At 62.9% G+C, this 55,519-nt stretch carries 56 protein-coding genes, 1 tRNA gene and 3 pseudogenes (1 of these 60 cut by a window edge); 28 read left to right on the plus strand and 32 right to left on the minus strand.

What is annotated here, in order from left to right:
* From K289_RS44250 to K289_RS0112120, 3 genes and pseudogenes are all read left to right on the plus strand, one after another.
* Positions 1-320, plus strand: a pseudogene (locus K289_RS44250) (oxidase); the annotation flags it as partial.
* Between the two features lie 12 nt (positions 321-332).
* Entirely contained in the window at positions 333-656 is a 324-nt protein-coding gene (locus K289_RS0112115) for a cytochrome c (protein ID WP_027551758.1), read from the plus strand.
* Between the two features lie 373 nt (positions 657-1,029).
* On the plus strand, positions 1,030-2,181 hold the full coding sequence (locus K289_RS0112120; protein ID WP_027551759.1) for an NADH:flavin oxidoreductase/NADH oxidase: 1,152 nt from the start codon (positions 1,030-1,032) through the stop codon (positions 2,179-2,181).
* 161 nt (positions 2,182-2,342) lie between these two features.
* Here the strand turns inward: K289_RS0112120 and K289_RS44255 are convergent, their stop codons facing one another.
* From K289_RS44255 to K289_RS0112160, 8 genes are all read right to left on the minus strand, one after another.
* Positions 2,343-3,386: an acryloyl-CoA reductase gene (locus K289_RS44255; protein WP_063614137.1), complete on the minus strand. Its 1,044-nt coding sequence runs from the start codon at positions 3,384-3,386 to the stop codon at positions 2,343-2,345.
* A gap of 133 nt (positions 3,387-3,519) precedes the next feature.
* Positions 3,520-4,674 (minus strand): acyl-CoA dehydrogenase family protein, encoded by a 1,155-nt coding sequence (locus K289_RS0112130; protein ID WP_027551760.1) that lies wholly within the window; start codon positions 4,672-4,674, stop codon positions 3,520-3,522.
* 107 nt (positions 4,675-4,781) lie between these two features.
* Entirely contained in the window at positions 4,782-6,026 is a 1,245-nt protein-coding gene (locus tag K289_RS0112135; protein WP_051310556.1) for a CaiB/BaiF CoA-transferase family protein, read from the minus strand.
* A 91-nt stretch (positions 6,027-6,117) separates the two neighbouring features.
* Positions 6,118-7,287, minus strand: a complete 1,170-nt coding sequence (locus K289_RS44260; RefSeq protein WP_051310557.1) for a CaiB/BaiF CoA-transferase family protein — start codon at positions 7,285-7,287, stop codon at positions 6,118-6,120.
* 90 nt (positions 7,288-7,377) lie between these two features.
* The gene (locus K289_RS0112145; RefSeq protein WP_198024691.1) at positions 7,378-8,373 is read right to left on the minus strand and encodes an ABC transporter substrate-binding protein; all 996 of its coding nucleotides are present in this window, start codon (positions 8,371-8,373) and stop codon (positions 7,378-7,380) included.
* Positions 8,374-8,413: 40 nt separating this feature from the next.
* The gene (locus K289_RS0112150) at positions 8,414-9,286 is read right to left on the minus strand and encodes an ABC transporter permease (RefSeq protein WP_027551763.1); all 873 of its coding nucleotides are present in this window, start codon (positions 9,284-9,286) and stop codon (positions 8,414-8,416) included.
* Positions 9,287-9,319: 33 nt separating this feature from the next.
* Positions 9,320-10,117: an ABC transporter ATP-binding protein gene (locus K289_RS0112155; RefSeq protein WP_035684538.1), complete on the minus strand. Its 798-nt coding sequence runs from the start codon at positions 10,115-10,117 to the stop codon at positions 9,320-9,322.
* Between the two features lie 117 nt (positions 10,118-10,234).
* Positions 10,235-11,410, minus strand: a complete 1,176-nt coding sequence (locus K289_RS0112160) for an acyl-CoA dehydrogenase family protein (RefSeq protein ID WP_051310558.1) — start codon at positions 11,408-11,410, stop codon at positions 10,235-10,237.
* A 102-nt stretch (positions 11,411-11,512) separates the two neighbouring features.
* Between K289_RS0112160 and K289_RS0112165 the strand changes: the two genes are divergently transcribed.
* Together K289_RS0112165 and K289_RS53055 are read left to right on the plus strand one after the other, a co-directional pair.
* A complete protein-coding gene (locus K289_RS0112165; protein ID WP_027551766.1) occupies positions 11,513-12,487 on the plus strand; it encodes a LysR family transcriptional regulator in 975 nt (324 codons plus the stop codon).
* A 401-nt stretch (positions 12,488-12,888) separates the two neighbouring features.
* A complete protein-coding gene (locus tag K289_RS53055; RefSeq protein ID WP_084788599.1) occupies positions 12,889-13,188 on the plus strand; it encodes a nitroreductase family protein in 300 nt (99 codons plus the stop codon).
* Here the strand turns inward: K289_RS53055 and K289_RS50365 are convergent.
* From K289_RS50365 to K289_RS0112185, 3 genes are all read right to left on the minus strand, one after another.
* Positions 13,103-13,765 carry a DUF6538 domain-containing protein gene (locus tag K289_RS50365; protein ID WP_027551767.1) on the minus strand — a complete coding sequence of 221 codons (663 nt, stop codon included), beginning with the start codon at positions 13,763-13,765 and terminating at the stop codon, positions 13,103-13,105. The genes K289_RS53055 and K289_RS50365 overlap by 86 nt on opposite strands.
* Positions 13,766-13,853: 88 nt before the next feature.
* Positions 13,854-13,928, minus strand: a tRNA-Glu gene (locus tag K289_RS0112180).
* Between the two features lie 56 nt (positions 13,929-13,984).
* Positions 13,985-14,326, minus strand: coding sequence for a hypothetical protein (locus K289_RS0112185; RefSeq protein ID WP_027551768.1), 342 nt, complete (start codon positions 14,324-14,326; stop codon positions 13,985-13,987).
* Here K289_RS0112185 and K289_RS0112190 point away from each other — a divergent pair.
* The 3 genes from K289_RS0112190 (at position 14,325) to K289_RS0112200 (ending at position 16,966) form a co-directional block, all read left to right on the plus strand.
* On the plus strand, positions 14,325-15,332 hold the full coding sequence (locus tag K289_RS0112190) for an RluA family pseudouridine synthase (protein WP_027551769.1): 1,008 nt from the start codon (positions 14,325-14,327) through the stop codon (positions 15,330-15,332). The genes K289_RS0112185 and K289_RS0112190 overlap by 2 nt on opposite strands.
* A gap of 215 nt (positions 15,333-15,547) precedes the next feature.
* Positions 15,548-16,447 (plus strand): RNA polymerase sigma factor RpoH, encoded by a 900-nt coding sequence (gene rpoH / locus K289_RS0112195; protein WP_027551770.1) that lies wholly within the window; start codon positions 15,548-15,550, stop codon positions 16,445-16,447.
* Between the two features lie 177 nt (positions 16,448-16,624).
* Positions 16,625-16,966 carry a hypothetical protein gene (locus K289_RS0112200; protein WP_027551771.1) on the plus strand — a complete coding sequence of 114 codons (342 nt, stop codon included), beginning with the start codon at positions 16,625-16,627 and terminating at the stop codon, positions 16,964-16,966.
* A gap of 120 nt (positions 16,967-17,086) precedes the next feature.
* On the opposite strand, the gene K289_RS0112205 is transcribed toward K289_RS0112200, so the two are convergent.
* The 5 genes from K289_RS0112205 to K289_RS0112225 form a co-directional block, all read right to left on the minus strand.
* A complete protein-coding gene (locus tag K289_RS0112205) occupies positions 17,087-17,713 on the minus strand; it encodes an N-acetylmuramoyl-L-alanine amidase (protein ID WP_027551772.1) in 627 nt (208 codons plus the stop codon).
* A gap of 31 nt (positions 17,714-17,744) precedes the next feature.
* Entirely contained in the window at positions 17,745-18,956 is a 1,212-nt protein-coding gene (locus K289_RS0112210; protein WP_027551773.1) for a GGDEF domain-containing protein, read from the minus strand.
* A gap of 768 nt (positions 18,957-19,724) precedes the next feature.
* The gene (locus K289_RS0112215; protein ID WP_027551774.1) at positions 19,725-20,336 is read right to left on the minus strand and encodes a LysE family translocator; all 612 of its coding nucleotides are present in this window, start codon (positions 20,334-20,336) and stop codon (positions 19,725-19,727) included.
* A gap of 56 nt (positions 20,337-20,392) precedes the next feature.
* A complete protein-coding gene (locus K289_RS0112220; protein WP_027551775.1) occupies positions 20,393-20,767 on the minus strand; it encodes a response regulator in 375 nt (124 codons plus the stop codon).
* A 392-nt stretch (positions 20,768-21,159) separates the two neighbouring features.
* Positions 21,160-21,966 carry a lytic murein transglycosylase gene (locus tag K289_RS0112225; RefSeq protein WP_027551776.1) on the minus strand — a complete coding sequence of 269 codons (807 nt, stop codon included), beginning with the start codon at positions 21,964-21,966 and terminating at the stop codon, positions 21,160-21,162.
* Positions 21,967-22,109: 143 nt separating this feature from the next.
* On the opposite strand from K289_RS0112225, the pseudogene K289_RS50375 reads away from it, so the two are divergent.
* From K289_RS50375 to K289_RS0112240, 3 genes and pseudogenes are all read left to right on the plus strand, one after another.
* A pseudogene (locus K289_RS50375) lies at positions 22,110-22,226 on the plus strand (OmpA family protein); the annotation flags it as partial.
* 269 nt (positions 22,227-22,495) lie between these two features.
* A complete protein-coding gene (locus K289_RS44270) occupies positions 22,496-22,873 on the plus strand; it encodes a hypothetical protein (protein ID WP_051310559.1) in 378 nt (125 codons plus the stop codon).
* A 482-nt stretch (positions 22,874-23,355) separates the two neighbouring features.
* Entirely contained in the window at positions 23,356-23,592 is a 237-nt protein-coding gene (locus tag K289_RS0112240; RefSeq protein WP_027551777.1) for a hypothetical protein, read from the plus strand.
* Positions 23,593-23,701: 109 nt separating this feature from the next.
* On the opposite strand, the gene rpoD is transcribed toward K289_RS0112240, so the two are convergent.
* Together rpoD and dnaG are read right to left on the minus strand one after the other, a co-directional pair.
* Positions 23,702-25,846 (minus strand): RNA polymerase sigma factor RpoD, encoded by a 2,145-nt coding sequence (gene rpoD, locus K289_RS0112245; RefSeq protein ID WP_027551778.1) that lies wholly within the window; start codon positions 25,844-25,846, stop codon positions 23,702-23,704.
* 374 nt (positions 25,847-26,220) lie between these two features.
* Entirely contained in the window at positions 26,221-28,218 is a 1,998-nt protein-coding gene (gene dnaG / locus K289_RS0112250; protein WP_027551779.1) for a DNA primase, read from the minus strand.
* A 312-nt stretch (positions 28,219-28,530) separates the two neighbouring features.
* On the opposite strand from dnaG, the gene K289_RS0112255 reads away from it, so the two are divergent.
* Complete coding sequence (locus K289_RS0112255) at positions 28,531-29,094, plus strand: chlorite dismutase family protein (protein ID WP_027551780.1); 564 nt, start codon at positions 28,531-28,533, stop codon at positions 29,092-29,094.
* Here K289_RS0112255 and K289_RS0112260 read toward each other — a convergent pair.
* Positions 29,091-29,489, minus strand: a complete 399-nt coding sequence (locus K289_RS0112260; protein WP_027551781.1) for a gamma-glutamylcyclotransferase — start codon at positions 29,487-29,489, stop codon at positions 29,091-29,093. The two genes, K289_RS0112255 and K289_RS0112260, sit on opposite strands and share 4 nt — an antisense overlap.
* 134 nt (positions 29,490-29,623) lie before the next feature.
* Here K289_RS0112260 and K289_RS0112265 point away from each other — a divergent pair, with 134 nt between their 5' ends.
* Positions 29,624-30,427 (plus strand): N-formylglutamate amidohydrolase, encoded by an 804-nt coding sequence (locus K289_RS0112265; protein WP_027551782.1) that lies wholly within the window; start codon positions 29,624-29,626, stop codon positions 30,425-30,427.
* A 231-nt stretch (positions 30,428-30,658) separates the two neighbouring features.
* On the opposite strand, the gene K289_RS0112270 is transcribed toward K289_RS0112265, so the two are convergent.
* From K289_RS0112270 to K289_RS0112280, 3 genes are all read right to left on the minus strand, one after another.
* On the minus strand, positions 30,659-31,279 hold the full coding sequence (locus K289_RS0112270) for a LysE family translocator (protein WP_082907875.1): 621 nt from the start codon (positions 31,277-31,279) through the stop codon (positions 30,659-30,661).
* Positions 31,280-31,497: 218 nt separating this feature from the next.
* On the minus strand, positions 31,498-32,019 hold the full coding sequence (locus K289_RS0112275; RefSeq protein ID WP_245283900.1) for a hypothetical protein: 522 nt from the start codon (positions 32,017-32,019) through the stop codon (positions 31,498-31,500).
* Between the two features lie 23 nt (positions 32,020-32,042).
* Positions 32,043-33,491, minus strand: a complete 1,449-nt coding sequence (locus K289_RS0112280; protein WP_027551785.1) for an LVIVD repeat-containing protein — start codon at positions 33,489-33,491, stop codon at positions 32,043-32,045.
* Positions 33,492-33,605: 114 nt separating this feature from the next.
* On the opposite strand from K289_RS0112280, the gene K289_RS0112285 reads away from it, so the two are divergent.
* From K289_RS0112285 to K289_RS0112300, 4 genes are all read left to right on the plus strand, one after another.
* Positions 33,606-33,920, plus strand: coding sequence for a helix-turn-helix transcriptional regulator (locus K289_RS0112285; RefSeq protein WP_027525239.1), 315 nt, complete (start codon positions 33,606-33,608; stop codon positions 33,918-33,920).
* On the plus strand, positions 33,913-34,380 hold the full coding sequence (locus tag K289_RS0112290; protein WP_027551786.1) for an SRPBCC family protein: 468 nt from the start codon (positions 33,913-33,915) through the stop codon (positions 34,378-34,380). The genes K289_RS0112285 and K289_RS0112290 overlap by 8 nt, the downstream gene beginning before the upstream one ends.
* On the plus strand, positions 34,380-34,892 hold the full coding sequence (locus K289_RS0112295) for an SRPBCC family protein (RefSeq protein ID WP_027551787.1): 513 nt from the start codon (positions 34,380-34,382) through the stop codon (positions 34,890-34,892). Before K289_RS0112290 ends, K289_RS0112295 begins: the two co-directional genes overlap by 1 nt.
* Before the next feature lie 100 nt (positions 34,893-34,992).
* Positions 34,993-35,229, plus strand: coding sequence for a hypothetical protein (locus K289_RS0112300; RefSeq protein ID WP_027551788.1), 237 nt, complete (start codon positions 34,993-34,995; stop codon positions 35,227-35,229).
* On the opposite strand, the gene K289_RS0112305 is transcribed toward K289_RS0112300, so the two are convergent.
* The 6 genes from K289_RS0112305 to K289_RS0112330 form a co-directional block, all read right to left on the minus strand.
* Complete coding sequence (locus K289_RS0112305; protein ID WP_027551789.1) at positions 35,226-36,002, minus strand: DUF2189 domain-containing protein; 777 nt, start codon at positions 36,000-36,002, stop codon at positions 35,226-35,228. The two genes, K289_RS0112300 and K289_RS0112305, sit on opposite strands and share 4 nt — an antisense overlap.
* Before the next feature lie 140 nt (positions 36,003-36,142).
* Positions 36,143-36,583, minus strand: coding sequence for a hypothetical protein (locus K289_RS0112310; RefSeq protein ID WP_027551790.1), 441 nt, complete (start codon positions 36,581-36,583; stop codon positions 36,143-36,145).
* A gap of 2 nt (positions 36,584-36,585) precedes the next feature.
* Complete coding sequence (locus K289_RS0112315) at positions 36,586-36,954, minus strand: nuclear transport factor 2 family protein (protein ID WP_027551791.1); 369 nt, start codon at positions 36,952-36,954, stop codon at positions 36,586-36,588.
* Positions 36,955-37,032: 78 nt separating this feature from the next.
* Entirely contained in the window at positions 37,033-37,500 is a 468-nt protein-coding gene (locus K289_RS0112320; protein WP_027551792.1) for a MarR family winged helix-turn-helix transcriptional regulator, read from the minus strand.
* Between the two features lie 27 nt (positions 37,501-37,527).
* A complete protein-coding gene (locus K289_RS0112325; RefSeq protein WP_027551793.1) occupies positions 37,528-39,138 on the minus strand; it encodes an acyl-CoA synthetase in 1,611 nt (536 codons plus the stop codon).
* A 299-nt stretch (positions 39,139-39,437) separates the two neighbouring features.
* Positions 39,438-39,893 carry a GatB/YqeY domain-containing protein gene (locus K289_RS0112330; protein WP_027551794.1) on the minus strand — a complete coding sequence of 152 codons (456 nt, stop codon included), beginning with the start codon at positions 39,891-39,893 and terminating at the stop codon, positions 39,438-39,440.
* Between the two features lie 233 nt (positions 39,894-40,126).
* On the opposite strand from K289_RS0112330, the gene carA reads away from it, so the two are divergent.
* Together carA and K289_RS0112340 are read left to right on the plus strand one after the other, a co-directional pair.
* Positions 40,127-41,317 (plus strand): glutamine-hydrolyzing carbamoyl-phosphate synthase small subunit, encoded by a 1,191-nt coding sequence (carA, locus tag K289_RS0112335; RefSeq protein ID WP_027551795.1) that lies wholly within the window; start codon positions 40,127-40,129, stop codon positions 41,315-41,317.
* Positions 41,318-41,552: 235 nt separating this feature from the next.
* Positions 41,553-42,074 (plus strand): cupin domain-containing protein, encoded by a 522-nt coding sequence (locus K289_RS0112340; RefSeq protein ID WP_027551796.1) that lies wholly within the window; start codon positions 41,553-41,555, stop codon positions 42,072-42,074.
* 131 nt (positions 42,075-42,205) lie between these two features.
* Here K289_RS0112340 and K289_RS0112345 read toward each other — a convergent pair whose 3' ends face one another.
* A complete protein-coding gene (locus K289_RS0112345) occupies positions 42,206-42,730 on the minus strand; it encodes a Dps family protein (RefSeq protein WP_027551797.1) in 525 nt (174 codons plus the stop codon).
* Positions 42,731-42,844: 114 nt separating this feature from the next.
* Here K289_RS0112345 and K289_RS44275 point away from each other — a divergent pair, with 114 nt between their 5' ends.
* Positions 42,845-43,549 carry a class I SAM-dependent methyltransferase gene (locus tag K289_RS44275; protein ID WP_035684564.1) on the plus strand — a complete coding sequence of 235 codons (705 nt, stop codon included), beginning with the start codon at positions 42,845-42,847 and terminating at the stop codon, positions 43,547-43,549.
* A 275-nt stretch (positions 43,550-43,824) separates the two neighbouring features.
* Here the strand turns inward: K289_RS44275 and K289_RS0112355 are convergent, their stop codons facing one another.
* Complete coding sequence (locus K289_RS0112355) at positions 43,825-44,196, minus strand: helix-turn-helix transcriptional regulator (RefSeq protein ID WP_027551798.1); 372 nt, start codon at positions 44,194-44,196, stop codon at positions 43,825-43,827.
* Positions 44,197-44,305: 109 nt separating this feature from the next.
* On the opposite strand from K289_RS0112355, the pseudogene K289_RS44280 reads away from it, so the two are divergent.
* The 3 genes and pseudogenes from K289_RS44280 (at position 44,306) to greA (ending at position 49,874) form a co-directional block, all read left to right on the plus strand.
* A pseudogene (locus tag K289_RS44280) lies at positions 44,306-45,476 on the plus strand (MFS transporter).
* 249 nt (positions 45,477-45,725) lie between these two features.
* Positions 45,726-49,190 (plus strand): carbamoyl-phosphate synthase large subunit, encoded by a 3,465-nt coding sequence (gene carB / locus K289_RS0112365; protein ID WP_027551799.1) that lies wholly within the window; start codon positions 45,726-45,728, stop codon positions 49,188-49,190.
* 210 nt (positions 49,191-49,400) lie between these two features.
* Complete coding sequence (gene greA / locus K289_RS0112370) at positions 49,401-49,874, plus strand: transcription elongation factor GreA (protein ID WP_027551800.1); 474 nt, start codon at positions 49,401-49,403, stop codon at positions 49,872-49,874.
* A gap of 220 nt (positions 49,875-50,094) precedes the next feature.
* On the opposite strand, the gene K289_RS0112375 is transcribed toward greA, so the two are convergent.
* Positions 50,095-50,574: an Lrp/AsnC family transcriptional regulator gene (locus K289_RS0112375; protein WP_027551801.1), complete on the minus strand. Its 480-nt coding sequence runs from the start codon at positions 50,572-50,574 to the stop codon at positions 50,095-50,097.
* Positions 50,575-50,843: 269 nt separating this feature from the next.
* On the opposite strand from K289_RS0112375, the gene trxB reads away from it, so the two are divergent.
* From trxB to K289_RS50380, 5 genes are all read left to right on the plus strand, one after another.
* Positions 50,844-51,809, plus strand: a complete 966-nt coding sequence (gene trxB / locus K289_RS0112380; RefSeq protein WP_027551802.1) for a thioredoxin-disulfide reductase — start codon at positions 50,844-50,846, stop codon at positions 51,807-51,809.
* A gap of 5 nt (positions 51,810-51,814) precedes the next feature.
* On the plus strand, positions 51,815-52,738 hold the full coding sequence (locus K289_RS0112385; RefSeq protein ID WP_027551803.1) for a LysR family transcriptional regulator: 924 nt from the start codon (positions 51,815-51,817) through the stop codon (positions 52,736-52,738).
* Positions 52,739-53,196: 458 nt separating this feature from the next.
* On the plus strand, positions 53,197-54,105 hold the full coding sequence (locus K289_RS0112390; protein WP_027551804.1) for a 4-hydroxy-tetrahydrodipicolinate synthase: 909 nt from the start codon (positions 53,197-53,199) through the stop codon (positions 54,103-54,105).
* Between the two features lie 199 nt (positions 54,106-54,304).
* Positions 54,305-54,454 (plus strand): hypothetical protein, encoded by a 150-nt coding sequence (locus K289_RS51510; protein ID WP_198024692.1) that lies wholly within the window; start codon positions 54,305-54,307, stop codon positions 54,452-54,454.
* Between the two features lie 117 nt (positions 54,455-54,571).
* Positions 54,572-54,763 carry a hypothetical protein gene (locus K289_RS50380; protein WP_198024700.1) on the plus strand — a complete coding sequence of 64 codons (192 nt, stop codon included), beginning with the start codon at positions 54,572-54,574 and terminating at the stop codon, positions 54,761-54,763.
* A 79-nt stretch (positions 54,764-54,842) separates the two neighbouring features.
* Here the strand turns inward: K289_RS50380 and K289_RS0112405 are convergent, their stop codons facing one another.
* On the minus strand, positions 54,843-55,519 hold the 3' portion of the coding sequence (locus tag K289_RS0112405) for a ParA family protein (RefSeq protein WP_027551806.1). It continues 1 nt past the right edge of the window; only the last 677 of its 678 coding nucleotides appear in the window; the start codon is cut by the window's right edge — 2 of its three bases fall inside, at positions 55,518-55,519; it ends in the stop codon at positions 54,843-54,845.

Below are 55,519 nucleotides of genomic sequence, written 5' to 3' on the forward strand. Positions count from 1 at the left end.
CCAGCGTGCCCGATGGCGCCAAGCTGAAGGTGGGAGCTACGACCCTGCGCGGCATCGCCTTCGACGGCGGCAAGGGCATCAAGGAGGTCGCGGTCTCCACCGACGGCGGCAAGACCTGGACCAGTGCGAAGCTCGGCAAGGATCTCGGCAAATATTCCTTCCGCGAATGGAAGCTGCCGGTGAAGCTCGCGGCCGGCGCCTACGATCTCAAGGTCCGCGCGACCGGCAATGGTGGCGAGACGCAGCCGAACACGCCCCGCTGGAACCCGGCGGGCTATTTGCGCAACGTCGTCGAAACCGTCCGCGTGACCGTGGCCTGAAGGAGGATAACCATGCAACGCACCGTTCTCCTCGCCATCGCAGCCGCCGCCGGCCTTGGCTGGTTTGCGACCGGCTCCGGCTCGGTGACCGCCGCGCCCGTCAACTACAAGATCCCGGACGAGACTGCGGCCTTCAAACCCGGCCCCAATCTCGAGGTCGTCCAGGGCAATTGCACGGCCTGCCACTCGTCCGATTACATCAACACGCAGCCGCCGATGAAGGACAGGAAGGCCTTCTGGCAGGCCGAGGTGACCAAGATGATCAAGGTTTACGGCGCGCCGATCGACGACGCCGATATCGGCAAGATCGTCGACTATCTGGCCGCGACCTATTGAGCTCAGGTGGGGCACCGTCGGTGCCCCACTGCCCAACTAGCCTCCAATCTGACTGGCCGGGTGACTTCGACACCAAGCTTCGAAAGTTCACGCTCGGACCAGTCGACGGGCGCGCTCGCGCGAGAAGCATCGATAGTTCCTACAAGAGTCGCTAAGCGCGAGAGGGCAGTCGGGACTGCTTGCGTACCCACCGGTCGGGCCCAAGGGCGCTGGGCATTTCGTGCAAGCCCTGCATATATCCAACTCCGAATTATGCATTTGATTCAACGAACAAATTCCAAGATGATTTGGATGAACCAGTTTCCAATCGTTCGCTCGATTGGTCGTGCCCTTTGGCACCTCCGGTCGAATGGGTTCAATCGCCGTCTCCATTATGACCAACAACTCGACCCATCCACTACTATTTAGTCCTCTGGCCCTGAGAGGCGTCACGACGCGCAATCGCATCGTTGTTTCCCCAATGTGTCAGTATCGATCTGATGATGGCTGTCCAAACGAATGGCACTTGGTGCATCTGGGACGAATGGCACTGGGCGGCGCTGGCATCGTCTTCACTGAAGAGACCGCCATTGAGCCCCGAGGGCGCAAGACCTACGATTGCGCCGGGATATGGAACGAGCGGCAAGTTGAGGGCTATCGACGGATTACCGACTTCGTTCGCTCTCTTGGATCCATCCCCGCGATCCAGTTGGGCCACTGCGGTAGACGGGCAGGTACGCACGGCCCGATGCGAAATTTCGCCGCGTTGACGGACTCAGATGCCGCAATGGGGCGCCCACCATGGACCGGAATTGCTCCGAGCCCCCTGCGTGGTGCCCCTGACATGCCCACGCCACTCGAAATGCAAGTCGACGACATCAAGATTGTCGTACGAGCCTTTGCCGAAGCCGCAAAGCGCTCGGCGGCTGCTGGCTTTGACATCTGCGAGATACACGGTGCGCATGGTTATCTAATCCATCAGTTCTTGTCGCCGGTGTCCAATCAACGGACCGATCGATACGGCGGAGACCGCGTCGGCCGGATGCGCTTCGCCCTTGAGATTGTCGAAGCGGTGCGTCGCGATTGGCCCGAGGACAAGCCGTTGTTCTTTCGCCTGTCCGCCGTGGATGGAAAGGGTGGCGTTTGGGATGAAGAAGACACTGTGGCACTGTCCCGCGAGCTTGTTCAGCGCGGCGTCGATGTGATCGATTGCTCTTCAGGTGGCATCTCGGGAAAATCGGCGATGCCGAAGCTGGCCAATGTCCCTGGTTATCAGGTCCCCTTTGCCGAGCGCGTCCGGCGCGATGCGAAGGCACGGACGATGGCAGTAGGACTTCTCACCGACCCGCGTCACTGCGAGCTGATCCTAAGAGAAGGCAAAGCGGATCTTGTTGCCCTCGCGCGCGAACTGATGCTGCGTGGTGACTGGCCTGTCCAAGCAGCAAAGGAGCTCGGCCTGAGCGACTACCTCGACCTTTTTCCTGCCGATTACGCTTGGCGGCTCAAGCGTCGCGAAACCGGTTTAGGCTTCACATCGAGCTTTTGATGCCAAGAAGGTCCAGCCTGACGGCCGAAGGGATCATCGAGAACCAACCATCCGGAGCTAAGCGGATATTCTTTCGATATGGGCTTTGACCCGCCAAGAACCGGGTTCTCGGGTTGGTCCGGAGAGTGACGGGCTCCGTCCATCACCCTCCGGCACTGAAGTCAGCTCTGCTGTCGCTCGAGCACAGGAGCATCCTGCCCCTTGGGCGCCCTCGATCCCACTTCGACCACGATCCGGCCAACCACCGTCACATTGAAGAATTGGTCCATCACTTCGTCGAGTTTATCGAAAGGAATGGGGCGCGAGGTTTCGGCGAGATGATTCGGTTTCAGATCGGTAGCCAAACGCTTCCAAAGCCTCTTGCGCTCATCCATGTGCAACTGACGAGACACATTGATGCCAAGCACGTCGATGGCGCGGAGAACCCACGGAAGCACTGTCGTACTAAGCTCAGCGCCTACGGCCATTCCCGCAACCGCGAGCTTACCGTATGGCTGCAGACGTGCCGCCAGACGATCGAAGAACACGCCGCCGACGTTGTCGAGGGCCGCGGCGAACAATGGCGGCGCGAGCGGCGCCTTGTCGGCCAGCAGTTCCTGACGGGAAATGATCCTTGTCGCGCCGATTCTCTTCAGGAACGGCTCCTGCTCGGCCTTACCTGAAATTGCGGCGACTTCGAATCCTCGCTTGGTGAACATATCGACCGCGAGGCAACCAACCCCACCGGTCGCGCCGGAGATTGCCATGACTCCATCTTCGGGCTTCAGCCCCGCGCTTTCGAGGCGATCGACGGCGAGCGCTGCGGTGAGACCCGACGTTCCGAGTCCCATGGCCTCGTATAGATCAAGCCCGTCGGGCAGTGGCACAATCCAGTCGCCGGGTACCCTCGCGTAGTCGGCGTACCCGCCGTCCTGGTTGACGCCCAACTTATAGTTGGTCACAACAACCTTGTCCCCCTCGCGAAAGCGAGGATCCACGGATGACACGACGACGCCAGAGAGATCAACGCCAGTGACACAGGGCCTATCCGTTCGAACGTTTTTTCCGACGCCGCGGGCCGCCATCGCATCCTTGTAAGTGATCGCAGAATACGCGGTCTTGATGACGACATCACCCGGGTCCAGGTCATCCATCGTCAACTGTTCGAACTTGCAGACGGGCTTGCCGTCGACGGTGTGCACTCGATAGGCTTTGAATGTTGTCATCTTTTTTCCTCGTTAGGGCCGGCCCTGTCTCTCAGGACACTGCAGCCAAGCTGTTCTGCGAACCGCTCCCTGGAACTCTCGCAGAACACCATTTCGTCTCTCCTAGGCACGATTTCGGCACGGCCGATACCGGTTACGATCTGAAGGGATCGAGACCGGTGATTTCTCTCCCCTGGATGAGCGTCAAAATGCCCGGCGTTCCGTCAGGGATGGTGAGAGTTCGAACGTCCCGCGCCATCTGCTCCAGACCCAGCTCTTTGCTGAGACCCATAGCACCGTGCAGTCTCATCGCGAGTGCAATCGCCCGATCGCAGGCATCTACCGCGTATCGTTTCGCCATCGCAGAGAGGCCGTTCGCTCGTTCACCGCGATCGATGGCGGAAAGTGCATTGAAGCAGAGGAGCCGACTACTCAGAACGCAGGTCTCGATTTCAGCGAGATCATGCTGCACGAGTTGGAAGCCACCTATCAGCTTGCCGAACTGCTTACGAACACCCGCATAGCTGCGTGCGGCATCAAGCGCCCTCTGAGCCAGGCCGACGGCCATTAGACCAACGAGCGGTCGATTGGCGAGCCACGTCACCGTAAGGAGCTTGGCCGTTTCACCAGTGTCCGGACAAAGATTGACGTTGGGTACGCGGCAGTCGCTGAATGTCACTTCGCCGAGCGGAGCCTGTCGAAGCCCGTGCATGTCCACTTCCCGTGCGTCAAACCTGGACTCGGTCGGATCGACCAGGACACGAACCATGCTCGAACTGCCGTCTTCCTTCACGAGGCGGCATGTCACGTTCATCACGTCGCAAACGGTCGCGTTGGATATCCACTGCTTCGCGCCATTCAGGATGAGCTCGCCGCCCTCCTCTTTCAACCGCGTCTTGATTCCCCTTGGGTCGGAGCCTACGTCCGGCTCGGTGCTCGCAGTGCAGGCAATCTTTTTGCCTGTCATCAAGTCATCGAGGTAGCGTTCCTTTTGCTCGGGCGTACATCCGAAGTAGATCCGGGTCGTCGTAGCTTCATGAGGCTGAAGGATCAGACCAACGGTCGGCGGGATCTGCTCCGTGATCAGCCCGCAGTCGACCATGGTCATGCCCGCTCCGCCGCCTTCTTCGGGAATCCTCGCGCATGTCATGCCTAGATTTGCAGCCTTAGCGAATATCTTGAGAATAGCGTCCTTCGGAAGCGCCTTATCCCTGTCGTTCGCATCGAGCACGGGCTGAATGTCCGTTTCGACCATGCGCTGCGCGGCCTTCACGATCATCTGTTGCTCAGTGGTGAGGGAGAAGTCCATGTTGACTGCCTCTATCCTTTCTTGGTCGTTACCCGAGGCCTACGCGTTCTTGTGAGGCGACCGCTCGTCTCCTCGATCTACGTCGCAGGTTCTGCCGTGACTCCCGCTTATACTGTCGCTTCAAGGGCATCCGCGCCGATGGCACCGGCAATGAGGAGGCGTTCGATCTCCGCATCGTCCAGGTTCAGGTACTCTCTCAAAATTGCTTGACTGTCTTGGCCGTTCCGGCGCCCTGACCAACGAACTTGGCCAGGCGTTCGAGATAACTTCGGCACAATTCCTGGCAGCTTGACGGATCCGAGATCCTCGTCCGGGACGTCTAGGATCATTTCTCGGAAGCGATAGTGTTTGTTTGCGAAAATGTCTTCCATCGTAAAGATGCGGCTCGCGGGAACATCCTCAGCGTCCAAGATCGCTTCTACCTGATCAAGGTCGTGCGAACCGGTCCACGCCTCCACGATCGCATCAATCTCTTCCACGTGTCGGGCTCGCGTGGCCTGCTCTGCAAATCGCGGATCGGCCCCCAACTCCGGCCGTCCCATCGCCTTACAAAGCCGGCGATACACCTGGTCGGCGAGCGCTGCGATGTGGATGTATTTTCCGTCGCGTGTTGGGTACAAGCTGTTTGGTGCGCTGTTCGGCAAACGAGCTCCGGCCCGGCGTGGAAGCTTGCCGGTCTTTTCAAACGCGGGGACGGAAGCCTCCATCAGACTGAAGGCGGACTCGTAAAGAGCCGCGTCGACGCACTGTCCTTCGCCGGTACTTTCGCGAGCGATCACCGCCATCGCCGTACCGAACGCGGCATAGATGGCGGTGATATAATCCGTGAGCGGCAGGCCAACGCGAGAGGGAGGTCGATCCGGATCTCCGATCATTTCTCGCAAGCCGCTCATCGCCTCTCCGATGACGCCGTAGCCAGGGCGCTGCGACATTGGGCCAGTCTGCCCGAATCCGCTGATCCTCGTCATGATCAGATCGGGGCGCACCTTTCGGAGATCGTCGTATCCCAAGCCCCACTTCTCGAGCATTCCGGGACGAAAATTCTCGACCACAATGTCAAAGTGCGGCACCAGCCGTCGGACGATGTCTTGTCCGTCCTTTGAGCGCAGGTTGATCGATATGATGCGCTTGTTTCTCAGCAGCGTAGTTGCATAGAGCGACTTACCCCGGAAAGTCTCTCCGAGATTCCTCAGTGGATCTCCCACCAGATCCTCGACCTTGACGACCTCCGCACCGAAATCGGCGAGCAATCTCGCGCAGAAGGGGCCGGCGACTGTCGATCCGAGATCAAGAACTCGGTAACCGGCCAAGGGACCATTCGACAGATCTGAGCGGTTCTGGAAAGATTTCATCAGAGTTCTATCCTTATGAGCGTCATCATCTCTGTCATCTACTTGTGATTGAACCACAAGCTGCTGGGGGTCCGTAGTGGCGAAAGCTGGGCTACCTGGCAGGTTGCAACGCAGCCTCGCTAGTCGCCGCGATTATCTCGAGTGCGGGAGCCAGCTCTTCGCGGGGGAGCCAACGCGACAGGATTTCCTCGTAATCCTTTGGATCATGAGCGCGCGGCGGTCTCGGAAGATCAGGAACCGACCGACTAAAACGCGGAGCTGGTGCGGGCTGAACAACCCCCGCAACCTCGATAAGCGTCTTTCTCGCCTTCAATTGAGGATGGCTGCCCGCCTCCTCCATCGTCAGCACCGGAGCGAAGCAGGCGTCTGTGTTCTCGAGGAGGGTCCGCCAATGTTGGCTCGATTTCTTTGCGAAGGTAACGGCGAGGGTCGTACGAAGCTCCCCCCATCGTCGCTTGTCCTTCTTCAACTCGATCGTCGACGCCGGAAGATCGATAAGCCGCACAAGTTCAAGGAAGAACTTGTCTTCGATCGGTGCGACCGCGATAAACTGATCGTCTGCGCACTTGTAGACGTCGTAGAATGGCGCACCGGAGTCCAAGATATTGTCCCCGCGCCTCTCCGTCCAAAGCCCAGCGGCCTTCATTCCGAAGAATTGCGTCATCATCGATGCAACACCGTCCACGATTCCCGCATCGACGACCTGCCCCCTCCCGGACTGCCTGGCCTCGATCACTGCAGCTAGAATGCCGAATGCCAGGAAAAGACCTCCTCCGGCAAAGTCGCCTACCACGTTGAGCGGAGGGGTGGGTGGAGCGCCGGCGCGCCCCATGGCTGCAAGCGCTCCGGTGATGGCGACATAGTTGAGATCATGCCCTGCATAGTTGGAAAGGGGGCCGTCTTGTCCCCATCCGGTAACTCGTCCGTATACGAGAGCCGGATTTCTCTCCATGCACTCGGTTGGCCCAAGTCCAAGCCGCTCTGTCACGCCGGGACGAAACCCTTCAATCAGTACGTCGGACTGTTGCACCAACCGCAGCACCAATTCGATCGAGCGCTTCGACTTGAGATCAAGCGCCACTGTGTCACGGTTCCGCATGATCAGGTTGAACTCGATCGGCCGTTCCACACCGAGCCCGCTAGGTTCGAGACGGTCAATGCGAAGGACGGAAGCTCCCAGGTCGGCAAGCAGCATCCCACACATCGGGGCCGGTCCTATGCCCGCCAATTCGACGATCTTCAGTCCACTCAGCGGGCCCATTTGCCACCCATGCTCACCAGCACATCCACCTTCATTCGTCCTGTGGCAGCGGCGGTCATTCCTGACTGCGCGCCAATTTCGCCTTCGCCACTAACTGCCGTTCTCGTCGTGAACGAGAGGGAAGAACAAGTCCTTCCAACTGGTCGACTTTTGCTTCACGCCGCCCGCAAAGAGCATGAACTCGGCAACCTTTTGCAGACCTCGCGGCGCGACCTGGAAGTTGATCTTCTTGTCCTTCAAGAAGGCCTCCTGGACCTCCGGCGTTAGCTTCTCGTTGGTCACGGCGATGTAGTCCGCCAGCGCAGCCTTCCGATCATTGTTTGCCATGGCCGACGCCTCCTTGAGGGCATCAAACACGGCTTTCACGACCTTCGGATTCTGTCCGTAGAATTTAGTCGTCGTATTGATTGTAATGAGGGTCGACTGTCCGCCCCACACGTCGTAGGAGCTCAAGACCTTGTGGATCTGCGGGTCCTGAAGCTCCATGTACGAGTAGGGAGCGGCCGTGAAGTGAGCGTTGACTTCGCTCTTTCCGGAGAGAAGTGCAGTTGCAGCATCGGGGTGCGCCATAGCGACCACATTGGAATCGAACTTGGTCACAGCATCCTTGCCAAATAGTTGGACAGCCGCGGCTTTCAACGTAACAGCCTGCATCGAGCCGAGCGCAATGGCTGGCATAGCGATGCGATCCGTTGAGCCGAGATCCTTGAGAGACTTGAAAGACGGATTTCTGGACGTAAGAATCATCGGCACTTCGCTGACGGCGGCAATGCCCTTGACTGCGAGGTTGCTGTGGGTCCGGTCCCATAGAAGTACAAGCGGCCCAGTACCTGTCGCTGAGATGTCGATCGCCCCCGACAACAGAGACTCGTTGATGCCCGAGGCGGATATCTGCAACCAGTTCGCCTTTAGCTCGATGTTGGCAGCTGCGGCGGCTTTTTCGACCAGCCTATGTTTCTCCATCAGGACCAGCGGCAAGTAGTGAAGGCCAAACTGCCGCGCCAGCTTTACCTCCTTGACCTCTGCATGCGCCTGAAACGCTGTAAATGCGAAGGCCGCGGCCATCAGAGACGTTAGAATCTTCATGCCCATCCTCTCATGTCGTTCATTCTTTGGCCGGCAGGCGTCAAGCACGCACCTGCCCCCACTTGATGACGGTCTTCTTCTCGATTTGTCGGAAGATCCCGTTTTCGATGATCAGACCGACGATCATCACGGTCAGTAGGCCTGCGAAGACGCTCGGAGTTTCCAGCGAGTTGCGCTTCTCGAAGATGAACCAACCAAGCCCGCCCTGCCCCGATGCAGCACCGAAGACAAGCTCCGCGGCAATGAGCGTCCGCCAGGCAAAGGCCCAACCGATCTTTAGACCAGTTACGATTGACGGGAGCGCGGCCGGAATCAGGATGTGGAACACGAGCCTCACTCCGCGCAAACCAAAGGTCTGCCCAGCCATCCGCAGGGTTTCGGAGACGCCCAAGAAGCCGGAATGCGCGTTCAGGGCGACCGCCCAAACCACTGAGTGCACGATGACGAAGAAGAGGCTTACGTTCCCCAAGCCGAACCAGAGCAAGGCCAACGGCAGCAAAGCTATTGCCGGCATCGGATTGAACATCGCAGTCAAAGTCGAGAGGATGTCCGTGCCGATCCGGGTAGAAACGGCCAGAATCGTGCACGCGGAAGCAATCGCGAGGCCGATGACATAACCCACCAAGAGCGTCTTCAGGGTCACGAGGAGCCGCGCGGGAATGACGCCGCTCGCAATGCCGTCTTCGAGCGCACGCATGGTATCCGCGAAACTGGGGAAGAGGATCGGTACGTCGACCCGGGTGGCGTAGACTTGCCAGATGATTGCAAGAACCACGAGGACCGTGAGCCTGCGCAGCAGCGCTACTTCCGCCAGGCGCGTAAACAGGGGGAGTTTTACCTCTACATCACTCGGATCCTTTGCGGGCAACACCGTGAGTTCGTATTCGTCGCGGATCGGGGGTGTAAGAATCATCGAGCTCACAAGTAGGTCTCCTTCTTGTTTCGCTTAATGCTCGAAGAGCATGTCGTTGATCTTCCTGCAGAGCGCCTGAAATTCGGCCCCGTTTTGGCTGTCCGGACCGAACTGGTGCGCATTGAGTTCGGCGCGCACCCGGCCAGGATGGGGCGAAAGCACGAGGATCCGACTGCCGATGAGGACGGCCTCCTCGATCGAGTGCGTCACGAAGATCAAAGTGAAGCGTGTCTTGTCCCAAAGTTGCAGTAACTCGTGCTGCATCTTTCGCCTGGTCAGAGCATCTAGGGCCGCATACGGCTCATCCATCAGGAGGACGTCCGGCTTCATTGCCATGGCTCTCGCGATTGCAACGCGCTGCTTCATGCCGCCCGAAAGCGTATGCGGATATGCATCTGAAAATTTCGTGAGCCCGACTCGTTCGATGATCTCTTCTGCAGAGCGAGCGACATCCGCGCGCTTGTTGAGCTTGAGCGGCAGCTCGATGTTTTGTCTGACGGTCTTCCACGGCAGCAATTGGTCGAATTCCTGGAAAACCATCATCCGATCGGGACCGGGCGCATCGATTTGACGGTTCTTGAGGGTCATCCTTCCCTCAACCGGCTTGATGAAGCCGGCAATCGCCTTCAGCAACGTCGACTTGCCGCAACCAGACGGCCCCAACAGAACGAAGCGATCTCCGGCATGGATATCGAAGCTGACTTGCGATGTCGCCGTAACCAGGTATTCGGTGGTCTTGTACTGAAGCGTCACCCCCGAGACCTGGAGGAGCGGCTCTTGAGGAATCTGCGCAGGGCGCGGATTCGAGACGACCTGGAGCGTCGACAGCATCACCTACTCCTATCCGACTGTCATGCGCGGCCCGATCCGCATGACGCCAATTGCGTTTCCAAATCCCACTCTTCTAAATTCCGCGTCGCCGATTTTTTTGGGTCGCCGCGTCTCGGTCTACGTCCTTGTCTGCGGAAGGCGGCGACCGAGCAGTCCGCCTGCGACCATATTGCGCAGGATTTGCGTCGTACCCCCGCCGATGGTGAACATGCGTGCATCCCGCGCCATTCGTTCGAGCGGCAGATCGCGGCCATACCCGGCGGCGCCGTGCAGCTGCAGGGCATCGTTCGTCACCTTGATGGCGCCCTCCGCGGTGAATATCTTGGCCTGCGCCGATGCCGTGACATCCGGCCACGGATTAGCGTTACGCGCCGTGTCCTGGATCAGGAGTCGCGAGGCGCGTAACGTGATCGCCATGTCTGCCAGCATCCATTGCACGCCTTGGAACTCGGAGATCGTCCGTCCGAACTGCTCGCGCTCGTCGACGTAGGCCAAGGAGGCCTCGTAGGCTCCTTGTGCGATTCCAAGGGCCACCGAGGCTGCGCCGATGCGTTGCGAGTTGTACGCCTGCATGATTTGTCCGAAGCCCTTCTTCAACCCTGCGGGCGGGACGAGCAAAGCATCGGCGGGGACTTCACAATCTTCCAGGTGCAACGTTCCTTCCGGAATTGCACGCAGGCCCATTGCAGGAAGGCGCTTGCCGACACGAAAGCCCGGATGTCCGGCTTCGATCATGAACGAGCCGATACCTTGGTAGGTTTCGCCGTCATAGACCTGAGCGAGCACGAGATAGAGCCGCGTGATGCCCGCGCCGGTGATCCAGTGCTTCGTCCCATTGAGAATGTAGCTATTGCCGCGGCGTACAGCCTTGGTGGTCATGTTGGTCGCATCGGAGCCGGCTCGCGGTTCCGAAAAGCAGATCGCCGGCTTGTCGGCGTCGAGAATAAGTTCTGACGCGCGGCGTTTCTGCGTCTCCGTGCCGTATGCCATGATAGCGGGGACGGCACCCATATTGGTGTCAACGACAATTCTGCCGGAAATCCCGCACGCCTTGGCTGCCTCCTCGACGGCAATGGTCACGCCAAGAAAATTGACGTCGCGGCCGCCATAGGCCTTCGGCATCGTCATCCCCGCAATTCCGATATCTCGGAGCGCGCGGGCATGAGCGTATGGATATTCTTCAGTTCTATCGAGCTCCGCTGCCGCAGGCCGAAGTACACGGTCGGCAAGTTCCTTGACGCGCTCCCGGATCTCCTCGTGCGAGAACACGCAAGAACTGACAGCGACTGCCATTTGGTTCCTTCCCTGAGGGCGCTCGTTAGGAGCTGATGATGGTTGCATCATCGGTAAACCAATTGACATCATGCATAAAGTGCAATATTTGCAGAAGTTTAGTTGCGCGAGCTGCAAGTCAGGAAAATCGTTGAGGATCTTGCAAGGATGGATAAGCGGTCGTTGGAATCCTTCGTTGCCGTCTACCGATCGGGCTCTCTAGTGGAGGCAGCCGAGCGCCTCAACATCTCGCAGTCGGCGTTGTCGCGACGCATCACCGAATTCCAGCACAAGCTGGGCCTGTCTCTCTTCGAATCCTCTGGACGGGGATTGGCGGCGACGAGCGAGGCCCAAAATCTGCTTCCCCTCGCCTTGGCGGCGTTGGAAGGAATTGCTGCGCTGGAGGCGGCTGCACGCGTGAACGGTGTGCGCCCGGCGATTCACCTAACCGTCGCGGCGACCGCACATATGATCGAGACAGTAGTCGCCGATTGCATCGCCGATTTCGTGCGAACTCACCCTAACGTCAGGATAGGCCTTCTGGAAGCCGGAGGGGTCGAGATCGAAGATCTCATCTTGAGTGGCAAGGCTTCCCTCGGCATCACTGCCCGCCCTCGCTTTGACACCGGGCTCATCGATCGCCCAATTGTGCGTTTGAATATTCTCGCCGGGTCCTCGGAGCCCTTTACCCCTGGCGAGGTCAAGAATGGTATTGAGCTTCGGGCACTTTGTCGGCGAGAGCTGCTAATTCTCGACCGACGCTATCAGTCTCGCTTAACTCTCGACGCCGCGTTGCGGCTCCTACAACTTACGCCGAACATCATGCACGAGGGCAGCTCCGCCAGCGTCATTCTCGCTTTGGCTCGTGTCGGTCTTGGCACCGCGGTGATGCCATCGAGCACCCGAACGGACCTCTACACGGCAAAGATTACCGCAAACGGTGTCGCGCTGGGCATGGATTTGACGGCGATATGGGACCCAACGATGCGCTGGAGAGCCGAAGTAGAAGAATTGGCCGATTCTCTCAGAAAGTCCTTCGCGCCCCGCAAACAATCGCGACGTCCGCCCACAGCCGGGCGCGCGACGCGTACTTCCTGATCGTCTCGCTATCCATGCTCTGCTCGATCGCTCAAGTCACCCAGTGAACCTCGCTATGAGACGGGCGGAGGATCGCTGCGCCAGCGAGTATTCTCTCGATATCTCCTCGATCAGGGCTCCAGTTGAGCAGCATAGGCTGCAACCATAAAAGGAAGTTTGAGTCCTGACGTTAACCGCTCGAATCTTGACATCGTCTCTCCGATCGTTGCTCCGCAAGCTGCGCCGACAATACAAGCGCCAGGTTCAACACGTCCACTTCCTTCCGAAGTGCACCTGGCTCGCGTAAGACTGAATACGGGACTTGAGTTTTTTGGCGCGACTCCGGAACCAGGATCGACTAGCCTGATGCGGTTGCAAGGGTCTCATAGCAAACTAAACTTGGACCGCCACATGAGCGCCATTTGCTTTCCAACCGCTTCGGCCCCGAGGCCGCCGAACCGGAGCTTCAGGACGACTCCCCGGCCGTTCACTTCCAGCTGGCCAAGCGCGGCTCGATAAGAAAGTTTCGGCCCGAGCAACTCCAAGATCACGTCCTGCGACGACTTTGCGCGCTTGCGCTCTGCGCCCCGACAAAGAGCGATTTGCAGCAGCGCGACATCATCATTGTCGGTTCACCTATTTTGCGAGCAGAAATCTGTGCGCTTTTGGCGGGTGGGCACCTAGGCCAAAGGTGGCTTCAGGACGTCCCGAACCTTGCTTGATGTCCTTAAGGCCCCTCACACGTGCAGAGAGCACGGCCATTCCTAGCCGCCTGTATGATTGGCTTTTGCGGTCCAAGTTCAGTTGGAATTCGTCTAGCAGCTCTTCCAGATCAAAGCGGACATGAGTGATGTCCCCCTTGGCCAAAGCAGCCATCGCGTCTGGGAAGGGGGTGTTGAACTCGATGCCTGCTGCGGCGAACTGCTCGGCAACGCTTTGGAAGATTGGCTCAGAGCCTGTGCCCTCTTGACGCTCATCTTCGTCAGCAGCCAAGACCGAAGCGTAATAGTGCTCGGCCATTCGCTTCACCCGCGCATCGGAGAGCGACGATATTACGGGACGCTCTTTGAGCAGCGCCTCAGCACTGGCCAATGTCCGGTTGAAATCGGCCAGGACGTGCGTGGCAGCAACATTCGCTTCCTTCAGCACCTTGGTGCCGAGGGACTTCTTCAGAAAGACCTGCTTGGGTTTCTCGGAGTTGAGGACGCGCGCGACGGCTTCTTGGAGGCGTTCAGGCACTTTCCGCTGAGCGTAGTACGTCCCGTGTCTGTCTCTTATCAGTCCCATCAACGCGCGCATCAAAGCTACGACCCAGTGCTACCACCCGAGCGCAGTCAAAGCCATGATTTGCGTGATGTTTTTGAAATCTCAGCGCTTCTAGAGCCGCTGGCGCTCCCTAGGGGAATCGAACCCCTGTTTCAGCCTTGAGAGGGCCGCGTCCTAACCGCTAGACGAAGGGAGCGTGAGGGCTAGCCAATAGCCTCGAAATTTGTCCGCCGCAAGGACTGAACCTGCCTTTTATGGCTCATTGGCAAATTTCAGCTTGCCGGCCGGTTTCAACGTGTGGGCGTCGAAGGTGCGGATCTCGGTTGCCCCGCCGACGTCGAGGGTCACCACGAGGCGGTCGCCCGCGACCGCGGTCGAGACGATCCTCGCGCCCCTCGGCAGGGTGGCGGTGACGTCGCTCAGGGCCTCGGCCGCCCTTCCCTCCGACTTGAAAAGGCGGTAGCCCACCGCGATCAGGACGGCGCAGATCGCCAGCGCCGTGGTCAACCCCGCGATCAGCATCATCCGCCGCACCCGCGCGAACAGCGCGGCCTGCTCGGGGGTCGGTTCGGGAACAGCGGTTTCGGTCGTCATGCAGGGCTCTGGGTCAGCGCAAAGGTTGGAGGTTGTCGTTGCCGGCGACGAGGGCTCGGCCCGGCTCGACCGGGTGCTGGCCGCGCGCCTGCCGGACCTGTCGCGATCAAGGCTGAAAGCCCTGATTCTGGCGGGCGCGGTGAGCCTGAAGGGCGCCGCGGTCCGCGACCCCGCTTATCACGTCGCCGCCGGCGATACGATCATAATCGACGTGCCGGAGGCAGCCCCGGCGGAGCCGAAGGGCGAGGACATCGCCCTCGACATCGTGTTCGAGGACGACGACATCATCGTCATCAACAAGCCGAAGGGGCTGGTCGTGCACCCGGCGGCCGGCCACGAGACCGGCACGCTGGTGAATGCGCTGATCGCTCATTGCGGCTCTTCGCTGTCGGGCATTGGCGGGGTGCGCCGGCCCGGCATCGTGCACCGGCTGGACAAGGACACGACGGGGCTGATGGTGGTCGCCAAGAACGACCTCGCCCACCAATCGCTGACCGCGCAATTCGCCGATCACGGCCGGACGGGCGCGATGCGGCGCGGCTACATGGCCTTCGCCTGGGGGCTGCCGAACCGCCAGCGCGGGACGGTCGACGCGCCGATCGACCGCCATCCGCACGCGAGGGAGAAGATGGCGGTGCGCCAGACCGGCCGCGAGGCGGTGACGCATTGGGAGATCCTTCAGAGCTTTGCCGGGCGCGACGGCAAGGGCGTGGCGGCGCTGCTCGCCTGCGAACTCGAGACCGGACGCACCCACCAGATCCGCGTCCACCTCGCCCATATCGGCCACCCCCTGATGGGAGACGCCGTCTATGGCCCGCATTTCAAGACCAAGGCAAACCAGCTCGGCCTCGAGTCGCAGGCGGCTTTGGCCGCCCTTGGACGGCAGGCCCTGCATGCCTATCTGCTGGTATTGGAGCACCCGAGGACGGGAGAATTACTCCACTGGGAGGCGCCCCTGCCGGAGGATTTGCTTCTCCTTGAAGGTGCTCTGAAAGCGGCGCTATGACGCAGGGTGCTTCAGAAAAGCCTTACCTTACAAAAAGTTATAGCTGCCACACGGGGACGTGACGTCAGCAATCCTTCCCTAAACGACCCTCGATGGGGTATATTGCGCCTGCGTTGAAAGACCAACGCGGAACATCGCAGTCCGGCCGGCTTTAACCAAGCGGTCGTCTGCCTGGCCCGCCGCTATCGGGGGCCTGAACCTTTGGAGGGCGCACTATGGCCCGTACCGCTGCTTTGCCGGTCCTCAATGGAGAATCCGGCCTTTCCCGCTACCTCGCCGAGATCCGCAAGTTTCCAATGCTGGAACCCCAGCAGGAATACATGCTCGCCAAGCGTTGGCGCGAGCACGACGATCGCGACGCGGCACATCAACTCGTCACCAGCCACCTCCGGCTCGTGGCCAAGATCGCCATGGGCTATCGCGGCTACGGCCTGCCGATCTCCGAGGTCGTCTCGGAAGGCAACGTCGGCTTGATGCAGGCGGTGAAGCGCTTCGAGCCCGAGAAGGGCTTCCGTCTTGCCACCTACGCCATGTGGTGGATCAAGGCGTCGATTCAAGAGTACATCCTGCGTTCCTGGTCGCTCGTGAAGATGGGCACCACCGCGAACCAGAAGAAGCTGTTCTTCAACCTGCGCAAGGCGAAGAGCAAGATCAACGCGCTGGACGAGGGTGATCTCCGCCCCGACCAGGTGAAGATCATTGCGAAGCGCCTCGGCGTCACCGATCAGGACGTGATCGACATGAATCGCCGCCTCGGTGGCGACGCGTCGCTCAACGCGCCGATCCGCGACGACGGCGAGGCCGGCGAATGGCAGGACTGGCTGGTCGACAATACACCCAACCAGGAAGCCATGATGGCCGAGCACGAGGAGTATGATCACCGCCGTGACGCCCTGAACGGCGCCATGGGCGTGCTCAACCCGCGTGAGCGCCGCATTTTCGAGGCGCGCCGCCTCGCCGATGAGCCGATGACGCTGGAAGACCTTGCCGCCGAGTTCGGCGTGTCGCGCGAGCGCGTCCGCCAGATCGAAGTCCGCGCCTTCGAGAAGGTGCAGGCCGCGGTCAAGGGCACGATCGCAAGGCAGGAACAGGCTGCGCTGGAAGCCGCGCACTAAGCGCAACTTCCCTGCGCCAGAGATTGGCGGATCGAAAAGACGGAAAAGCCGGCGGCCACGCCGGCTTTTTTGTTTGGCGGCCCTCCCCTGCGCCAAACCGGCCGAGCTTGCCTTGAACCGCGTTCGCCGCTCAACCGACCAAAAAGGCGTCAGCATCAAGCGGACCGAGCTCGCGCCGTGTCGATCATCCTGCAATCCACCGTCGGCGGCTTCTCCGCCCAGTTCATGCGCAAGCTGCCGCTGGTCGAGCAGGCGATGCGCGAGCACGGGCTGGATCCGGCGGAGTTCGTGGTCTCGAAGGACTATGCCAGCACCGCGACGATTCCGTTCGTCGGGCCGTTCTTCTACGATTACAGCGTCTTCTTCGGCGACGATCAGTTCACCGTCACCGAGCCGAACGACATGGTGTTCCTGGACTATTTCTTCAAGCGGGTGCTCGCCGCCGACGGGCCGCCAGAATTGCCGGATCGGCCGGGGCTGATGCGGCGCTTGTTCGGGTGGATGACGGCGGCGACATAACCTCCTTCGTCATTCCGGGGCGCGACGAAGTCGCGAGCCCGGAATCCATTCATCCACCAACTCTGCGGCGCGATGGATTCCGGGCTCGCGCTACGCGCGCCCCGGAATGACGAGAGGCCCTCACTCCCCCCACGTCCGCGCCAGCGTCGCGAGCCAGCAGCCTTCGCAATAGCGCGCGTCCTTGTAATCGATCCAATTGTGCGCATAGACGTGGTCGAGCGGAATGTCGTAGCGCGCGCGCAGCACGCGGACGAGGATCCGCCACGCCGCGACCTGCGCCTCGGTCGGTCCCGCTGTGACGTCCGGATAGTTGCCGGCGAACTCGACGCCGATCGAATTGTCGCGCACGACCTGGCGATAGGTCGTCTTGTTGTCGATGTACTTGTTGTCGTTGCGGTTGGCGCCGTCGCCATGGGTCGGCACCAGATTTTCCGCGACCGCCCAATAGACCGTGCCGTCAGTCTCGACCCAGACCGTGACGCCGCGGCGGGTCGGGTTCTTCGACTGCTCCTGCGCGCCGCCCCGCGCCGAGCCCGCCGGCCCTTCGGTCTGATGCACGATGATGTTGCGCCAGGCATGAGCCTGAGCGACATCGCCCCACGGTGCGAGCCAGACGATCTTCAAGCCGGGAATGTCGGGCGTGCCGGAGTCGCGCGCGACCTTGGCAAGGTCGGCCTCCATTGCAGCGGCGGGAGCGATCAGGGCATAGGCGGCGAGAACAGCCGCGAGCAGGCGAGACATCATCATGCGGGTCCAATGCGGACCCGAGCCTAGCATCTTACGCGAATTTGCGCGCGGCCGCGGCCAGATCAGTCAGCTCGGGCGAGAGCGACGGCGCCGGATCATAGACCGCAAAATCGTTCTTGCCGTTCTTCTTGGCCGCGTAGAGCGCGTCGTCGGCATGAGCCATCAGGCGGTCCGGAAACTGGCCGATGGCCCGATCCCATTGCGCCACGCCGATCGAGATCGCGATCGGGATGTCGTTGCCGGTGCAGGCGGCGGCGTCCTGGCGGCAGACCTCGAGCACGCGGCGGGCGATCAACGCGCCTTCGTGGAGCGACGAGGACGGCAGCACGACGCAGAACTCGTCGCCGCCGGTGCGGGCCAGCATGTCGCCCGGCCGAAGCCGCGTCTGCGCCATCAGGGTGAAGTGCTGCAGGCAGGCGTCGCCCGCAGCATGTCCATGGGTGTCGTTGATGGTCTTGAAACCGTCGAGATCGATCACCAGCAGCGAGAACGGCTCGCCGCTGCGCTCCGAGCGGGCGCACTCCTCGGTAAGCCGCTGCAACAGATGCCGCCGGTTGGCGACGCCGGTGAGGTCGTCGAGCAGCGCGAGGTCGGCGACCTCGTTGCGCAGCCGGTCCATCGCCATCAACAGGAAGCCGAAGTTGAGCGTCATCGACAGGAACAGGAGTCCGAGCACCATGACGGCATGGGCCTGGCTTCCGGCGACCGCCGAAAAATCGCCGCCCAGCACATTGCCCGCCGTACGGGCCACGAAGATGGCGATGATCGTGATGATGACGATGCTGGACAGCCAGGCGCCAGGGCTGACGCGGCCTTCCTGCGGCGACAGCAGGAGACGCAACGCCGACAGCAGGGGAAGAGCCTGACCGACCGTGTAGCAGAGCATACGCAGCTGCATGTGGTCGAAGACGATCCTGAAGAACACGACACCGGCGAGGCTCAGGACGCCCGTCACGGCCATGGCGCGCCAGGGCACCGGCCGGTCGTAGAAGCGCTGTATGCCCATGGCGGCGAGGCAACTCGCCGCCATGATGCCAGCAGCTCCAGCCAGAAGCGGCACGGGAGAGGTGACGAACAGGTGGACCAACGCCGCCATCGCGCCTGCCGCGGCGACGAAGGCCGATGCCATCCAGAACCGCGCGGCCTCGAATTTCGGATAGGAGCGCGTCACATAGGCCCAGATCAGGCCGAGCGCCAGGAAGTTGATGACGAAGACCGTCCAAAGTGTCGGTACGTTCAGCATGGCGGCCGCAGCACGCGCAGCGTCCCGCCTCCCGCCTTAGGCAACCGTCCGTGCATAACCGCCCCCGTGTTCTTGCGGACGACAATGCGCGTGGCGCGCTTAATGGAGTCTCACCGCGATCCTGCAAACACGGGCTTTGGTTTTGGATTGATGAATCCCGCAAACGGACTCCGGCATCGTTAAGCAAGACTTGATGCGCGACAGCCGGCCACGTCCGGGCGAACCGGAGGCGGATTCGCGGGCAAAAATCACCCGAAAATGCGTCTGAGCTGTGGATAACGTGATGACGGAGATATGACAGCACGGGGCAGTTGCCCGCGAATCTGCTGAGTTTGTCATCGAGGATGTTGCGAGGCTGGCCCTCCGCCGAGCATCCCTCGTGTCGCGTTTCACCATTAACCCTTGAGAGGATACTATGGCTAAGAAAGCGAAGAAGGCGGCGAAGAAGAAGGCGAAAAAGGCCAAGAAGGCGAAGAAGAAGTAACGCGGCTTCTTTTTCTTTGCCCGGGTGGAGCCTCGCTCCGCCCGGGTGTCAGGTAAGGTTGAAACAGTTTGAAGATGGCGGGCGCGAGGCCCGCTTTTTTTATTTGTCGCGTTATTGCCATCCGCTCCGCTCTCTCGCTCCCTCGCCCCGCTCTTCGCGGGGAGAGGGGGGTGAGGGGCGCTTCCACAAAGACGATAGCAGACGGATTCCCCCTCACCCGGATTGCACATCTTTCGATGTAATCCAGCCTCTCCCCTCGCGCGGGGAGAGGTGAAGAAAGCAGCCTACCTCTCGGCGAACGCCAGCTTCGCTCCAAGCAACGCAAAGCCGGCGGCAAAGCTGCGGCGCAGCCAGGCCATGACGCCCGGGCGGGAGATGATGCGCGCTCGCACCGAGGCGGCACACAGGCCGTAGACGACGAACACCGCAAACGTCATCGCCATGAAGACGCCGCTCAATTCCAGCATCCGAGCCAGCACATGGGGCTCGTCCACCGCGATGAACTGGGGCAGGAAGGCGAGGAAGAAGATCGACAGTTTTGGATTGAGGATGTTGATCAGGAAGCCGGTCACGATGACGCGGCCGCTCGAGCGCTCCTTGATCTCACCCTCGACCGCGAGCGCCCCGGTCTCGCGCAGCGCCTGCCAGGACATGTAGAGCAGATAGCCCACGCCGCACCATTTCAGCGCGGCGAAGGCGAGCGCGCTGGTGTGCAGCACGGCGGCAAGGCCGAGCATCGCCGCCGTCATGTGCGGCACGATCCCGAGCGTGCAGCCGAAGGCTGCTGCGATGCTGGCGCGCGAGCCGCGCGTCAGCGCCGCGGCCAGTGTGTAGAGCACGCCGGTACCGGGCGAAGCGACCACGATCAGTGAGGTGAGCAGGAAGGACAGGGTCATGGACAGACCTTATCACCGCCTCTCGCGGCAAGAAAGCAAGCTGCCAGGACGGTCCCTCAGGACAATTGCGCGAGCTCGGCCTCGCGCAGCACGTCGAGTGGCGCCCAGGGCTTGGCCCAGAATTTCGCGCCGTCAGGCAAAGGCTGCGCCAGCGGACGGCCCGAGGTGACGACGACGTCGAGCCTCGGATTGCGGTCCTTGGCAACATAGGCGAGCTCGACCCCGTTCATGCGGCCGGCGAGCTGCACGTCGGTCAGCATCAGGCATAGCGCGCCGGCATTGTTGTCCAGGACGCGTTCGGCCGCCTCGGCACTTTCGCACTGGATGACTTCGTAGCCGCTCTCCTCCAGGAGGAGACACAGCATCTCGCGCTGCATGGCGTCGTCCTCGACAATCAGCGCGGTCGCCCGATATGGCATAGCCTGTCTCATGTGGCCGCTCCAAAAATGATCGTCTTCACTGAACTAACGTATGTTAAGGGCGCGCCCGCGATATGGTTCGGTTCCAAACTGAAAAAATGTACATCCAAGTTCCCACGGCCGGCGTGGCTGCAGCGGAAGCTGGAGAAGATAGCGAGGGACGACGAACGTGATGCGAAAGCGCCGCCCGCCCTCAACCGTCGTCCTGGCGAGAGCCAGGACGACGATCGGGTGAGCTTCCGTCATCAATATCTCCGCTCTCATGCCGTGGCTTGACCGGCGCATCCAGTACTTCGCGGCTCCTCCGTATGACGTTACTGCCTCTGGAATACTGGATCACCCGCCTTCGCGGATGATGACACGGAGTGTGTGGCGGGAGCGCTTCGTCTCTCAGCCGCGCGAACTCACTGCCCGATCAGCCGATCGGCAAAATAGCCGATCGTCTTGCGGTAGATCAGCGCCCTGTTCCACTCGCGCATGGCCTCGAAATTGGCGGTGCCTTCGCCATAGGGCTGGCCCATCTTGAAGCCGTTGGTGTGGAGCAGGTTCGCGGTCGAGGCGAGCACGTCGGCGGCGCTGTGGCGAAGGTCGACGCGGCCGTCGCCGTCGAAGTCGACGCCGTATTTGATGTAGGACGACGGCAGGAACTGGGTCTGGCCGATCTCGCCGGCATAGGCGCCGATGAGGTCGCGCAGCGGCAGGTCGCCGCGCTGGACGATCTTGAGCGCGGCGAGCAGCTCGCCCTGGAACAGCTCGGTACGGCGACAGTCATGCGCCAGTGTTGCGAGGGTGCGGATCACCGGCAGCTTGCCCATGTCGCCCTTGCCGAAATCGCTCTCCAGGCCCCAGATCGCGACCAGGATCTGGCGGGGCACGCCGAACTGCTGCTCGATGCGCGACAGCAGCGCGGCGTGACGCTGGAGCAGCGCGCGGCCGCCGTTGATGCGACCGGGCCCGACGCGCGTCGAGACGTACTGCTCAAAACTCTTGTTGAAGGTGTAGCGCTGCCGGCGGTCGAAGGCGAGCACGGCGCCATCCTGCGTCACGCCACCGAACGCCGCGCTGGTCACGCTCGCCGAGACGCCGGCCGCCTGCGCCTCCGAGGTCATGCTGGCGACAAAACTGTTGAAGTCGCCGCCGCAGCGCGCGGCCTCAGCCGAGCCGCCGGCCAGACACACCATGGAAGCGACGGCCAGAACAAATCTCAGCATGTGGAATGATCCCCGAAATCCTTGCGCGAAGCGGCCGGCGATCATGCCCGGGAACCGGACTCCCGTCAAAGCGGCAAAACCCCGCCAGAACCGATCGCAACGTGAGCGCGACTAACGAGTCGCGCTCCATCCCCATCCTCAACCGCATCGCGCAGCCAAGGCTGCGGACCGCCGGCGTAGGGTTGCTTGCTCCCGTCGGCTCCAACGCAACGGATGCCGGCCGCGCGCTCAACCGGCGGGTGGAGCTGGTCGCGCCGTGAGGGTCGCGAGCGCTGGAGTTGATGCGCATCAAGGCCAGCGCGTCGGCGGCGTGAGATGAATTGGCTCGTGCGCTGCGCCTTGTCATTCCGGGGCGCGACGAAGTCGCGAGCCCGGAGTCCATTGCGCCACCAATAATGCGGTTAAATGGATTCCGGGTTAGCGCTTGCGCGCCCCCCGGAATGACGAGCGGAACAGTCACAACGACAAGATCGGGCTCCTGCGGCGCAGCCAGGCAAGAGACGTCCGGCAAATCCCAGGACGATCAGTCATGGCCGACGACAAGCCCACATCGAAACCCGTCGCTCTTCTGCGCCTGCCGCTCTTCCGCCTGCTCGCCATTAACCTCGCGATCGGGGCCTGCGCCGCCGCGCTGCTCGTCGGCGGCCTGCTCTGGCTCAACCCCGGACATCTGCGCGAGCTGATCTTCGCCGATCACGCGCCTGGCGTTGCACTCCTCCTTCTGCTCGGCTCCTTCCTCATCACCCTCGGCTCCGCAGCGATGGGCAGCGCGATCATGGCGCAAGGGCGTAACGCAGACGAATTCCACGATGGCGGCGGGCACGGCTCGCTTGTTGTTGAGAAGCTGGCTGCGCGATCATCCGACGTGATGCGCGCGCCGCGAGATGGAACTCGCCGTACGAGTTGATCCGGACGTCACCGTCGCTCGGGAAGACGTGCAGCTCTGCGCACTCCGGTACAGAGCGCACATCTCTCGTCGCGTTGCGAGAGTGGACAGCATGAACAGATTACTTCGAACATCCAAACATTTGATTCCGGAACTCGTTGGAACCAAAGCTCGCCATCGACGCATTTCTGATGCGCTTGCTGCGACATCAACGCTGCAACGATTTGCCTTGCCATCGTATGGAGCTGGTTATAGCCTTCTATTCTAGGTTGTTGCCCCGCCAGCCCCGGGCGACGCTGAAGACCAAAAATAAACGGCGGGCTTTTGCGGCCCGCCGTTTATTCAGGGAAGGAGCGCAGCAAGCGCTTCGGGCCTCTCCGCGGCAAGCGAACTTTCATCATTAGTCGCGCAGCGAATTCGACAGCCTCCGGCGCAACCAGCGCCGCTGTTGACGAATGTCGAGGCCATTTGACTGCGGCGCGCTGATCGACGACAAGCGCGCCATGGCCAAAAAACCTGGAACCAATCCCAAGGGCGAGTTCGCCTTTTTCAACGTCGTCTATGAAGACGGCTCCCAACGCTCCAACCGGCGCGTGCCTGCCGAGCTCCTTGGCGGGCTCGACGGCGACGAGCCTGCGCGCAGCTTCATCATGGATCAGGACCGGGAGATCGCCGAGAAGTCCGGCCGTCCGCCGCTCGCGATCAAGAGCCTCGACCGGGTCGGCGCGAAGAAGAAATAGGCGAGCGCCCTCGCGACACGTGGAGCGTCAGCACAAACAAAAACGGCGGGCTTTCGGCCCGCCGTTTTCGTTTGGACGAGAGCCGGGTCGAATCCGGCACAACGTCAAATTAATTGTCGAGGAATGACCGCAGCTTCCGCGACCGTGACGGATGCTTCAGCTTGCGCAGCGCCTTGGCTTCGATCTGACGGATGCGCTCGCGGGTGACCGAGAACTGCTGGCCGACTTCTTCCAGCGTGTGGTCGGTGTTCATGCCGATGCCGAAGCGCATGCGCAGCACGCGCTCTTCGCGCGGCGTGAGCGAGGCGAGCACGCGCGTGGTGGTCTCGCGCAGGTTCGACTGGATCGCCGCATCGATCGGCAGGATCGCGTTCTTGTCCTCGATGAAATCGCCGAGGTGTGAGTCCTCTTCGTCGCCGACCGGCGTCTCGAGCGACAGCGGCTCCTTGGCGATCTTGAGAACCTTGCGCACCTTCTCGAGCGGCATGCCGAGCTTCTCGGCGAGCTCTTCCGGAGTCGGCTCGCGGCCGATCTCGTTGAGCATCTGACGCGAGGTGCGCACGATCTTGTTGATCGTCTCGATCATGTGCACGGGGATGCGGATGGTGCGCGCCTGGTCGGCGATCGAGCGGGTGATCGCCTGCCGGATCCACCAGGTGGCGTAGGTCGAGAACTTGTAGCCGCGGCGGTACTCGAACTTGTCGACCGCCTTCATCAGGCCGATGTTGCCTTCCTGGATCAGGTCGAGGAACTGCAGGCCGCGGTTGGTGTACTTCTTGGCGATCGAGATCACGAGGCGGAGGTTGGCTTCCACCATCTCCTTCTTGGCCTGGCGCGCTTCGCGCTCGCCCTTCTGCACGGAGTGCACGATCTTGCGGAACTCGCCGATCTCGAGACCGGTGAGGGCTGCGAGCTGATGCACCTCGTGGCGGAGGTCCTTGATGCGGTCCTTCTCGTGGTGGACGAAGTTCTTCCAGCCCTTGGCCGAAAGCTTCGACACCCGGTTGAGCCAGCGCGGATCGAGCTCCGAGCCGGTGTAGTTGCGCAGGAAGTCGTCGCGGGCGACGCCGTGGCTGTCGGCAAGACGCATCAGGCGGCCCTCGTGCGAGACGAGGCGCTTGTTGATGTCGTAGAGCTGCTCGACCAGCGAGTCGATGCGGGCCTGGTTGAGGCGCAGCGACTTCACCTCGACGATGATCTCGTCCTTCAGCTTCTTGTACTTGCGCTCCTGGTGCGGCGAGAGCGACTCGTTCTGGAGCTGGTTGGCGATGTCCTGCTCCTGAAGCTTGCGCAGCTTCTTGTAGTTGTCGGCGATCTTGTCGAAGATCTCGACGACCTTCGGCTTGAGCTCGGCCTCGATCGCGGCGAGCGACATCTGGTTTTCGAACTCGTCGTCGTCCATGTCGGCTTCGGCGGCGGCCTCGCCCGGATCCTTCTCCTCGCCGCCTTCGCCGTTACCGGCGGCAGGCGCGGGGCGGAACGGGGTCGGCGACGGCGGCGCAGCGGGCGGCGCCATATGCGCGGGCGCGGCAGCAGCCGGAGCGGCCTCGCCACCCTCGGCCGGCGCTTCGCCGTTCTCCCCAGTGGGACCGCCGATCATCGCGGTGTTCATGCCGCCCTTGGCGTCGGGACCGGCATAGGTCGCTTCGAGATCGATGATGTCGCGGAGGAAGATCTTTCCTTCGTTGAGCTCGTCGCGCCAGATGATGATGGCCTGGAAGGTCAGCGGGCTTTCGCAGAGGCCCGCGATCATCGCCTCGCGGCCGGCCTCGATGCGCTTGGCGATCGCGATTTCGCCTTCGCGGGAGAGCAGCTCGACCGTGCCCATCTCGCGCAGGTACATGCGCACGGGATCGTCGGTGCGCTCGCCCGGCTCGCTCTTCTTGACCTCGGTGACGGCCTTCTGGGTGACCTCGACGAGCTCGTTGTCGGTGTCGTCGTCACCGCCCTCGTCCTTCTCGTCCTCGCCTTCGCTGTCGTCGGCTTCGGTGACGTTGATGCCCATGTCCGAGAGCATCGACATGATGTCCTCGATCTGCTCGGGCGAGGTCTGGTCGGACGGCAAAACTTCGTTGAGCTGATCGAAGGTCACGAAGCCGCGCTTCTTGGCCTGCTTGATCATCTTCTTCACTGCCGCGTCGGACAGGTCGAGCAACGGCGAGGGCGCATCCTGGGAATCCTTCTCCGGAGCGTCCGCTGCCTTGTCGTCTTTTTCCTTGTCCTTCGCCTGCAGCGTCTTTGCCTTGGTGGCCATCCATTGCTCCTAAACGCGCTTCACACAGACGGTCGCCGCGCCTGCCTGAATTCACTTGAACCTGTTGCCCGACGCTCTCGCTTCGGCAGCTCTCGACACGGAAAGGGCGGCGCAAACCTCTCTCGCCACCCCAAGCTTTCTCTCGCCGGAATTGCCTAACGCTTCGTGAGCCTCTTTGTCGCAGCGGATGCAGGTGTAGTGCCAACAGCGATTGCGCGGATTCATTCCCTGACGCGTCTGTTCTGCCTGCGGCCGCCTGGTGGCCAAAGTGCTACAAGACCGTTAAGCCTCGATTAACCCTGTTTTTGCCGCCAAACCTTGGATTTGGCGAGTCTTTTAGCGGTTCCGACCCCGGCCGTCCGCATGTTTCTTCATCAAACGCTCTTCTGGAACCGGCCCGACAGCTCGCCAAAACCCTCGATCAGGGCCTCGATGCCGTCGACCTCTCCCATCCGGGCCTTGACGTCACGCAGCCACGCCAAATTGGCCTCGCTGGGGTCTTCCCCCAAGGCCAGCTCGGCGTCTTTCAACTCCCTAAGTAGTGAATGCCACTGCCGATGCAAGGCAACGAGCTGGTGCCAGGTGGCAAGAACGTCATCCCGTGCCGCGCCCTCCCTTGCGCCCCACACCGCCTGGGTCGTGATGGCCCGTTCAACCCTTTGAAGCAATGGAATAAATCCGCCCTTCTCCAGGTCAGCCCGCATCTTCTCGGCCTGCTCACCAGGGTCCGGGCTGTGGTGATGGTCGTTGGCGAAGGCGGCGATGATGCCGGCCCGGAGCTTGTGGGCCTCGGGGTGGGCCAGCTCCAGGGCTGCCACCTCCTCGAGGTGCTCATGCAGCAGCCAGGGGTGGTTGATCAGGCACTGCAGGATCAGGGCCTCGCGGCGGGAGACGGCGCTGCGCTGGCCCCGCATGATCGGGCTCGCGGCGAGCTGCGGGCTCGCCGCCTGGTAGGGGCCGGAGGGGAGCAAGGTGGGACCGGGCGCGCCGCGCCGGCCGCCCCCGGCGAATCGATTCGCGCCGCCCGCTCCTCGGGGCTGGAATGGGCGACCCTGCCCACCCCGGAAATTGCCCCGGCCGGCGAAGCCGCCACCGCCGCCCTCGGGCGCAAAGGCGCGCTGCAGCCGCTGGACAAAATCGTCGCGATAGTACCGCCGTACCACCTCGTCGCGGATGCCGTTGGAGAGCTCCTTGATGCGCGCCTCCAGCGCGGCGCGGCGCTCGGGCGTGACGAAGCTGCCGCCTTCGAGCTCGCGCGACCAGATCATGTCGGCGAGCGGCTTCGCCGCGGCGATCACCTCCTCGATCGCGCCACGACCACCGGAGCGGGCGAGATCATCGGGGTCCTGCCCCTCCGGCAGCAATGCGAAGCGCAGGCTCTTGCCCGGCGCGAGGAACGGCAGTGCGAGGTCGGCAGCACGATAGGCGGCCTTCTGCCCGGCCCGGTCGCCGTCGAAGCAGAGGATCGGCTCGTCCGCCATCTTCCAGAGCAGCGCGAGCTGGCTTTCGGTGAGCGCGGTGCCGAGCGGCGCGACCGTGCCGGCAAAACCGGCGGTCACCATCGCGATGACGTCGACATAGCCTTCGACCACGATCAGCGGCGCGCCGTTATGGGACGCGGCGCGCGCGGTCTGGTGGTTGTAGAGATTGTCGCCCTTGTGGAAGAGCGGCGTCTCCGGAGAGTTCAGGTATTTTGCCGGAACGTCCTTCTCCAGCGCACGTCCGCCGAAGGCGATGACGCGGCCGCGCAAATCCGTGATCGGAAACATCACGCGGTCGCGGAAGCGATCGTAGGGCACGGGAATGTCGTTGCCGGCAATCAAGAGACCGGTCTCAACCATGTCGTCGACGGAGACGCCGAGCTTGCCCAGATGCTCCTTCAGCGCAAAACGGTCAGGCGACGCATAGCCGAGGCGGAACTGCAATTGCGTCGCCGGCGAGATCGCACGATCGGCAAGATAGCCGCGCGCCTTCGCGCCGACGCGCGAGGCCAGTGTCTCCGCAAAGAATTTTGCCGCGAGGTCCATGACGTCATGCAGCGACTTGCGCCGCTGCTCGTGCCGCGCCGCATCGGGCGTCACCGTCGGCAACGGCAGCCCCGCCATGTTGGCAAGCCGCTCCACCGCCTCGCCGAACGGCACGCCGTCGGTCTCCATCATGAAGGTGATGATGTCGCCGTGCTTGCCGGACGAGAAGTCGTGATAAAAACCCTTCTGGTCGTTGACGTAGAAGGACGGCGTCTTCTCCTGCTGGAATGGCGACAGCCCCTTCCACTCCTTGCCCGCCTTCTTCAGCTTGACACGCTTGCCCACGACTTCGGAGACCGAAAGCCGGGCACGCAGTTCGTCGAGGAATTGGGGCGTGAAGCGCATGGCCTGTGTTTAGCGCGAAACCGTCTGAGTCGGGCGAAGGGTTAGGGATATAGGTGCGACTTGCCGAAAAGTCAGGATTGTCGGGCTTTTCCGAGTTATTCGACCTATTCACAGCCCCTTCCGTCATCTCCCCGTCATTCCGGGGCGATGCGAAGCATCGAGCCCGGAATCCATCGCGCCACAGGAAGGCTGGGAAAAATGGATTCCGGGCTCGCCCTTCGGGCGCCCCGGAATGACGTGGCGGAAAACCCCGAATGACGGCTGCGGAAAAAGCGCCTTGAACCCGGGCCAGTTCCACGCTTCCATAGCGCCATGTTCAGGACGTTTCGAGGCGGTCATAGCGGCGGTTGGCGCGTCACCTCGATGTCATCAGTGACGGGCGAGCCCCTGCCCTTCGTACCGGCGCTGTCGGTGACCGACAGCGAGGCCGTTTCATTGCCGATCGTGCCCTCGCGCAATGCGTGGCGGCTGGTCGGGGTCGCCAGCTATCTGCGCTACACCGAGCGCGCGGAGAAGGAGCAGCTCACCGCCGTGCAGGCCGAACTCGGCCGCCCCGAGGCGACCAGCGCGGCGCTGATCCCGATCCGCAAGTCGCAAGCCTGGTGGGACCTTGCGCCCGAGGAGCGGCGCAAGGTCTTCGAAGAGAAATCGCACCACATCGCGAGCAGCCTGCGCTTCCTTCCCGCGATCGCGCGGCAGCTCTATCATTCTCGCGACCTCGGCGAGCCCTTCGACTTCCTCACCTGGTTCGAATACACGCCGGCGGATGCCGCGCTGTTCGAGGAGCTGGTCGCGATCCTGCGGCAGACCGAGGAGTGGACCTACGTCGAGCGCGAGATCGACGTGCGCCTGGTGCGGGAAGTGCTGTCGGCCTAGTGATCCAGGAAGCGGCCGGACTCGATGCGCGGCAGATCGGTGACGGGCCAATTGTAGATGTAGGTCCAGGCTTGCATGACCGCGCCGTCTGCCGTCAGCACACCGATCAGCTTGCGCAGATACTCGGTCGGCTCCGGAAAGCCTTCGCCACAGGCCTCATACATGTCGAGCTCGCGCAGGAGCTCGTCGCCAGCGCGCATGCGAAACAGCTCGCCATGGACGAGATCGGACGGCGCATCTGACAGCAGCAGCCCCGGATAATGCTTCACGAGAACCAGCCGGCCGCGACAGGTCGCCTCACCCAGGAAATCGGCATGCATCGACAACAGCCGCGCCATCGGATGGTCGAAACCGCGCATCAAGGTGCCGTAGACAAAGAGAAGATCGGAGGTCATGTGCGCTTGTTATCCTGCGAGCACGCGATGATTCAAGCGGTCTTGCAAGCGTTCTTCACGATGGTGCTTTGAGGCCGCCTCCTCTATAGCCTTGTACGGTCACGACTACAGTGCTGCTCCGATAGGCAATCCGAATGGCTTCAGACGCAACAACCGCGCCAGCGCAACTGCTGGGCACGGACGACGTTCATCCGGTTCATGAGGCCAATTTGGCGGGGCGATCGCCGTTCCTGCTCACCTCCGATCACTACGGGCGGCTCCTGCCGCGCGCGCTCGGCGATCTCGGCGTCGCCAACAGCGAGCTGACGCGGCACATCGCCTGGGACATCGGCATTGCCGGCGTTTCCGACCGCCTCGCAGAAATGCTCGACGCGCATCTGATCGCGCAGCGCTATTCGCGGCTCGTGATCGACTGCAACCGCCCGCCGAGCGTCGCAAGCTCGATCCCGGCGATTTCCGAGGCAACCGCAATCCCGCGCAATGAGGGAATTTCAGCGGACGAGCGCTCGGCGCGGCGGCGCGAAATCTTCGAGCCTTATCATGGCCGGATCAACGCCGTGATCGACGGCCGCGTGCACGCCAAACGACCGACTGTGCTGGTGTCGCTGCACAGTTTCACGCCGGTCTATGCCGGCGTCGCGCGGCCCTGGCACATCGGCACGCTCTACCATCGCGACACCGTGTTGCCGCGGCTTCTGCTGAAGCATCTGCGCAGCGAGCGCGATCTCGTCGTCGGCGACAACCAGCCCTATGCGGTGAGCGACATCACCGACTACACCATCCCCGTGCACGGCGAGGCCCGCGGCCTGATCAACACCGGCATCGAAATCCGTCAGGACCTGATCGCGGATCAATCCGGCCAGCAGCAATGGGCCGAACGGCTGGCGCGCATCTTTGGCAAGATCGAAGTGGAGCTAAAGGTGGAGGCGCTGGTGTAGCGCTTTGCGCCCCATCGCACACTGCATTCCCTCCCCCCTTGCGGGGGAGGGTTAGGGAGGGGGGTGCCACACGGCACACTCTCTCGATTGTACGAGAATTGTTCTCGACGGCGTCTAGACCTTTTCCTGGGCTACCCCCCTCCCCGGCCCTCCCCCGCAAGGGGGGAGGGAGCAGAGCGGCGCCAATGGAGAGGACGACAACCTATCGCGAACAGTTCTTCGACTAACCGTTCACTTCGCCCTGGTCAGCGCCAACCAGATACCGCCGCCGATCATGAAGCCGCCAGAGACGCGCGACATCATCCGCGTCCGGCGTGCGGAGAAGAATTTTCGCGCGCGCCCGGCGGCCGTGGCGTAGAGCGCGTCGGTCATCGCTGCGGTGACCATGAAGGTCGCGCCGAGCAGCGCGACCTGCGGGAAGTGATCGCGGTTCATGTCCATGAACTGCGGAATGAAGGCGCCGAAGAACACCAGCACCTTCGGGTTCGACAGCAGCACGAGAAAGCCCTGCAGGAAGAATCCGCCGCGCGGCGGTGCCGGCGGCTCGTCGACATTGACGCCCTCGACCGGCGCCCAGATCAGCTTGATGCCGAGCCAGATCAGATAGGCCGCACCGGCAAAGCGCACCCAGTCGAACCAGTAGCCCATCGTCGCCATCAGCGAGGTCAGGCCGATCGCGACGACGCCGATTACGATCGCAAGACCGGCCTGCGCGCCGGCAACGTTGGTCAGCGCAGCGCGGGTCCCGTGGCGCAAGCCGTTGGCGATGACGAGGGTGACGATCGGACCAGGCAGCAGCGCCAGCGCGATACAGGCGGCGACGAAGGCGAGATAGGCTTGCATGGACATCATGGGGAGGACTCGCTGAGGGCGTTTTGCTGCATTAATGCATGGCGGAGGCGGGAACGGAAGCTCTTCTCCCTCTCCCCGTTCTTACGGGGAGAGGGCTGGGGTGAGGGGCCGCATACGCAATCACGGTAGCAGACGGACTCGGGGAGACTCCCCCTCACCGATCGCATCTTCGATGCGATCCGGCCTCTCCCCGCGCGCGGGGAGAGGCGAAGCCTCCCTCACCTGCCATCCAGCGCAGCCGTCACCCATCGCTTCATCTCCTGCGTCTTCAGGAACTCCAACGCCGCGCGCTGCATCACATGCGCCTCGCCCGCCCCTTGCACGACCGCAACCAGCAGATCGCAGCGGCGCGAGAGGGCGATGCCGGTGGCTGCGTGGCGCGCGCCGTCGGCCAAGTCGAGATCGTATTGCCTGGCACGACCGTCAAGCCCGCCGACGCTCACTGTCTCGCCCGCCGCCACCGGCGTGAAGCGCGGACTGATCAGATCAAGATCGGTGACGCGATCGACCTCATCGTCATCGGCGACGCCGCGGTCGCAATTGCAGAAGCCGAGTTTTGCGCGGACGTAAAGCCGCGCCCCTTCGCAAGCTCCATCGCAACGGAACGCGCGGCCCGCGGGCCAGCCATCGCGCTGGAACGGCCAGGCGATGTCGCGCCAATGTGCGGGCCTGTCCGCCGGCGACGGCGCAAGCTGATAGGCGCCGACACCCGAGGCACCGAGCGCGAGCACCGTGGCCATGATCGTCGCCGCGCGCCGCATCGTCAGTTCTTCGGCAGACCGGCGACGGCGCGCGCGGGTCCGGTCAGCTCGAGGATATGCAGCCCCGTGTTGGCGCGATCGACGATATAGATGTAGCCGCGGTCATCGGTCTCGACATTGTTGGTCTGGATCGCGACCTTGCAGCGCTCGCCACCCTCGACCGGAATGCAGCGCTTGTCGGTCGCACTCGTGATCGATGGAATGAAGTACCCGACCTCCTTGGGGTGATAGGGATCGCGGATGTCGAGCGCCCGCACGCCGGCATTGAAGAAGGCGATGAAGGCCATCTTCTGGTAATAGACCGGCGCCATGCTCTCGTTCGAGGAATGCGAGCCGAAGCGGCCGCCGCGCTGGCAGAACTGCCCGCTCGCCTCCGGCACGGTGTAGCTCGAAATCATCATCGGCCGCGTCTCGGTGGTGACGTCGGCGAACCACACCATCTGCCGCGCCTCGCCGCACTCGTTCAGGATCGCCTCGTCCACGATCATGACGATGTCGCGGGTCTTGCCGTCCTTGTCCTCGGCGAACTCGGCGATGGGCATGTCGAGCATCGGGAACGTCGTGTGCGCGCCGTTGAAGGCCGACATCGGCATCCGCGCGATCTCGGGATAGCGCAGATTGTCCGGCGTCGGCTCCTTTGGCCCGTTCAAAAGTTTCTCGCGATCGACGATCTGCAATATGCCGCCCTTGTTGGTGCCGTAGCCGAAATAGACGCGGTTGCCGGCGGGCCCGGTCGAGATCGGCCCGTGCAATTCGGTCGGCACCGCACCGGTCGCGCCCGGCTCCTGACCGGGCAAGCCGAAGTCGCGGATCTTCTGCGGATGCGCGGGATCGGAGAGGTCATAGACCTGCGTCATGCGCCGCGTGCGCCAGTCCGGCGCGCCCGAGACGAGATAGGCAATGCCGGTGTCGCATTCCCACCAGTTCTTGTGCGTGTCCTTCAGTCCGGCAATGCGGGTGACGAGCACGGGATTGGCGGGATCGGCCACGTTCCAGATCTCGTGCGCCTCGCTGCCGAAGGTGCGGAGCATGTAGACCGCGTTGGGATCGCCCTTCGGCAGCGTCTTGCCGTCGCAGACCCGCACCATCTGCGCGCCGCCGGATTCATATTTGCCCTCCTGCCCCGGCAGGTGCCGCAGATATTTGGGATGCGCAGGGTCCGTGACGTCGACGATCGAGGTACCGTTCGGCTCGGCCTGTCCCGTCATCGGATTGACGGGGCTCGGCACGGCGTCGGTGCCGCCGTGATGGCCGATATAGGCGATCCAGCGATCGCCCTGGTGATGGATGGTCGGCTGATAGGCGCTGCGCGCCTGCAGGTCGCTGGTGCCGACCAGCTTCATGTTGGAAGCTTCCGGCGGCGCGCCGATCACCTGCTGCTTCTGGGCGTGGACGCATGTGCTGCCGGCAAAAAGGACGAGGCAGACAGCAAGTTGAGCGCGGCTGATCATTGATCCTCCCGGAACCAATCTGTGTTGGCTGAGATGTAAGGCTAGCACAGGCATTCGCGTGCGCCAAAAACACCATCTTGACATGCAACCATTTGGTTGCCTATTATCTCTGCCATGGATGAAGTCTTCAAAGCGCTGGCCGATGCATCGAGACGGTCGCTCCTGGACAGGCTTCACGCCAGAAACGGGCAGACGCTGAACGAACTCTGCGAGGGCCTGGAGATGACGCGCCAGGCCGTCACCAAGCACCTTGCCATTCTCGAAGAGGCCAATCTGGTCACGACCTTCAAGCATGGCCGCGAGAAGCTGCACTACCTCAACCCGGTGCCGATCCATCAGATCGGCGAGCGCTGGATCAAGAAGTTCGAGCGCGGCAAGCTCGCCGCGCTCAGCGAGTTGAAACGTCAGTTGGAGAAACGCGATGAGTAAACCGGAATTCGTCTATGTCACCTACATCGAGACCACGCCGGAAAAGCTGTGGGAGGCGCTCACCAACAGCGAGTTCACACGACGATACTGGTTCGACACCGAGGTCGAATCCGACTGGAAGGTCGGCTCCCCCTTCGCGCTGGTCATGAAAGGTGTGACCACCGATACCGGCGAGATCCTGGAAGCCGACCGACCGCGGCGGCTGTCATACACCTTCAAGCACGAAGTGAACGAGGACATGCGGAACGAACGGCCGACCAGGGTCGTTTTCACGCTCGAGCCCTGGGGCAACCTCGTGAAGCTGAGCGTGACCCACGAGGGCTTCGCCGCAGGCAGCAAGCTGCTCGACGGCATCTCCAAGGGCTGGCCGGCGATCCTGTCCGGGCTCAAGACCCTCCTTGAAACCGGCAAGGCACCGACGATCCCGCCGGCTGCGCTTGGCATCGAAGGATTTGAATGATGAACGTCGATCAGTTCAAGCCGCTGACGGTCTACACCATCTACATCGCCTCCACGCCCGAAAGGGTGTGGCAGGCGCTGACCACGGCCGAGTTCAGCCGGATGTATTTCTTCGGCAATACGATCGAGGTCGAGCCGCGGCTCGGCGGCGCCTTCACGGTGCGCACGCCGGACGGGGCGCTGCATATCAGCGGCGAGGTCCTCGCCTACGACCCGCCGCGAAAGCTCTCCGTCACCTTCAACGTCAACTGGCCCGAGCTGATCGAGAAGCTCGGACCGACGCTCGTGACCTACGAGATCGAACAGGTCGGCGACGCGGTCCGACTCACCATGAGCGAAGGCCACGATCGGCCGCTCAGCGACGACATCCTGGCCGGCGGCCGCTCGGGTTGGCCTGCGATCCTCTCAAGCCTCAAGAGTGTGCTCGAAACCGGCAAGCCGCTTGTCGTCAAGCTCGGCCCGCCGCAGCGGATGCTGGACGCGCTCAAGGCGATGGGGATCAGGACGCCCTGACGAGCATCCGGCTCGGATCAACGGGGCGCGCCTTGCGCCCCGTTGACAAGTGCCGCGCGATCCCTCATCGATTCAGTGTCGGTTTCCGTCCCGCTTTCCTATGCTCGCCGCCTTCATGCAGATCGCCATGCTTGTGCTGGCCATCCGTTTCGGATGGCTGGCATTCGTGGGGTTGCAGTCAGGTGTGGTGAGCTCCCGTCCACGATACGGCGGCCCCACGCGGCAATTTTCGCGCGCAACAAAGCCCGGCGCCTTCTGGATCACGGTCGTCAGCTATCTGGTGTTCGCCGCTGCGGTCGTGGCAGGCGACATCATCCGACTGGCGATGATTTTCTAGGCCGGCACCGGCACCACCAAGCGCCGATAGAGATGCCAGGTCGCATGCCCGAGCACCGGCAGCGTCACGATCAGCCCGAGGAAGTACGGCAGCGCCGAAACGATCAGCAGCATCACGATCACGGCCGCCCAGCCGATCATCGGCAGGGGGCTCATCACGACCGCGCGCACGCTCGTCACCATGGCGGTGACGAAATCGACCTCGCGGTCGAGCAGCAGCGGAAACGACACCACCGTCAGCGAGAACAGGATCAGCGACAGCGCCGCGCCCACCGCGTTGCCGATCACGAGAAACAAGATGCCCTCGTTCGTGGTCAGCACCACCGTCATGAAATCCTGCAGGCTCGAGAACGACGCGTGCAGGCCGAGCAGCAGCGCGATCAGGAGCCGCACCTGGTACATCCAGACCACGAACACGAAGAGCGTGACAAAGGCCATCCAGCCGATCTCGCTGCGTGAACGCACCGTCGCCCAGATCGCGCCGAATGAGACCGGCTCGCCGCGCTCGCGGCGGCGGCTGACCTCGTAAAGGCCGATCGCCACGAACGGCCCGATCAGCGCGAAACCGGCGGCGAGCGGATAGACGAGATAGACCATGCCGAAGGCAGTGAGGCACAGCATGATCGCGATGCCGCCGGCGGCATAGAGCGCGCCGAAGCAAAGGCCATAGAGCGGCAGCGCCTGAAAGTCGCGCAGGCCCTCGACCAGCGCCTCGGCGATATCGGTCGCCGCCACGGGGCGTACCACCGGATCGACTTTGCCCGAGATGGACATCGGCTCCTCCTCATCCGCCGGCGCGATCTTGGTCGCGCGCGGCACTGTTGACGCCGATGTTAGCTTGCTCTCGCAATCCTTGCACGAAAGAGATGAGCGGTCAGCGGATACCGCGATTGCCTTCGCCCGATGCGCCGCGCTTAGCGCGACGTGAGCAGAAGGGCCACGCCGAGATTGGCCGCGAACAGAGCTTCGTCGATGACGAAGATCCTGAGCATCGGGCCCTTCAACACCGGCCAGTAAGCCACCCCGACACGTCCACCGCGCATCAGCACCGGAAGGTTGTATGCGAACTGGCTGAAGTGACAGGCGGCAAAGAACAGGAACAGCACGAGCTGCGCCTCGATCGGCTGGAAGAAGGGCGGACGAACGGCCAGCAGATAGAGCGACAGAAGCCCGATCGGCAGATTGATCCCGCCCAGGAACGCCACACTGGCCGCCAGGGTCGGCGCGATCGGATTGCTGCGCTCTTCCCGCGGCAGCAAGATCTTCAGCGTATTGCGCTGGGCAATGCTGAATTGAATGAATGCGCCGCCGAACCAGAGCGCGTTGAGGAGCAGGACGAAATCCGAAAGGTGCATGTCTATTTTCCGTAAAAGGCCTCGCTGCGCACAACGCGGCCGGCATCATCAAAGTCCATGAATTCGCTGGCGCGCGTGTCGCCCAGTTGCCACCACACCGTCAGCCGCGCGATCACCTCGTCCCAGCTCCAGTTCAGGATCTTCAGGTCGGCGCTTTCGATATGGCCATAGGCTTTCCGCCAGTAGGCGCGGATGTTCTCGGCCCCGGTCACGATGGGGGAATCAGTCAGCGCCAGCGCCAGAGGGCTGCGCATCTCGGCATTGTCCGCAAAATGCGCGACGACCGCGTCGATGTCGACCCTGCACCAGTTGGCGCACCATGCCGCGACGAACCGTTCGGCCGCCGCGCGATTCATTGCCTGTCCGCTCATGACGCGGCCCTCCCCTGGCTCGTTGCCGGGAGAGTGGCAAAGTTCATTTCTCATGTCAACTACCTTGACTTGAGAATGTCAGTTGTTGTCGGCGATTGTCTCCATGACAGCCATCCATGCGGCCGCACCCGGCGCCCCGACACGATCAAACGCCGCGCGCAAGACCTTGCGCTCGTGGTCCGACGCCCCCTGCTCGATGCGCTGCCCCGCGGCGGTCAGGCGCAACAGTTTCGAGCGATGCTGCTCGGGCGACCGCTTCGACGTCAGGAGTTTGCGCTCCAGCAGCAGATTGAGCGGCCGGTTCAAGGCCTGCTTGGAAATGCCGAGGATCTCGAGCAGCGAGCCGATCGCGATGTCGGGCCGGCGCGCCACCACGTAGAGGATACGATGGTGCGGGCGCGACAGGCCGAGCTTCGCAAGATACTCGTCGGCCTCGAGCGTCATCCCGCGCCAGCCGTAATACATGAGCTCCAGCGCCGCATCGAGGTCGTGCAGCTTCTTGAGTGAGGCGCGGTGAAGCCCTGCAGCTTGAGACGTCTTTGGCATGACCTGACTGTATCGGATTGAAAGAACCTAGCCCCGCGCGCGCAGCTCGCGCCGCAGCACCTTGCCGGTGGCGGTCATCGGCAGCGTCTCCGCGAACTCGACGAAGCGCGGATATTCGTGGGCGGCGAGCTGCACCTTGACGAACTCCTGGATCTCGCGCGCGAGCGCATCGCTTCCCGCAAAGCCGGGGCGCAGCACGATCCAGGCCTTGATCGATTCGGTACGGATCGGATCGGGAATGCCGACCACCGCCGCCATCGCCACCGAAGGATGCTTCATCAGCGTGTGCTCGATCTCCGCGGGACCGACGCGATAGCCGGCGGTGGTGATGACGTCGTCCTCGCGGCTGACGTACCAGAAATAGCCGTCCTCATCCTGCACGCCGAGATCGCCCGTGAGCAGGAATTCGCCGGCATATTTCTTCTTCGTCGCGTCCGGATTGCCCCAATATTCGATCATCGTGCACGGACACGGCTGTCGCACGCCGATGATGCCGCGCTGGCCGCGCGGCAATTCCTCGCCCTTGTCGTTGACGATCCGGACATCGAATCCTGGCGTCGCCTTGCCCATCGAGCCCGGCCGGATCGGAAACAGGTTCGAGTTGCTGCCGATCACGAGATTGCACTCGGTCTGGCCGAACACCTCATGGGCATCGATGCCGAAGGTTTCGCGCACCCAGCCCAAAAGCTCGCCGCCGAGCGATTCACCGCCGGTGAAGATGCTGCGCAGCTTCACGCCGGGATGCTTCACGCCGGCCTGCCGCATCAGCTTCAGCGCCGTCGGCGGCAGGAAGACGTTGCGTACACCAAGGTCAGCCATCATCTGCATCGCCGCCTGCGGCTCGAATTTGCGCGCGCGGTGACCGACCAGGGGAATGCCGTGATACCAGAATGCGAACAGGCCGTTGATGAGGCCGCCGATCCAGGCCCAGTCCGCCGGCGTCCACATCAGGTCGCCGGGGCGCGGCAGGAAGTTGTGGCACATCTCCACATTCGGCAGATGGCCGAGCACGACGCGATGTGCATGCAGCGCGCCCTTCGGATTGCCGGTCGTGCCTGACGTATAGATGATCAGCGCCGGATCGTCAGCCGAGGTGTCGACGGTCGGAAAATCCTCGGACGCAATTTCGATCGCTGACCAGAACGGTTTTGCGCCGGCGTGGACGGCTCCGCTCGTGACATAGATGTCCTGCAAATAGGGCAGCCGATCGCGGATCTTCGTGAGCTTCTCCCAGCCCGCCTCATCGGTGATGATGGCTCTTGCTTGCGAATTCGACAGGCGGAATTCCAGCGCGTCCTCGCCGAACAGCGCGAACAGCGGGATCGAGATCAGCCCGGAGCGGAACGCGGCGATATGCGCGATCGGCAGTTCCAGCGACTGCGACAGAAACACCGCGACGCGGTCGCCGCGCACGAGTCCGTCGGCCTTCAGCACGTTGGCGAAGCGGCGCGACATGTCCGCGACCTCGTCGAAGGAGGTGCGGCTCGTCACGCCGTTCTCGTCGACATAGATCAGCGCGAGCCGCCCCGTGCCGTCGGCGTGGCGATCGCAACAGGCCTCCGCCATGTTGAAGCGCGCCGGGATGTCCCAGCGGAAGTTGCGGTAGAGCTCGTCGTAGGTTGCGGCTTCGGTCAGCATGGCTGCGGGCGTTTCCCTTTCGCGTGGATGGCCGGAGTTTCGTCCATCCGGGCGCTTCTTGCTTGACCGCCAGTTTAAGCGCGTGGGTGGCCGGGACAAGCCCGAGCATGACGATGGGAAGCGTCTCGGCTTTCGGGAGTCATTCCGAGGCGCGCGGCTTGCCCGCCGAAGCTCGAAGAGCGAAGGCGGAAGCGCGAGCCCGGAATCCATTGATCAACGGATTCGGCGGCGCGATGGATTCTCAGATGCGCAATTGCGCATCATAGCTCGACGCTGACGCGTCGCCCCGGAATGACGGCCTAGCCCGTCAGCGCCGCCTTCACCAATCCGCTGGCCTTGCCGAAATCCATCTGGCCGGCGTACTTCGCCCTCAAGACTGCGATCACCTTGCCCATGTCCTTCATGCCGGCCGCGCCGGTCTCGGCGATGGCGCCCGAGATCGCCTTGTTCACCTCGTCATCCGACATCTGCTTCGGCAGGTAAGCCGAGATCACCGCGATCTCCTCGCGCTCCTGCGCAGCGAGCTCGGCCCGGCCGCCCTTGTCGTAGAGCTCGACCGCCTCCTGGCGCTGCTTGATCATCTTCTGCAGCACGCTGAGGAGGTCGGCGTCGGACAGCGGCGGCTTGCCGTTGCCGCGGGCCTCGATGTCGGCGTTCTTGATGGTCGAGTTGACCATGCGCAGCGTCGAGAGCTTGCGCTCGTCCTTGGCCTTCATGGCCTCCTTGACCGCATTGTTGATGTCGTCGCGCAGCATGGCCGTGATCCTCTCAATCTATCGCGCCTGATCTAAGCCGTTCGCGGGCAAGAGGCCATACCGGACCCCTGGCCGGCCCCGGTTCATTGTTTCCCCGTTGGCCGCGGAAATTGCTCAAAATTACCAGTTCCAGCCTAAGTGCCTGAGGGGGCCTGTCAAATATGCAAAAACGCATGTGAATCCGCGCTCTCCCGCTTTGACGGGCGCCACTTGCCAGACTATGAAGCGGGCTCATGACACAACATGACAACGATCCCGCCTGGCCGGACCACAAACCGACCGCGCTCCTCGTGCTCGCCGACGGCACGGTGCTCGAAGGCTTTGGTCTCGGCGCCGAAGGCCAAGCCGTTGGTGAAGTCTGCTTCAACACCGCGATGACCGGCTATGAGGAGATTTTGACCGATCCCTCCTATGCCGGGCAGATCATCACCTTCACCTTCCCGCATATCGGCAACGTCGGCACCAACGACGAAGACATCGAGACGGTGAACATGGCCGCGACGCCCGGCGCGCGCGGCGTGATCCTGCGCACCGCGATCACCGATCCCTCGAACTACCGCGCGACCCGGCACCTCGACCAGTGGCTGAAGGCGCGCGGCATCATCGGCCTCTCCGGCATCGACACCCGCGCGCTGACCGCGCTGATCCGCAGCAAGGGCATGCCCAACGCCGTGATCGCGCATGCGAAGAACGGCCAGTTCGACCTGCACGGCCTGAAGGAAGAGGCGCGCGAATGGCCGGGCCTCGAAGGCATGGACCTCGTGCCGATGGTCACCTCCGGCCAGCGCTTCACCTGGGACGAAACGCCCTGGGCATGGAACAACGGCTTCGGCCGGCAGGAGAATCCGGAGTTCAACGTCGTCGCCATCGACTACGGCATCAAGCGCAACATCCTCCGTCTGCTCGCGGGCGTCGGCTGCAAGGTGACGGTGGTGCCGGCGACGACCTCGGCCGAAGACATTCTGGCGCTGAAGCCGGACGGCGTATTCCTGTCCAACGGCCCGGGCGATCCGGCCGCGACCGGCAAATATGCGGTGCCGGTGATCCAGCAAGTGATCAAGTCGGGCACGCCGACCTTCGGCATCTGCCTCGGCCACCAGATGCTGGGCCTCGCCGTCGGCGCCAAGACCAAGAAGATGCATCAGGGCCATCACGGCGCCAACCATCCCGTGAAGGACGAGACCACCGGCAAGGTCGAGATCACCTCGATGAACCACGGCTTCGCCGTGGATCAGGCGACGCTGCCGAAGGGCGCGACGCAGACCCACATCTCGCTGTTCGACGGCTCCAATTGCGGCATCCAGCTCGACGGCAAGCCGGTGTTCTCGGTGCAGTATCACCCCGAGGCCTCGCCCGGTCCGCGCGACTCGCACTATCTGTTCCAGCGCTTCGCGGACCTGATGCGGCAGAAGAAGAGCGCGTAAGGGCTCTCTCGAGCGATCGCTTTGACGACATCAAGCCCGGGCCTGGTCCCGGGCTTTTTCGTCATTCCGGGGCGCGCGAAGCGCGAGCCCGGAATCCATCACGCCGCAGAGTTTGCCGTCCGATGGATTCCGGGCTCGCGCTTCGCGCGCCCCGGAATGACGGCGGTGGCAACGGAAGGAACGTCATCTCTCGCGATCGGTTGATCCCTGCTACTCCCGACGCAGGAGTCCCGCCATGTCCGTCGTCCGCAACAATGCCGAACCGCTCGCCATCGTCTTCGAGGACGACGGGCTCGTGCCGAACAGCATCCTTCCCTTCCTGGTCTACCAGGGTGCAGTCGCACTCGACCCGAAGAACCCTGAGGAGACCATCGAGACTCTGTTCGGCGCCAACCGCTGGGGCGGCACGTGGCGCAACGGCGTCTACGACTATCTGCACTATCATTCGACCGTGCATGAGGCGCTCGGCGTTGCACGCGGCCACGCCCGCGTTCGCTTCGGCGGCGATCACGGCCAGGAGCTCCAGATCAGGGCCGGCGACGTCGCGATCCTTCCCGCCGGCACCGGACATCAATGCATCAAGGCCAGCGACGATTTCTGCGTGATCGGCGCCTATCCGCCGGGCTCGAACATGGAGATCACCCGCGCAACGCCGGAGAACCACGCCAAGGCGCTGAAGACGATTCCCAAGGTGAAGCTGCCGCCGGCCGATCCGGTGACCGGCGGGGATGGTGCGCTGATGCGGCTGTGGCGATAGCCATCAACGCAGTGCTGTAGGGTGGGCAAAGCGTAGCGTGCCCACCATCCGTCCGCGAGTGACGGCAGCAAATGGTGGGCACAGCGCGCAAAGAGCGCGCCTTTGCCCACCCTACGCCTACGGCTGTGCGCCTACGCCGCGTTGCTGCCTTCCTGGCGCGTAGCCTCGAACAGGAACCAGGTGCGGCGCTCGGTTTCGTCGATGAAGACTTCGAGGATGCTGGCGCTCGCGACATCGCCGGCCTCGTCGCAGACCTCGTGCGCCTTGCGCATCGCGCTGGCGACGTGCTTGTTGTCCTGCATCAGCTCGCGCAGCATCTCGCGCGGCGGGACGTAATCCTCGTTGTTGTCCTTGATGGTCTGGAGCTTGGCGACCTGGCCGATCGACTTCAGCGTCGTGCCACCGATCTTGCGGACGCGCTCGGCGAGCTGGTCGGTGGTGGCGAAGATCTGGTCCGACTGCTCATCGAGCAGCAGGTGGTAGTCGCGGAAGTGCCGCCCGCTGATGTGCCAGTGGAAGTTCTTGGTCTTGAGATAGAGCGCGAAAGCGTCGGCCAGAAGCACGTTGAGCGCCTCCGAAACCTTGTTGACTGCCTGTGGCGACAGATCGGTGGGGGTGTCGAGGTCGGGCAAGACCTTGTTGTGGGCTTTGCTCACGGGAAACCTTCCTGTTAGGACGCGGACATTGACGGCGCGCCGTCGCACCCCTAACGCAAGGCGGGCTGCGCCGGTTCCTGCGCAGGAACCGCTTGGCCGGGACCCTCGAAAACCATGGACGATTGGATCGATTATTACGACTCCACGCACACGATCTATGTCAGCAAGCTGCATCGCGACTTGCATTTCCAGATCATCGCGCGGGACATCATTGCCTACATCTCATCGCCCGACGCGACGGTACTGGACTATGCCTGCGGCGAGGCGCTTTCGGCGAGTCAGGTCGCAGCGGCCTGCGGCAAGCTGATCCTCGCCGAGCCCGCGCCCGGGGTCCGCGGCCGGTTGATTGCGCGGTTTGCCCCGAACACGAAAATCCGCGTCCGCTCGCTCGAGGACGTCAGGAAAATGCAGGAGCAGTCCGTCGATCTCGTCGTCATGAATTCGGTTGCGCAATACATGACGCCGGAGGAGCTCGATTCCGCGCTCCTCAACATTCGCCGGCTGCTCAAGCCGTCCGGCAAGCTGGTGCTCGGTGATGTCCTGCAGCCGAACGTCGGCATGGGCCGCGACGTGATGGCCTTGCTCAGCTTCGGCCTGCGTCACGGCTTCCTCAAGGACGCGCTGATCGGGCTGATCAGCACGGCGCTGTCGGACTACCGCCAGCTTCGCTCGCGCATCGGGCTGCAGCGCTACAGCGAGGATGACATCACCGCCAAGCTGACCGCGGCCGGGTTCGCAGTGCAGCGGGCCCACACCAATATCGGCCACAACCGCTGGCGCATGACCTTCATCGCGCGGCCGCCGTTAGTGCGCGGTTAGGGTTAACTATCGGCTGAGGTGGCTTGCGGTATCCCGATCGGGCATGATCGCAGTGGCCCGGTGGCGGAAGCGTCTACGCGAGGGCGGTGCATCGCTCTTTATCCTGGTTCAAATCCAGGCCGGGTCTCCACGCTTCGACCCGACGGGGCTACGCGTGGCGCAGCCACGCTAGACCGGCGGGCAAAGCGTGTCCGGCGTAGCTTGAGTGAAGCGAAAGCGTAGACGGACTGGATCCCACCTTAATCGTTGGCCGGACGCACGCACGCGTCTCATCTTCAATCCGCATCGACCACATCACACTCGGAAACAAGCTGCAGCCGATCGGCATCCCTGGCTGCGGAGTTGATCACGGCATCGAGCAGGCCGGGAAAACGCGCTTCCAGATCCTCGCTGCGCAGCCGCATGAAGCGGCTGGTCCCCGCCACACGCGTCTGCATCAGACCGCATTCGCGCAGCTTGGCGAAGTGATAGGCGAGATTCGACTTGGCCCCGAGGCCGCTGAAATCGCCGCAGCGCAATTCGCTGCTGCCACGTTCTTGCTGGGCGAGCTGATAGACGATCGCCAGCCGGATCGGATCACTCAGGCAATCCAGGACCATCGGGAGTCCGATCTGCTCTCGGGTGGGATGCGGGGGCGTGCGGCTCATATCCGCATGATAGCGAGCCGACCTCAATGTTCAATAGTTCTTGAACCAATTGACATGGGAAACCTGGGGAACAATAGTTCAATAAACATTGAACATAGGAATGTTTGGAATGAGTGTGTTCTGGCTTGCCTTAGCGGCCTTCGCGATCGGTACAGAAGGCTTTGTGATTGCAGGGCTTTTACCGGCGATCGCCACCGACCTTTCGATTTCGGTCTCGGCCGCCGGCCAATTGGTGACGGCCTATGCCCTCACCTATGCGGTCGGCTCGCCGATCCTGGCGATCACGTTGAACAACATCGACCGCCGCACCGTGCTGGCACTGGCGCTGTCGACCTTTATCGCGGGGAATCTCGTGGCGGTGATGGCCTCAGGCTATGTGCTGCTGCTGGCCTCACGCATGCTGATGGCGCTTGGCGCCGGGCTTTGCGTGCCGACGGCGCTGGCCGTCTCGGTGGCGGTTGCCTCGCCCGAGCGGCGCGGTCGCGCGGTGGCGCTGGTCACGTCGGGCATCACGGTCGCGACCGTCGTCGGTGTTCCCTTGGGCAACTTCATCGGCAGCCTGTTCGGCTGGCGCGCGACCTTTGCCATGGTCGCCCTGCTCGGTGCCGTCGCGCTCGCCGGCCTGCTGTTCGGCCTGCCCCGCGGCCTGCCGCGCAACACGGCTTCGCTGGCCGAGCGGCTCGCCGTGGCCCGTCACGGTAATGTCTTGATCGCGCTCGTCATCACCATCCTCTGGGCGCTCGGCGGCTTCACGGTCTTCACCTATTTCGCGGTTCCGCTGAAAAGCCTCGGTTTCGATGCCTCCAGGATCAGTCTTGCGCTTCTGGTCTTCGGCGGCGCAGCCGCGATCGGAAACATGCTCGGCGGCGTCCTCGCCGACCGGCTCGGCACGCTGACCACGGCGGCGCTTGGGCTCGCGGGCATGGCGACAGCCCTGATCCTGCATTCGCTGGTGCTGAAGCTGATCCCGGAACAGGCGCATTACGCCGTGCTGGGAGCCATCTTTCTCTGGGGCATCTCGGGCTGGGCGTTTTATCCGGCCCAGCTCGCCAGCATCATCCGGATCGAGCCGCAGGCCTCGATGATCGCGCTCTCCCTCAACGCCTCGGCGATGTATCTCGGCTTCGCCATCGGCGGGGCGCTGGGCGGGGCGGTCCTCGCAACCGCTCTCGCCGACGGACCTCGGCTGGATCGGCGGATCGAGCGTCACGGCCTCGCTTCTGGTGCACCTCGCCCGCGGCTGGCAGGCCCGGCCAAAACCCGTGAAAATTGCCGGTTGATGGGCATTTTTCGGGGTTTCGCCGCTCCAAAATCTGGTCTATGACCCACCCGCGCGCGCGGGAAACCCGCGCGTGCGCATGATCCGCCAAAGTGTAGGCGGTTTGGCGCGAAGATCATGCGCCTTCTAATATTGGGAGCGCGATCGGACGCAAAACCGGGCGCCACTTTTGCTGATCGCGCTCCTGCTAAAGGGGACGCGCGGCGAGCGCGCCCTTTTTTTGTGCCCAAATTCCAGCCCGCGAGCGGTGATGCCCAAACGAACCGACATCTCGACCATCCTGATCATCGGCGCCGGTCCCATCGTGATCGGCCAGGCCTGCGAATTCGACTATTCCGGCACCCAGGCCTGCAAGACGCTGAAGGAAGAGGGCTATCGCATCGTCCTCGTCAATTCCAACCCGGCCACCATCATGACCGACCCGGAATTGGCCGATGCGACCTATATTGAGCCGATCACGCCGGAGATCGTCGCCAAGATCATCGAGAAGGAGCGTCATGTCATCCCCGGTGGCTTCGCGCTGCTGCCGACCATGGGCGGCCAGACCGCGCTGAACTGCGCGCTGTCGCTGCGCAAGCAGGGCACGCTCGAAAAGTTCGACGTCGAGATGATCGGCGCGACTGCGGATGCGATCGACAAGGCCGAGGACCGGCAGCTTTTCCGCAACGCCATGGAGAAGATCGGCCTTCAGACCCCGAAGTCCCGGCTCGCCAACGCGTCCGAGCTGAAGAAGTCCTTCCGCGACAAATACCTCGCCGAGCGCGAGAAGCTCTCCGGCGCCGCGCAGGAGGACCTCGATCGGCAGTGGTCCCTCGGTGAGAACGAGCGTCGCAAGCGCTACCAGGAGTACGCACTGGGCCAGGCGATGATGGCGCTGTCTGAGATCGGACTGCCGGCGATCATCCGTCCCTCCTTCACGCTCGGCGGCACCGGCGGCGGCATCGCCTACAACAAGGAAGAATTCCTCGACATCATCGAGCGCGGCCTGGACGCGTCCCCGACCAACGAAGTGCTGATCGAAGAATCCGTTCTCGGCTGGAAAGAGTTCGAGATGGAGGTGGTGCGCGACAAGAAGGACAATTGCATCATCATCTGCTCGATCGAGAATTTCGATCCGATGGGTGTGCACACCGGCGACTCCATCACGGTCGCGCCGGCGCTGACGCTGACCGACAAGGAATACCAGATCATGCGCGACGCCTCGCTGGCGGTGCTGCGCGAGATCGGGGTGGAGACCGGCGGCTCCAACGTGCAATTCGGCATCAATCCCGCCGACGGCCGCATGGTCGTGATCGAGATGAACCCGCGCGTTTCTCGTTCTTCGGCATTGGCTTCGAAAGCCACGGGCTTTCCGATCGCCAAGGTCGCGGCCAAGCTCGCGATCGGCTACACACTGGACGAGATCGCCAACGACATCACCGGCGGCGCGACGCCTGCCTCGTTCGAGCCGACCATCGACTACGTGGTGACCAAGATCCCGCGTTTCGCCTTTGAGAAATTCCCGGGCGCCTCCTCGACCCTGACCACCTCGATGAAGTCGGTCGGCGAGGTCATGGCGATCGGCCGCACCTTCCAGGAGAGCCTTCAGAAAGCCGTGCGCGGGCTCGAGACCGGGCTCACCGGCCTCGACGAAATCGAGATCGATGGCCTCGGCCAGGGCGACGACAAGAACGCGATCCGCGCTGCGCTGGGCACGCCGACCCCGAACCGGCTGTTGCAGGTCGCCCAGGCGATGCGCCTCGGCTGGTCCAACGAGGACATCTTCAACTCCTGCAAGATCGATCCGTGGTTCCTCGCCGAGATGCGCGGCATCGTCGACATGGAGGAGAAGATCAAGAAGAATGGTCTTCCGTCCAACGCGTTCGGCATGCGCACCCTGAAGGCGATGGGCTTCTCCGACGCACGGCTCGCCGTGCTCTCGCACACGACGGAGGCCGAGATCACGGCCAAGCGCCATGCGCTGGGCGTCCGTCCCGTGTTCAAGCGTATCGACACCTGCGCCGCAGAATTCGCCTCGCCGACCGCTTATATGTACTCGACCTATGAGGCACCGTTTGCCGGCAGCCTCGCGGACGAGAGCGCGCCGTCGGACAAGAAGAAGGTCATCATCCTCGGCGGCGGCCCGAACCGCATCGGCCAGGGCATCGAGTTCGACTATTGCTGCTGTCACGCCTGCTTCGCGCTCGCAGACGCCGGTTACGAGACCATCATGGTCAACTGCAATCCGGAGACGGTATCGACCGACTACGACACCGCGGACCGGCTCTATTTCGAGCCGCTCACGGCCGAAGACGTGCTGGAGATCATCGCGACCGAGCGCACGAACGGCACGCTGCATGGCGTGATCGTGCAGTTCGGCGGCCAGACCCCGCTGAAGCTCGCGCGCGCGCTAGAGGCTGCCGAAGTGCCGATCCTCGGCACCTCGCCCGACGCCATCGATCTTGCGGAAGACCGCGACCGCTTCAAGCGCGTGCTCGACAAGCTGCGGCTGAAGCAGCCGAAGAACGGCATCGCCTACTCGGTCGAGCAGGCCCGCCTCGTTGCAGCCGATCTCGGCCTCCCGCTCGTGGTGCGTCCGTCCTACGTGCTCGGTGGCCGCGCGATGCAGATCATCCGCGAGGAGAACCAGCTCAACGACTATCTGCTCGGCACGCTGCCGGAGCTGGTGCCCGCCGACGTCAAGGCGCGCTATCCGAACGACAAGACCGGGCAGATCAACACCGTGCTCGGCAAGAACCCGTTGCTGTTCGACCGATATCTGTCCGATGCCACCGAAGTCGACGTCGACTGCCTCTGTGACGGCAAGGACGTCTTCATCGTCGGCATCATGGAGCATATCGAGGAAGCCGGCATTCACTCCGGCGACTCCGCCTGCTCGCTGCCGCCCTATTCGCTCGATGACAAGATGATCGGCGAGCTGGAACGGCAGACGCGTGAGCTCGCGCTGGGCCTCGACGTCGTCGGCTTGATGAACGTGCAATACGCCATCAAGGACGGCGAGATCTATGTGCTCGAGGTCAACCCGCGCGCCTCGCGCACGGTGCCCTTCGTCGCCAAGGTGATCGGCACGCCGGTCGCAAAGATCGCCGCGCGCATCATGGCCGGCGAGAAGCTCGCCGACTTCAAGCTGAAGAAGGCGCAGCTCAAGCACGTCGGCGTCAAGGAATCGGTGTTCCCCTTCGCGCGCTTCCCCGGCGTCGACACGGTGCTCGGCCCCGAGATGCGCTCGACCGGCGAGGTCATGGGCATCGACCGCTCGTTCGAAGTGGCGTTCGCGAAGAGCCAGCTCGGCGGCGGCACGCGGGTGCCGGCCAATGGCACGGTGTTCGTCTCGGTGCGCGAGAGCGACAAGATGCGCATCGCCGATGCCGTGCGCCAGCTGCACTCGCTCGGCTTCAAGGTGCTGGCGACGTCGGGCACGCAGCGCTTCCTGACCGACCAGGGCATCCCGACCGAGAAGGTGAACAAGGTGCTCGAGGGCCGGCCGCACATCGTCGACGCCATCACCAATGGCGACGTCCAGCTCGTCTTCAACACCACCGAAGGCCCGCAGGCGCTCGCCGACAGCCGTTCGCTGCGGCGCGCGGCCCTCTTGCATAAAGTGCCGTATTACACCACTCTTTCCGGGGCCGTGGCGGCCGCGCAGGGCATCCGCGCCTATCTGGGCGGGGACCTTGAGGTTCGTACCCTGCAGAGCTATTTTTCGGAAACCTGATCTTTGGCGGAGCCGAAGCCTCCGCTAAGTGATTGGCAATGCTGCCACAATGGCCGGAGGAACTGTCCGGCCATGTGGTTGTTCTGTTCCGGCGCCAGACCCACATAACGTTCCGGTGGCCGTGTGTTCCGCCCCTGGAAACAGCGACGAATCAAGGTCGCCCACGTCCTCCTGTTTTCGAGGACGTGCGACCGGAGAACGAGAGAAGCGATGGAAAAGGTTCCGATGACTCTGGCCGGTTTTACCGCGCTCGGGGAAGAATTGAAGCAGCGCCAGTCCGTGGACCGTCCGCGGATCATCGAGCATATCGCGGAGGCGCGCTCGCACGGAGACCTGTCGGAAAACGCGGAGTATCACGCCGCGAAGGAAGAGCAGTCCCACAATGAGGGCCGCATCGCCGAGCTCGAGGACAAGCTCGCGCGCGCCGACATCATCGACATCTCGAAGCTGTCCGGCGACACCATCAAGTTCGGCGCCACGGTGACGCTGGTCGACGAGGACACCGAGAAGAAGACGGTGTGGCAGCTCGTCGGCGAGGTCGAGGCCGACGCCAAGAAGGGCCGCATCTCCATCACCTCCCCGCTCGCACGCGCGCTGATCGGCAAGAAGAAGGGTTCAACCGTCGAGGTCAATGCACCCGGCGGCGCCAAGGCGTACGAGATCACCAAGGTGGAGTGGCGGTAACCATTTGCCGCTATGTCTGACAATTTGAAAAGGCCGCGCATCGCGCGGCCTTTTTGTTTCGGCGCGTGTTGCTCGGCGTGAGTGACTGGGGCTCTCACCACTCGTCATTGCGAGCGCAGCGAAGCAATCCAGACTGTCGCCGCGCAAAGATGCTGGATTGCTTCGCTGCGCTCGCAATGACGGAGAAGACCGACAGTTCCGAGAAAAGTCAGCGCAAGGCCTATCGCCTTCCCTTCACATCCAGCGGCACGGCCGCCTCGTATTTCGAATTGTGCAGCACCAGCGAGGTCCGCACGTTGCGCACATGAGGCGCTGCGGTGAGGTGCGTGACGAAATCCTGGAAGGTCGCCATGTCGGGCGCGACGCATTTCAGGATGAAATCGACTTCGCCCGACAGCATCCAGCATTCCCGCACCAGCGGCTCGGCGCGGACGAACTGCTCGAAGGCGCGCAAGTCCGCTTCGGCCTGGCTGGAGAGGTGCACGGCGGCGAACACTGTGACATCGAAGCCGAGCTTTCGCGCATCAAGGAGCCCGCGATAGCCGTGAATGTAGCCTTCCTCCTCCAGCGCCCGGACGCGGCGCAGGCAAGGTGGCGGGGAAATACCCACGCGCTTGGCCAGCTCGACATTGGTGATTCGACCGTCGGCCTGAATCTCGGCGAGAATTTTGAGATCGATCTCGTCTAGGTTCCGCGACACGTGATTGGAACTCCTGGCCTTGCGGCGGTATCGGGTGGGTCTGTCGCAATCCTCATAGCCGAGTCCGCACCGGGTGCGCAATTTTATTGCGCGTGCAGCGCAATCGACTTTTGTTCCTTGTTGGAAAAATCCGCCGAGAGGGAATGCAATTCTTGCATAGCTCACCAGAAGGCTTAGATTAGCTCTGATATTTCAGCGCCTCCGCGATGCTCACCTGGCACTTTCCGCGCCCGCGCTGCAATTCCCCCCGAGAAAGGCAGTCCAAGAAAATGCCAGCTCCCGTCCATGCAAAGGTCGTCATCATCGGCTCCGGCCCCGCCGGCTACACCGCGGCCATCTATGCCGCGCGCGCGATGCTCGAGCCGATCCTGATCCAGGGCATCCAGCCGGGCGGCCAGCTCACCATCACCACCGACGTCGAGAACTATCCGGGCTTCGCCGACGTGATCCAGGGCCCCTGGCTGATGGAGCAGATGGAGAAGCAGGCGCTGCACATGGGCACCCAGATCAAGACCGATCTGGTGACCAAGCTGGAGACCTCGCACCGCCCCTTTCGCCTCACCTGCGACTCCGGCGACGTCTATCTCGCTGACACCGTCATTCTCGCCACCGGCGCCCAGGCACGCTGGCTCGGAATTCCCTCGGAAGAGACCTTCAAGGGTTTCGGCGTCTCGGCCTGCGCCACCTGCGACGGCTTCTTCTACCGCGGCAAGGAAGTGATAGTGGTCGGCGGCGGCAACACCGCGGTCGAGGAGGCATTGTTCCTGACCAACTTCGCTTCGCAGGTGACGATCGTTCACCGCCGCGACCATTTCCGCGCCGAGCGCATCCTCCAGGAACGCCTGTTCAAGAACCCCAAGATCAAGGTGATCTGGGACAGCGCCATCGACGAGGTCTGCGGCGAGGCGAACCCCAGCAAGGTCACGCATGTCCGCCTCAAGAACGTCAAGACCGGTGCGCTCACCAAAGTGAAAGCCGACGGCGTGTTCATCGCCATCGGACATGCGCCGGCAACCGAGCTCGTGAAGGATCAGGTCAAGCTCAAACGGTCGGGCTATGTCGAGGTCGCCCCGAACTCGACCGCCACCTCGGTGCCCGGCCTGTTCGCCGCCGGCGACGTCGCCGACGAGACCTATCGCCAGGCCGTCACGGCCGCTGGCCTCGGCTGCATGGCAGCACTCGAAGCCGAACGTTTCTTGGCCCTGCGCGCCAGCGAGCGCGCGGCAGCGGAATGATGACCATGGCTCGAACACGCGACGGATTCACGGATATGGACTGGGACAAGCTGAAGGTGTTTCACGCAGCGGCGGAAGCGGGCAGCTTCACGCATGCGGGTGAACAGCTCGGCCTGTCGCAGTCGGCGGTCTCACGCCAGGTCAGTGCGCTGGAGCAGGAGCTGTCGGTCTCGCTGTTCCACCGCCACGCCCGCGGCCTGATCCTCACCGAGCAGGGCGACCTGCTCTTCCGCACCGCGCATGACGTGTTCATGCAGCTGCAGGCGGCGCGCGCGAAACTGACCGACAGCCGCGAGCGGCCGAGCGGCGATCTCAAGATCACCACCACGCCCGGCGTCGGCATCAACTGGCTGATCCCGCGGCTCGGCGAATTCACCGCGCTCTATCCGGAGATCCGCATCTCGCTGATCGTCACCGACGAGGAGCTGGATCTGTCGATGCGCGAGGCCGACGTCGCGATCCGCACCCGCAAGCCGACGCAGCCCGATCTCATCCAGCGCAAGCTCTTCGCGATGGGCTTTCACGCCTATTGCTCGCCGGAATACATCAAGCGCTTCGGCACGCCGCGCACGCTGGAGGAGCTCGACTCCCACCGCATCATCACGCTCTCCGACGGCAACTTCGCGCCGCATCTGCAGAACCGCAACTGGCTGATCGAAGCCGGGCGCAACGGCTCGGGTCCGCGCGAAGCCTACTTCAAGGTCAACAACATCCTTGGCCTTGTACGCGCCTGTCAGCAGGGCCTCGGCATCGCAGCGCTGCCCGACTACCTCGTCGAGGAAAACAGCCGCCTGGTGCAGCTCTTCGGCGAATCGGATTCGATCCAACTCGATACGTATTTCGTCTATCCCGAGGAGTTGAAGACGGTCGCGCGCGTGCAGGTGTTCCGCGACTTCGTGGTGAGCAAGGCGCAGCGCTGGCCGTCCTGATTTCCGCATGTCTGACATGCGACCTCGACGGTTGCTGCATGGCGCAGGGCGAGCCCATAATGTTTCCACGCTGAGCCTTCGCGTTGCGCATTTGTCCCCCTCCTCCAGTGGCGCGGGAGTTCAGTAATCCCTCTTGGAAGGTGATTGTGTCGGCCTCACGTGGCCAATACCTAAGCCGGGCTCTTTGGGCCCGGCTTTTTTTCGTCGATTCTGGCTTTCGCCCTCCGCGTGTATTGACAGTTCCACGCCTACCCCGCATCATTTGCTCATGATCACGAAGTCGTGCGCAATCTCGTTCAAGGCAATCGCCTCGAAAAAAGGCCCCCATCCGGGGACCAGGGATATGTGCGCGCGCTAGAAGCAGACTTCGTCGTCGCAATCCCGAAAACCCCGCCACCTGGACGGGGTTTTTTCATGTGCCCTCCGTCTCAGGTCGAATCTAGACAAGGAGATGGAACATGACCGACCTGCGATCACATCTGCACGGGCTCTGGCTGCCGCTGGTGACACCGTTTCGCGATGGCCGCCTCGACGAGACGTCGCTGCGGCGGCTGACGCGGCACTACGCGGCGCAAGCGATCGACGGCTTCATCCTGGGGGCGACCTCCGGCGAAGGCATGACGCTGCGGGACGCCGAGCTCGAACGCCTCGTCGCCACCGTGCGCGACGAGATGGCGGCTGGCCCCCGCACCGTTCCGATCTGCCTTGGATTGTCCGGTGCGGACACCTCGCGGCTTAAGGATCGTCTCGACGAGACCGCGGACTGGCCGATCGATGGCTACCTGATCGCAAGCCCTTACTATGTGCGGCCGTCGCAGCGCGGAATGCTGGCGCATTTCGAGGCGCTCGCCGATCACGCCGCCTGGCCGCTCGCGCTCTACAACATCCCCTATCGCACCTCGGTCAACATCACCAACCAGACGCTGCTGCGGCTCGCCGAGCATCCGAACATCGTCGGCCTGAAGGATTGCGGCGCGAGCCGCGAGCAATCGATCGCACTGCTGCGCGACCGGCCCAAGAGGTTTCGTGTGCTCACCGGTGAGGATGCCAATTATCACGAAGCGCTCGCAGATGGCGCCGACGGCGGCATCCTGCTCTCCGCCCATATCGAGACCGCGACCTTCGCCGCCGTCTGCGCGGAGCTGAAGCGCGGCAACGCCGGCGCAGCGCTGGCGCGCTGGCAGGAGGTAAAGGAGCTGACGCGCCTGTTGTTCACCGAGCCGAGCCCCGCGCCGGCGAAGTACTGGCTGTGGCGCAGCGGCCTGATCGACAGCCCCGAAGTGCGCCTGCCGATGGTGGAAGTGAGCAGCGAGCTCGCCGCCACCCTCGATCGCGAGATCGAGCAGCGGGCGAAAGTCGCGGCGTAGACGATCTCATCTCATCTCATCTCATCTCATCTCGCCCCGCGCTCGCTGCCTTCCCTTCTCCCCTTGCAAGGGGAGAAGGGGAGAGCGCATCTGTGGTTAACCGCGCCCGAACTTCCTTCGCGGCCGCGGCACGACGCATCCACGGCTCCTTTACGCAATCGCGCCTATCGTGGTCCTCCAAGATCAGAGGGGGAGAACCATGGGGCATCGAACTCAGCCTACGGCCGCGCGCCAATTCGCGCCCGCCGATCTTTTGCAGGGAATTCTGGTGGTATCGTCGTTCGGCTTCTGGGCCGTGATGCTCGGCCTGATGCCGCTGCTGTTGTTTCGCGTCTGGCTCGTCGGCTGACGCGGATGGTTAATCCGTGGTAGCGGCCGCGCTCAAATGCGAACGGAGTTGCGATCCCGATCTTAAAACATCGCGCGTATCGTTAAGCCCGTTAGCGAAGAAATCGCGGGGGCGTTTGTGAATAATCAGAATGAGATGGCGTCGCATTACGACGCCGGACGGCAAGCACTTGCGAACCAAAACCTTGCCAACCAAAACCTTGCCAACCAAGGCTTCACCACCGAGGACATCCTCTGGTCCGTCGGCATCTGGTCGGTAATCCTGACCCTGTCGCCGGTCATCGTGTTCTACATGCTGATGGTGGCGTAGGGCGCACGACCAGGTCCCGGAAAGGCAAAACGCGCGGCTGGCCCGCGCGTTTTTCGTAACCCGAGAATGAACAAAGAAACTAAGCCGCTTGCTTGTGCATTGCGCCGGATGCCGACGCCGTGCCGCGAATAGCTTTCACTGAACGCTCGATCGCCGCCCACAGCCTTGCAATTTCCTGAGCCGCACGGCTCTCGGCCTGATACTCCCGCGCGCCCTCGCCATGGCTCAGCGCCATCAGCAGATCGGAACGGTTGGTGATCTGGCCGCCCCACACCGGCGCACGGAACTTCGCCAGCGCCTCGCGGGCGATGGTGACGATCGGGCTTTCGGACTCGTCACGACGGGCCGGCGCACCGTTCAGCACGACCGCGTAGGGCTTGCGCGCCGCGCGGCACATCTGGATGGTTTCCTGCACCGCGTTGACGTCGAACACGCCGGGACGCGCCGGAATGACCACCATGGTTGCGTTCTTGATGGCATCGTCGACGACGGCCGACAGGTTCGGCGGCGTGTCGATCAACACCCATTCATATCCGTCGCGCTTGGCAGCGGAGACGATGCCGCTGACAGAATTCACTGCCGCCTTGATCGGCGGCTCGTTGGTGCCACGCAGCTTGTGCCACAGCGTGAGCGACCCCTGCGGATCCGCGTCGACGAGCAGAATAGGCTTGGTCGCCTTGATCTGCGCGGCGAGATGTGCGGCCAGGGTACTCTTGCCCGAGCCGCCTTTACGCGATGCAAAAACAATAACGTTCA

Origin of the sequence: Bradyrhizobium sp. Cp5.3 (assembly GCF_000426265.1) — a bacterium.
GTDB lineage: Bacteria > Pseudomonadota > Alphaproteobacteria > Rhizobiales > Xanthobacteraceae > Bradyrhizobium > Bradyrhizobium neotropicale.

Bases quoted from the DNA above. Each gene is read 5' to 3' on its own strand.
- K289_RS0112145 (WP_198024691.1), bottom strand. From the start codon at position 8,373: ATGAAGATTCTAACGTCTCTGATGGCCGCGGCCTTCGCATTTACAGCG.
- greA (WP_027551800.1), top strand. From the start codon at position 49,401: ATGGAAAAGGTTCCGATGACTCTGGCCGGTTTTACCGCGCTCGGGGAA.
- K289_RS0112305 (WP_027551789.1), bottom strand. From the start codon at position 36,002: ATGTCCATCTCGGGCAAAGTCGATCCGGTGGTACGCCCCGTGGCGGCG.
- K289_RS0112280 (WP_027551785.1), bottom strand. From the start codon at position 33,491: ATGATCAGCCGCGCTCAACTTGCTGTCTGCCTCGTCCTTTTTGCCGGC.
- K289_RS44260 (WP_051310557.1), bottom strand. From the start codon at position 7,287: ATGGGCCCGCTGAGTGGACTGAAGATCGTCGAATTGGCGGGCATAGGA.
- rpoD (WP_027551778.1), bottom strand. From the start codon at position 25,846: ATGGCCACCAAGGCAAAGACGCTGCAGGCGAAGGACAAGGAAAAAGAC.
- K289_RS0112255 (WP_027551780.1), top strand. From the start codon at position 28,531: ATGTTCAGGACGTTTCGAGGCGGTCATAGCGGCGGTTGGCGCGTCACC.
- K289_RS50365 (WP_027551767.1), bottom strand. From the start codon at position 13,765: ATGCGCGCGTTGATGGGACTGATAAGAGACAGACACGGGACGTACTAC.
- K289_RS0112225 (WP_027551776.1), bottom strand. From the start codon at position 21,966: ATGCTGAGATTTGTTCTGGCCGTCGCTTCCATGGTGTGTCTGGCCGGC.
- K289_RS44255 (WP_063614137.1), bottom strand. From the start codon at position 3,386: ATGACAACATTCAAAGCCTATCGAGTGCACACCGTCGACGGCAAGCCC.
- K289_RS0112265 (WP_027551782.1), top strand. From the start codon at position 29,624: ATGGCTTCAGACGCAACAACCGCGCCAGCGCAACTGCTGGGCACGGAC.
- K289_RS0112295 (WP_027551787.1), top strand. From the start codon at position 34,380: ATGAACGTCGATCAGTTCAAGCCGCTGACGGTCTACACCATCTACATC.
- K289_RS0112160 (WP_051310558.1), bottom strand. From the start codon at position 11,410: ATGGCAGTCGCTGTCAGTTCTTGCGTGTTCTCGCACGAGGAGATCCGG.
- dnaG (WP_027551779.1), bottom strand. From the start codon at position 28,218: ATGCGCTTCACGCCCCAATTCCTCGACGAACTGCGTGCCCGGCTTTCG.
- K289_RS0112275 (WP_245283900.1), bottom strand. From the start codon at position 32,019: ATGGCCACGGTGCTCGCGCTCGGTGCCTCGGGTGTCGGCGCCTATCAG.
- rpoH (WP_027551770.1), top strand. From the start codon at position 15,548: ATGGCCCGTACCGCTGCTTTGCCGGTCCTCAATGGAGAATCCGGCCTT.
- K289_RS0112390 (WP_027551804.1), top strand. From the start codon at position 53,197: ATGACCGACCTGCGATCACATCTGCACGGGCTCTGGCTGCCGCTGGTG.
- K289_RS0112130 (WP_027551760.1), bottom strand. From the start codon at position 4,674: ATGGACTTCTCCCTCACCACTGAGCAACAGATGATCGTGAAGGCCGCG.
- K289_RS0112290 (WP_027551786.1), top strand. From the start codon at position 33,913: ATGAGTAAACCGGAATTCGTCTATGTCACCTACATCGAGACCACGCCG.
- carB (WP_027551799.1), top strand. From the start codon at position 45,726: ATGCCCAAACGAACCGACATCTCGACCATCCTGATCATCGGCGCCGGT.
- K289_RS0112325 (WP_027551793.1), bottom strand. From the start codon at position 39,138: ATGCTGACCGAAGCCGCAACCTACGACGAGCTCTACCGCAACTTCCGC.
- K289_RS0112120 (WP_027551759.1), top strand. From the start codon at position 1,030: ATGACCAACAACTCGACCCATCCACTACTATTTAGTCCTCTGGCCCTG.
- K289_RS0112315 (WP_027551791.1), bottom strand. From the start codon at position 36,954: ATGAGCGGACAGGCAATGAATCGCGCGGCGGCCGAACGGTTCGTCGCG.
- carA (WP_027551795.1), top strand. From the start codon at position 40,127: ATGACACAACATGACAACGATCCCGCCTGGCCGGACCACAAACCGACC.
- K289_RS0112205 (WP_027551772.1), bottom strand. From the start codon at position 17,713: ATGATGATGTCTCGCCTGCTCGCGGCTGTTCTCGCCGCCTATGCCCTG.
- K289_RS0112215 (WP_027551774.1), bottom strand. From the start codon at position 20,336: ATGACCCTGTCCTTCCTGCTCACCTCACTGATCGTGGTCGCTTCGCCC.
- K289_RS0112190 (WP_027551769.1), top strand. From the start codon at position 14,325: ATGCAGGGCTCTGGGTCAGCGCAAAGGTTGGAGGTTGTCGTTGCCGGC.
- K289_RS0112135 (WP_051310556.1), bottom strand. From the start codon at position 6,026: ATGAAATCTTTCCAGAACCGCTCAGATCTGTCGAATGGTCCCTTGGCC.
- K289_RS0112385 (WP_027551803.1), top strand. From the start codon at position 51,815: ATGGCTCGAACACGCGACGGATTCACGGATATGGACTGGGACAAGCTG.
- K289_RS0112330 (WP_027551794.1), bottom strand. From the start codon at position 39,893: ATGCTGCGCGACGACATCAACAATGCGGTCAAGGAGGCCATGAAGGCC.
- K289_RS0112185 (WP_027551768.1), bottom strand. From the start codon at position 14,326: ATGACGACCGAAACCGCTGTTCCCGAACCGACCCCCGAGCAGGCCGCG.
- K289_RS0112260 (WP_027551781.1), bottom strand. From the start codon at position 29,489: ATGACCTCCGATCTTCTCTTTGTCTACGGCACCTTGATGCGCGGTTTC.
- K289_RS0112320 (WP_027551792.1), bottom strand. From the start codon at position 37,500: ATGCCAAAGACGTCTCAAGCTGCAGGGCTTCACCGCGCCTCACTCAAG.
- K289_RS0112285 (WP_027525239.1), top strand. From the start codon at position 33,606: ATGGATGAAGTCTTCAAAGCGCTGGCCGATGCATCGAGACGGTCGCTC.
- K289_RS0112300 (WP_027551788.1), top strand. From the start codon at position 34,993: ATGCTCGCCGCCTTCATGCAGATCGCCATGCTTGTGCTGGCCATCCGT.
- K289_RS44275 (WP_035684564.1), top strand. From the start codon at position 42,845: ATGGACGATTGGATCGATTATTACGACTCCACGCACACGATCTATGTC.
- K289_RS0112155 (WP_035684538.1), bottom strand. From the start codon at position 10,117: ATGCTGTCGACGCTCCAGGTCGTCTCGAATCCGCGCCCTGCGCAGATT.
- K289_RS0112220 (WP_027551775.1), bottom strand. From the start codon at position 20,767: ATGAGACAGGCTATGCCATATCGGGCGACCGCGCTGATTGTCGAGGAC.
- K289_RS0112210 (WP_027551773.1), bottom strand. From the start codon at position 18,956: ATGCTGAACGTACCGACACTTTGGACGGTCTTCGTCATCAACTTCCTG.
- K289_RS0112340 (WP_027551796.1), top strand. From the start codon at position 41,553: ATGTCCGTCGTCCGCAACAATGCCGAACCGCTCGCCATCGTCTTCGAG.
- K289_RS0112240 (WP_027551777.1), top strand. From the start codon at position 23,356: ATGGCCAAAAAACCTGGAACCAATCCCAAGGGCGAGTTCGCCTTTTTC.
- K289_RS0112270 (WP_082907875.1), bottom strand. From the start codon at position 31,279: ATGATGTCCATGCAAGCCTATCTCGCCTTCGTCGCCGCCTGTATCGCG.
- K289_RS0112115 (WP_027551758.1), top strand. From the start codon at position 333: ATGCAACGCACCGTTCTCCTCGCCATCGCAGCCGCCGCCGGCCTTGGC.
- K289_RS44270 (WP_051310559.1), top strand. From the start codon at position 22,496: ATGGCCGACGACAAGCCCACATCGAAACCCGTCGCTCTTCTGCGCCTG.
- K289_RS0112150 (WP_027551763.1), bottom strand. From the start codon at position 9,286: ATGATTCTTACACCCCCGATCCGCGACGAATACGAACTCACGGTGTTG.
- K289_RS0112310 (WP_027551790.1), bottom strand. From the start codon at position 36,583: ATGCACCTTTCGGATTTCGTCCTGCTCCTCAACGCGCTCTGGTTCGGC.
- K289_RS0112355 (WP_027551798.1), bottom strand. From the start codon at position 44,196: ATGAGCCGCACGCCCCCGCATCCCACCCGAGAGCAGATCGGACTCCCG.
- K289_RS51510 (WP_198024692.1), top strand. From the start codon at position 54,305: ATGGGGCATCGAACTCAGCCTACGGCCGCGCGCCAATTCGCGCCCGCC.
- trxB (WP_027551802.1), top strand. From the start codon at position 50,844: ATGCCAGCTCCCGTCCATGCAAAGGTCGTCATCATCGGCTCCGGCCCC.